This is a genomic window from Psychromonas marina (assembly GCF_030161115.1).
Classification (GTDB): domain Bacteria; phylum Pseudomonadota; class Gammaproteobacteria; order Enterobacterales; family Psychromonadaceae; genus Psychromonas; species Psychromonas marina.
The window spans coordinates 115,344-168,295 of record NZ_BSPQ01000026.1 but is presented as its reverse complement, the minus strand read 5'-3'; the positions used below and the strand labels follow the sequence as shown (position 1 = coordinate 168,295).

The window sequence follows — 52,952 nt, the reverse complement described above, 5'->3', positions numbered from 1 at the left end:
CTTAACCATACAAACTCTAAGAGTTTTGTAGTGTTTACCAAGATTTGTCAAAGAAGACATAAAAATATATACGCTTGCGTAACGTATTTTACTAATACAAAGCCTGATTAAAGACGAACGAATTCAAGAACAAAACAGCTTTTCTAATTAACTTTTTAGCTTGGCGACAATAGCGCTGTGGTCCCACCTGATCCCTTTCCGAACTCAGTAGTGAAACGCAGTTGCGCCGATGGTAGTGTGGGGTCTCCCCATGTGAGAGTAGGTCATCGCCAAGCGCCTAATTAAACAAACCCAGTAGGTCTTTTCTTACTGGGTTTTTTTAATTCTGTTGATTTATGATGACCTACTCGAGAGTAGGGCGAGTTTGCCGACAGGCAAGGGTAACGAGCAATGTCCACCCATCGCCAAGCGCCTAATACGAAACATCCCTGTTGACTCACGTCAGCAGGGATTTTTTCGTTTTAGCCACTTGATAAATGGGGCCTACTCTCACATGGGGAAGGTGGACAGTCTGCAGTAGGCAGTATCAAATCATGGGATAGTAGGGCGAATATTGCGAAGCGATGGTTCATGAGGAATGTTCACCCATCGCCAAGCGCTTCTGCGTATCAATAAATTCCCAAAGAGAAAATACATATCGGGCTTCGCACAATTGACCGCCTAAAGACCGACCCACGGTTTTAGCATGTTGAAGCAATGACTACTCAAACATGGGTAATAGTTGCTTGGCAGTGGTATTCATACTATGCAATAGCAGGTGAATATCGTGAAGCGACAATTCATAAGTTGTGTCGCATATCATCACGCGACTCTGCGAATCAAAAAATATCCCAAAGATAAAACTATGTCGCTCTTCTCCCTGTCGCCCCTGAAGGCTATCCAGCTCAATATTTTTATACAATTAGCCATTATAGAAAATAAAAAACATTAAGAAATCATAATAAGTTATTGTTTAAGCATTTGTTATTATTGCATTAATTTAAAATTAAACGTCAAAATAGTGTATCATTTTTGTTCTCTTTACTTTTGAAGCTTTAGGCAATCTCATTTAGTGATATAATTTGCGGCTAATTTATTTACTGGAGTTTTCCATGAACCCAAACCACATCGTTACTACTATGATCTCTGAGCAAGAGATTAAGACTCGCATCCAAGAGATGGCGAACGAAATTAATGAGCGTTATAAAGATACGGATGGTCTTGTGCTGATTGGCTTATTACGTGGCTCTGCTATATTTTTAGCGGATTTAGCGCGTTTAATTACGGTTCCTGTGATTCTAGATTTCATGGCAACGTCAAGTTACGGTAGCGGTACAGCAAGTTCAGGTGATGTGAAAATATTAAAAGAGCTTTCGGAAAATATTAAAGGGCGTGATGTTTTAATCGTTGAAGATATTATCGATACGGGTAATACATTAACTAAAATTAAAAAAATGCTACTTTTACGCGATCCAAAATCTTTTGCCATTTGCACTTTATTAACTAAACCTTCACGTCGTGAAGTTGAAGTGGATGTTGATTGGATTGGTTTCTCTATTGAAGATAAATTCGTTGTTGGTTATGGGATCGATTACGCTCAGTTTTACCGTAACCTCCCTTACATTGGCTACGTTAGTTTTACTTAATTAAGGCTGTACACAGCATGTATGCAATCGATCTAAAAGGTATTACGAAAATTTATAAAGGTGGCGTAGAAGCTCTTAAAGGGATCTCATTACAGGTTCAAGAAGGAGATTTTTATGCACTGTTAGGTCCTAATGGCGCAGGTAAATCGACTACGATAGGTATCATCTCATCGCTAGTCAATAAAAGTGCTGGCAAGGTGACTGTTTTTGGTTACGATTTAGATACTCAATTAGAGCAGGCTAAAAGTCAAATTGGACTAGTCCCGCAGGAGTTCAACTTTAATCAGTTTGAGCCACCCTTGCAGATATTAGTTAACCAAGCAGGTTACTACGGGATTAAGCGTAAAGAAGCGCTTGTGCGTGCAGAAAAATATCTTAAGCAATTAGACCTATGGGAGAAGCGCGACCAGCCTTCTCGTGAACTATCTGGTGGTATGAAGCGTCGCTTAATGATTGCACGTGCTTTAATGCACGAGCCTCGTTTACTGATTCTGGACGAACCTACCGCGGGTGTCGATATTGAAGTGCGTCGCTCTATGTGGGAGTTTCTTCAGCTAATCAATCAGCAGGGCGTTACCATTATATTAACCACCCACTATCTAGAAGAAGCTGAAATGCTGTGTCGAAATATCGGTATCATCGATAAAGGTCGTTTGGTCGAGAACACTAGCATGAAGTCTTTACTCGGGCGTCTTGGTACCGAGACCTTTATTCTGGATGTTGATCCTCCAACACATTTGCCAAGTAGTGATGCATTCAGTATTAAACAAACTGATGAAGTGACATTAGAGGTTGAGATTGACAAAGCACAGTCGCTGAATAAAGTTTTTTCTGAGTTAAGTGCGCAAGGTATTCGTGTTAACAGTATGCGTAATAAAGCTAATCGTTTAGAAGAACTCTTCATCGAACTTGTTGAAAAAGGAGCGAAAAATGTTTAATCCTAGTTATTTAGTCGCTCTTAAGAGCATATGGCGTAAAGAGACTAACCGTTTTTTACGTATTTGGGTGCAAACCTTAGTGCCACCCGTTATCACCATGAGCCTGTACTTTGTTATTTTTGGTAACTTAATTGGCTCTCGTATTGGGCAGATGAATGGCTTTGATTACATGTCATTTATCGTACCAGGTTTGATCATGATGTCTGTTATCACTAACTCTTACTCGAATGTAGCCTCTTCCTTTTTCAGTGCTAAATTTCAACGTAATGTAGAAGAGTTACTTGTTGCACCAGTCCCTAATTACGTGATTATTTGGGGTTATATTGGTGGTGGTGTCACACGTGGGTTAATGGTTGGTTTCATGGTTACCTGTGTTTCTCTGTTCTTTGTAGACCTACATATTTTTAATATGTTTATATTAATATTAAGCGTGCTTTGTACTTCAGTACTGTTTTCAATTGGCGGATTATTGAACGCTATTTTCGCTAAAACATTCGATGATATTAGTATTATTCCAACTTTTGTTTTAACACCACTGACTTATCTTGGCGGTGTGTTTTACTCGATCAATTTACTGCCTGAATTTTGGCAATCAGTGTCGCATTTTAATCCTGTTTTTTACATGATTAATGCATTCCGCTATGGATTTTTAGGCGTTGCTGATGTCTCATTAGTCTGGTCATTTTCAGTTATTACAGCATTTATTGTTGGTTTATATAGCTTAGTAGCTATTTTACTGAGTAAAGGAATAGGTATCCGCTCATGAGTGAATTAGGTAATTCTCGTGTTATTACGAGTAACCAAGAAGGTTTAAATGAACAATTAGATGGGGTGGTGCTTAAGCATTTACAGCATCCATTTCGTAAACCTTATCAAACGCATACCTTAGAAGCCTTTAGAGAGATCGAAAAATGGGTTGAGCAGCAGGGTAAGCCAATTATTTTCGACTCTTGCTGTGGTGTCGGTGAAAGTACTTATCATTTAGCGAAAGCACATCCTGAAGCTATTGTACTTGGAATGGATAAATCGGCGGATCGTTTAGCAAAACACGGTTTTGATGTCGTTGATAATTATCGTTTGTTGCAAGTGAACCTCAATGATTTTTGGCGTTTAGCGGTCGAAGCAAATTGGACGCTTTCACATCATTATTTGCTTTATCCTAACCCGTGGCCGAAGTCGAAACATTTACAACGTCGTTGGCATGGTAGTGCAGTATTTCCCTCTATCATTACATTAGGTGGTGAGTTAGAACTACGTAGTAATTGGGACATTTATATCAAAGAGTTTGCTCGAGCATTGAGCTTAGCGGGGCAAGAATCGAAGGTAGAAGGTTATCATGCTGATAGTGCTATAACGCCTTTTGAACGTAAATACTGGGCAAGTGGGCAGACTTCTTTGCGTTTAACTTCTACATTAAAATAATATAAATAGTCGTTAATTGAAATTTAATTTCCCTTTATTCGTTCTATTCTCATAGAGAAAGTTAAACCGAGTGAATAAAGGGATATACTATGCTGATCAAAAACACGGCTAAATCAGATTTAAAAGAATCAAGCTTAACCAGTGAAACTCATTATATCGAACGTCGTTCTTTATTAAAAAAGCTTGGCATTGGGCTTGCGTCGATCCCTTTTATTCCTGCTGCTCAAGCGGGATTATTTGATGCTTTTTCTAGTGATGCCGATGCGCCTGATAATAGTGGCCTGCTTTTTCAGCGTACGCCATTAAACTATAGCAGTCCTCCAAACTACCAAGCATTAACCCCGCTAACACCTGAAAAGAAAATCCTGCAGTATAATAATTTTTATGAATTTGGGACCGGTAAAGGTGATCCCTTTGAATTTGCACAGCAGTTTAAAGTTGATCCTTGGTCGTTAACGATTGATGGCATGGTTGATAAACCTATCACATTAAATTATGAAGACTTGCTTAAAACATTCGATATTGAGGAACGTTTATATCGCATGCGTTGTGTTGAAGCTTGGTCGATGAATATTCCCTGGTTAGGCTTCCCCCTTGCTGCATTATTAAAATCTGTTTCACCAACTTCATCTGCAAAATATGTGCGCTTTGAAACCTTGCATGATGAAGAACAGATGCGTGGTCAAGCATCGCGTCGAATCGGTGGTGGTATCGATTACCCTTACGTAGAAGCATTACGCTTAGATGAAGCAATGAATCCACTCACTCTTCTCTCTGTTGGTTTATATGGCAAAACTTTAGCACCACAAAATGGTGCACCTATTCGTTTAGTGGTGCCATGGAAGTATGGCTTTAAAAGCATTAAATCCATTGTACGTATTACATTAACGGATAAAGAGCCGATAAATACGTGGAAGAAAATTGCTCATTCAGAATATGGTTTTTATGCCAATGTAAACCCTAGTGTTGATCATCCGCGTTGGAGCCAAGCTACTGAACGCTTTATTGGCGAGGGCAGTGTATTTGCGCAAAAGCGTAAAGAAACATTGATGTTTAATGGTTATGCCGATGAAGTTGCGCATCTTTATAAAAACCTCGATCTGAAAAGAAACTATTAATGAAAATTTCACCTCGAGGAATTTTTTACTTGAAAGGGCTGATACATCTGTCAGCCCTAGCAACTTTTATCTGGCTCGCCTATTTGGTTGAACAGGATCACCTAGGTGCGGATCCAGTTAAGGAGATGATTCATTTTCTGGGGAAAACGTCACTTAATTTTTTATTTCTTACTCTATTAGTGACCCCATTAATAAAGCGCTTTAAGCAGCCTTTATTGATTCGCGTACGGCGTTTATTAGGTTTGTATAGTTTTGCGTGGGTATGTTTACACTTAATTGTCTTTGTTTGGTTAGAGTTAGATTGGCATCTGCTGTTATTCTTTGATGAGGTTGTTAAGCGTCCCTATTTAAGCCTTGGTGCGATTACATGGGTCATTCTACTGCTATTGAGTATTACCTCTATTAATGCCATTAAGCGAAGTATGAAGCGAAATTGGCTGACTTTGCACCGTTTTGTTTACTGGGCACTATTATTTGCGACGATTCATTATTATTGGTCTGTAAAATCAGGATTAATTGAAGCAAGTATCTATTTAGCTGTTTGTGTTTTCTTACTGTTTGAGCGTAAACCCTACTTTCTATCACTCTTTAAACGGCGCTAATTACCTCGTTTTATTCGCAATAACAAAAAGCCCAATAACAGAAAACTGTTATTGGGCTTTTTAGTGTGCATCAAACTACTTAAAACTAAGCAACTTGCATTGGTACATCTTTACTTGTGCGTACGATATTGTTATCCGCATCTAAATAAACCAAGCTTGGTTTATGCACTGCAATCTCTTCTTCATTCATGCTTGCGTAAGCACAAATAATAACGCGATCACCTACCGCTGCCATACGTGCTGCTGCACCATTAACAGAGATTATTTTTGAACCACGCTCACCAGAGATAGCGTAAGTAGAGAAACGCCCACCTGTTTCGATATTATAGATTTCGATTTTTTCGTATTCTAAAATACCCGATTGATCAAGAAAGTCTTGGTCAATTGCACATGATCCTTCGTAATTTAATTCAGCATGTGTTACGCGCGCTTGGTGAAGCTTGCCAGTCAACAATGTTTTTTGCATACAAAACCTTTCTTATTCATTTTAAATATTTGCTGATTTTTTCAGCAAGAATGCGACTATAAAGTAAATTCTTTAACGGTGCAAATGCTCCTTTGAAGTAAACCTTCAAGGTTGCGCTGCTAATTTAAGGTAACTACTTTATTATCAATTAAACGGGTTGCGCCTAAAAAGGCCGCCATCAATATAACTGCTTGTTTTGTTTCTGAAGTAACGGCCTGTAATGTCGAAACATCAACAATATGAATGGCGTCAGTATCAAAACCGCCAGTTTCTAATTCTCGGCAAGCATCATGAATTAACAAAGAATGTTGTGTGGTGTTATTGATTACATCATCACCGAGTTTATTCATCACTTTTGCTAATAATGGCGCAGTTAGTTTTTCTTCTTCAGAGAGTTTGTTATTACGTGAACTCATCGCTAAGCCAGAAGCTTCTCGTACCGTTGCCACAGGAATAATCTCAATAGGCATCGCCATATCTGCGACCATCTGTTTAACGATAGCTAATTGTTGGAAATCTTTTTCACCAAAACACGCATAATCCGGCTGTACTAGATTAAATAGTTTGTTAACAATGGTGCTCATGCCACGAAAGTGGCCTGGGCGCAGTTCGCCCTCTAGACAATCTGATAACCCAGGTACTTCTACGTAGGTTTGTGCTGCTAAACCGTTAGGGTAGATAACCTCACTACTTGGGGTGAATACAATATCAACACCCGCTGCTTGAAGTGCTTGGCAATCAGCCTTTAATGTTTTTGGATAATTATTCAGATCGTCAGCATTGTTAAATTGCATCGGATTAACAAAAATACTGACAACAGTAATAGGCGCAACTTTCTGTCCCTGTTTAACGAGCTCTATATGGCCACTATGCAGGTTACCCATCGTTGGGATAAAGCTTATCGCTTTACCTTGCTGTTTTAACTGTTTAATCGCTTCACGCAATTCAGAAGGAGAATCAATCACTAACATTTTTCTATACCTAATCTATCTATCGCTTATCAGTACGATTTAATAAAAACTGTGTTCGTCAGCAGGGAAAGTGCCTGCCTCAACCTGTTCTTTGTACAGTGCGACTGCACGGCGTATATCGCCAGTCTCAACTAAAAAGTTTTTTGAGAATTTAGGGCAGAAGCCGGCAGAGATACCAAAGGCATCGTGCATCACTAAAATTTGTCCATCGGTTTGTGCGCCGGCACCGATACCAATGACAGGAATCGTTAATGCTTTACTAATGCGTTCTGCAAGCTGTACTGGTACGCACTCGAGTACTAATAGCTGCACACCAGAGGCCTCTAGTAACAATGAGTCACTAAGTAGTTTCTCAGCCTGTGCATCTTCACGGCCTTGTACGCGATAACCGCCTAATACGTTAACCGATTGTGGTGTTAAACCTAAGTGTCCACAAACAGGAATGCCACGTTCGACAAGTCCTTTAACTGATTCAGCAACCCATTCGCCACCTTCAAGTTTTACCATGTTTGCGCCTGCACGCATTAATATTGCTGCATTATCATAAGTTTGTGCCGGTGTGCTGTAACTCATGAAGGGAAGATCGGCAATAATCAGGGATTGTTTTGCTGTGCTTGCTACTGAAGTTGTGTGGTACTTAATGTCATCAACGGTTACTGGTAGCGTTGATTCATGGCCTTGTAAAACCATGCCTAACGAGTCTCCAATCAATAAAACTTGAATCCCTGCTTGGTCAAAAATAGCAGCAAAACTCGCATCGTAAGCTGTTATACAGGTGATTTTTTGATTGTTAGTTTTCATTTTAGCTAAATGAGAAACGCTAATTCGAGCCATGTTAACTCCGTCGTTGGAAAATTTTTAAGTTTTATTAAAGGTGATCAATGTCACTTATCGTGGTCAGACCATTTTTATCACATAATTCGGTTAATTGCGATAAGTGAGTGCCATTTGGTAGTGTTAAATTTGGTGCTATTTCAAGTAGAGGGTAGAGCACAAACTCTCTCTCATGCATACCGTAGTGAGGAACAGTGAGTCGTTCACACTGTAGCTGTTGGTCATTGTATAAAATAATATCTAAATCTAACGTGCGTGGTCCCCAGCGATTATCTTTGCGAACTCGGCCTTGATTTTGCTCTATTGCTTGCAGTGCATCTAATAGTTCGATTGCGCTAAGTTTGGTGTCAATTTCAACCACCGCATTAATATAATCGGGTTGATCCTGTGGCCCCATCGGTGCGCTACAATAAAGTGAACTACAGCCCGTTAACTGGCTGGTTGGGAGGTTTTTTAATGCTTCAATTGCTTGTTGTGCTTGTTTGATAGGATGTTGTTGATTGCTGCCTACCCCGATATAACTGATCATTACGCTCACTACTTATGTATGTTATTTAAGGTTTACCCGTTGAGCAGATATAATTCACTCAACGGGTCTACAAAACTCAGTATAAAAGGATACTTTTACTCACTGGTTTTTGCTGCAGGTTTTTTATAGCGACGTTTTTTATAGGGCTTCTTAGCGGCTACATTTTGATCATCAGGCTTTTGCTCTGTTGAGCGGTTATTACGTTTGCGGCTGTGATCATGTTGCGGCAGTTCATTGTGTAATTGATACTCCTGCCACCATGCGGTGAGTTCTGCAAGTTCTTGGCTTTGTTCTACTTTTGCACGTAGCTCTAAGAAGTCAAAAGCGGCTCGGAATTTAATATGATGGAACACACGTTGTGCGCGTTTACCGCCGTAACGAGGTAGACGCAGCTGCAGGCTCCATATATCACGAATTGTTGCCGTAAAACGTTTAGGGATGGCGATGGTTTTCACTTGAATGGATAATACTTCATTCATCGCTAGTAAGAACGCATCGTGATATTCCATACCACTTTCAAAGCTGATTGCATGTGCACGCTGTTCAACCGGATACCAAAGCATAATCGCGTAGATGTAAGCTGGAGTAACACGCTTACCTTCTAAAATGCGTTGATCGCTATCTTTTAGTGCTTGCTCAATCATGCTGTTTGCTTTGTCATCCTCACCCTCTTTAAAGAGAACTGGGAATAGCACTTGAATTAGTTTGTATTCTTTTAGTAAGCGATAAGTATCTAAACCTTGGCCAGATAGTAAAAGCTTGATCACTTCATCAAAGTGACGTGCAGCTGGAATATCTTGTAATAGAGGAGCTAAGCGGCGGATAGGCTCTGCACATTCTTCAGTAATTTCCAGATCAAGTTTTCCAGCAAAGCGGATCGCACGTAACATACGCACAGGATCTTCACGGTAACGAACTTCAGGATCGCCAATCAGCGTTAAATTTCGCTGTTCAAGATCCTGCATGCCCCCACAAAAGTCGTATATTGAATAATCTGCAATATCGTAATATAACGCATTAACAGTAAAATCACGGCGCTCTGCATCTTCTTCAAGGGAGCCATAAACGTTATCACGGAGTAGCATGCCACCCTGCGATTGTTTTACTTTTTGCTTGTCTTGACCATTATCATCATCATGATGACCACGGAAAGTTGCCACCTCAATAATCTCACGACCAAATAAAATATGTGCTAAGCGGAAGCGACGACCAATTAAGCGACAGTTACGAAATAAGGCTTTAACCTCTTCCGGTGTTGCATTGGTAGTGATATCAAAGTCTTTTGGTTTTAAACCAAGTAGCAGATCACGCACACCGCCACCCACGAGTAGGGCACGGAAGCCGGCATTGTGTAAACGGTAAAGTACTTTTAAAGCATTATCATCAATATCGTTACGCGAAATAGAGTGTTGGCTTCGCGGGATTTTGTAAGCGTCGTATGTTTCCGTTGCTACTTTTTTAGTGTTTTCTTCATGAGACTTTTTATCGCCTTTTTTAAACACTCTTTTAACGAATTTTTTTAATCGTTTGATGATCTTATCCTCGATATGATGATTTAAAATTGAAGCGCCTATTTTATGTGCACGCCCCGATAAACACAAATTAATTTATACCTGAATCTCGGTTTGCCTAGGTACCATGTTTAATTGCCAGTTTGCAACAGCCCACTTTAGGATGATTGAGCAACTGCTTTTATCAATTAAATCTGCCGTTGGTAGTCCTAAGAAAGAGAGTGCTTGTATTAGCGTTGGTATTGGATCTTGTTTGTCTATTGCTAATGCATGGTTCTGTTTTGAAAGCTTAAACCCAGGCTTTGTGACTGCTAGGGGTAAGTGTACATAGGTTGGAACTGGCTTACCTAACAATTGGTATAATGAAATCTGTTTTCCGGTTGTTGGCAGCAGATCTGCTCCACGTACAATTTCTGTAATACCTTGGTTAATATCATCTATCACAACTGCTAAATTATAGGCATATAATCCATCTTTACGCTTAATAATAAAATCTTCGTCAGCTTGTTGTGCATCTAATGTGATATGACCCTGTAATTTATCCTGAAAATGCGTGATTGGTGCCGCTAATTTAGAGACATTAATACGCAATGCATTATTGTTATTACTGAGTTTTTTATCTCGGCAATGACCTAAATATAAACCACCTTGTTGCTTGATAATCTTACGTGTGCAAGCACAGGCATAACTGAGCTGTTGCTGATCAAGATGTGCCAGTACCTGTTCATAAGCGACACTTTGTTGGCTTTGATAAATAACGCTATCATCCCAATTTAATCCATAAGCTTGTAAGGTATCAAGAATGTCTTCGCTAGCGCCTGCTACTTCACGTGGCGGGTCAATATCTTCAATGCGGACTAACCACTTACCATGTTGAGATTTAGCTTGTAGGTAGCTGCCAAGGGCTGCGATGAGCGAGCCAAAGTGAAGTGGACCTGAGGGTGACGGGGCAAAGCGACCAATATAAGCGGTGGATTGGGACAAATAAAACTCCATAAACAAAAACGGCTAGCACTTGGCTAACCGTTTATCATTAAAGCGGGCAGAATTAACCGATGATCTGCTTCTCTTTAATTTCAGCAAGCGTTTTACAATCGATACAAAGATCTGCTGTTGGACGTGCTTCTAGACGACGAATACCAATTTCGATACCACAAGAATCACAGAATCCAAAATCATCTTCTTCTAACTTCTTCAATGTTTTAGAGATTTTTTTAATTAAACGACGTTCACGATCTCGTGCACGTAGTTCTAAGCTGAACTCTTCTTCTTGTGTTGCACGATCCACTGGATCTGGAAAATTAGAAGCTTCATCTTTCATGTGGTCAACAGTACGGTCAACTTCTTCACGAAGTTGTGTGCGCCATGAGTCAAGAATGGTTGTAAAGTGCTCCATTTGCTCCGGGCTCATGTACTCTTCATCTTTCTTTACTTGATACGGCTCAACACCAGCAATGGCTAGAATGCCTAATGTTTTTTTTGTTTTCGTTGCGGGCATAGTATTTTCCTTTAATCAAAGCGTATAAATATAGAACTTTAATCCAATTATTAATTAACAGAGAAGCTGTCGTTATTTGATGCTAAAATTGACTCTGCTCATTTTCGGCGGCTATCTATAGCAAATTTAAAGTCTTGAGTCAAATAACCTGATTTGTTTTGTTAAGTTGAATCTTAGTTTTTCTGTTTAAATGGCGAGCATTTAACCACTTTATCGTTTTACTTTCTGAAGGAGCAGGCGCTTATTTTGTCCTCTTTACCTATTCAATCTGTGCTTAGTGAGATTAAATCTAGCTTATCAACTTCCCCGCAAGTTATCTTACAAGCACCTCCTGGAGCTGGGAAATCAACTTTTTTACCCTTTAAAATAGTGCTAGAAAAGTGGTTTGACGGCAAGGTAATTATGCTCGAACCGCGTCGTTTGGCAGCAAAAAATATCGCTTATTACTTGGCATCACTATTCAATGAAGAAGTTGGGCATTCAATCGGTTACCGAATGCGCGGTGAAAGTCGTGTCGGTAAAAATTGTAAATTAGAGATTGTCACCGAAGGTGTATTAACGCGTTTACTACAGAACGATCCTGAACTGACTGGCGTAGATCTGCTGATCTTTGATGAGTTCCATGAACGTAACTTGCAGGGGGATATCGGCCTTGCGTTAGCGTTGGATGTACAAGCTGGATTACGTGATTCGCTAAAACTACTGATCATGTCTGCAACACTTGATAATAGTCAACTTCAGGAGAAATTGCCCGATGCGCATTTTATTAGTTCGCAAGGGCGCAGTTATCCTATTGAAACCGTTTATCAAAGTGATTTAAAAAACAATAAACATAACATGGTAGCGGAATTAGTTAAGCTAACGCTACGTGCTTTTAATGAACAAAGCGGTAACATTTTAGTTTTTGTTGCGGGTATTAAAGAGATCAAGCAATGTCAGACGCTGCTCAAAGCCCATCTTTCAGAACAAACGATCATTGCGCCGTTATATGGTGCGCTGACATTAGCAGAGCAACAGCTTGCAATTAACAACTGTGCAAAAAACACACGTAAAATCGTGATTGCAACTAATATCGCTGAAACTAGTTTAACCATCGAAGGGATTAGTGTTGTTATCGATTCTGGATTTGAGCGTAGCATGAGTTATCAAGCGCAATCGGGCATTGGTAAACTACAAACACAACGTATTAGCGAAGCGAGTGCGACGCAGCGTGCGGGTCGTGCGGGTCGTTTAAGTGCGGGGCACTGTTATCGCTTATGGTCTTCTGAAGTACGTTTAAGCCCACAAAGTGAGCCAGAGATTAAACGCTGTGAACTAACGTCATTGATGTTAGAGCTACTTAATTGGGGTGTCAGCAGTCCACAAGCACTGACGTTTATTACCCAACCGCCACAGGCAAATATCGATACTGCCAATGCGCTCCTAGCAACCTTTAATGCTATCGATGCAAAAGGGCGAATTACCAAACATGGTCAGGCAATTAGTGCATTGGGTGTTAATCCCCGTTTAGGCCATCTATTAATTACAGCACAGCAACTACCTTTCGATGGCATTATTGAACTTGCGTGTTTGTTAGTTGCGCAACTAGAAAGCAATGAAAAAGCGGGGGATGATCTGGAAGCATTGATGCTTAAACCGAGCTACGCCGTTAAGCAGCAACAAAAACAGCTCTTAAAAAAATTAAATGTAAGAAATAGTCAGGTGGCGATTGCTACTGATCATTGTGGTTTATTACTTGCGATTGCTTTCCCCGACCGCATTGCATTGTCACGTGATAATAAAGAAAGCTACCAATTGAGCAGCGGCATCGGGGCATCATTATGGTATGAATCCCCCTTAATCGGACAGAAAATGTTGGTGGTCGCAGACCTCGCTTTTTCTGAGCGCAGTGTAAACAGTGTTATCTATAAAGCGGCTTCCGTTTCTCTGGCTACACTTAAACAACATTTAGCGCACTATTTCCAAGAGGTTGAAACGTTATATTGGTCGTTTGTTGGTAAACCGAAGTTGATTGCTGAAAAGCGCTTGATGCTCAATAAATTATGCATCTCTAAACAACCCCTTATCGACGTTGCTAATAATAAGAAAAGTGCAGCACTCATTGAGGGCATCAAAAAAGCTGGTTTATCAGTACTCACTTGGTCTGATGAGAACCAACAACTGTTAGTGCGCTTACAAACGGCTCAGCAACAATATCAACGCCATCACTATAAAATAGAGTTTGCTGATTTTAGCGCAGAAAGTTTACTGGAAGAGCTTGATGACTGGTTAACGCCATTTCTGACGGGTATCAATAAACCTGAACAATTAAAGCGAGTAGATCTAAAAGGGGCTTTGCTCGCGCGTTTAAGTTGGCCGGTTTTACAACAGTTTGAACAGCATTTCCCTACTCATGCAGTGGTACCGACTGGGTCTAAGATTAAAATCAATTATCGAGACAATGAAAGCCCGGTTCTTTCGGTACGTTTACAAGAGTTATTTGGGCAGCAACAGACTCCTTGTATTTTCGAAGGACGTATCAAATTACAATTGGCACTGTTATCTCCAGCGCGAAGGCCGCTACAATTAACACAGGATTTGACGACTTTTTGGCAAGGCGCCTATGAGGATGTTAAAAAAGAGATGCGTGGTCGTTATCCGAAGCATTATTGGCCTGATGACCCGTTGCAAGCGCAAGCAACTAAACGTACTAAAAAGTATATGTGATCTGAATTATAGAGAAGTGATAATGTTTAATTATAAGTAAAAGCATCCCTTCATTTTAAGTTACAGTATTGCTCAACTCGCGTTCAGGTTATTAAGTAGAAAATAGATGGCACAAAATAAAAAAACAGTAACGGAAAAAAACGTTAAGACTAAAGCTGTTAAGAAGAAAACCGGTAAAAAGAAAAGCACCGCTAAAAAAGTCCAAAAGTTATCATTAAAGCAGCGTTTTTTACGTTTTATTTGGTCCCTATTTTGGAAAAGTAGTCTCGCTGTTATTGCCCTAATGGTGATCGCGGGGATCTATTTTGATAAAAAAATTGAACGCCGATTAGATGGATCTGCATGGACGTTACCTGCGCAGGTTTACGCTCGGCCGTTAGTATTAGATACGCAACAATCGATAACGCAGTCTGCGCTGATCAAAGAGCTTAGGCTATTGAACTATCGTCCCGTTGAAGTTGTGAATAGCCCCGGACAGTTCTCGGTTAAAGGTGAGCGAGTAACTATTTTTCGTCGTGCTTTTGATTTTCCAGATACCTTAGTAAGCAAAGAGAAGGTAAACGTCACCTTTGTCAATGATCAGATAGTGACAATTAGGGACAGTAGCGCTAACGATCTGCAGCATTTTCGCTTAGACCCCTTACTTTTATCGCGTTTGCATTCGTCTCAGATAGAAGATCGTGTCTTTGTTCCTTTTGAAAAGATCCCGGATCTTTTCATTGATACTCTATTGTTGATGGAAGATAGAAATTATTACCACCACCAAGGTGTGTCACCTTTTGCAATTGTGCGTGCATTTATCGTTAATTTTAAAGCGGGTTACACGGTACAAGGCGGAAGTACGTTGACGCAGCAGCTAGCAAAAAATCTATTCTTAACCCAAGAGCGTAGTTTGTGGCGTAAATTTCAAGAAGCCTACATCGCAGTATTGATGGATCATAAATACAGTAAGGATAGGTTATTAGAAGCTTATCTTAATGAGGTTTATCTGGCACAAAATGGGAAAAGTGGCGTTTACGGTATTGGCCTTGCGAGTGATTTTTACTTTGCACGCCCTATTAACGAACTACGTATTGAACAGGTCGCCTTGCTGGTGGCTATTATTAAAGGGCCATCTTATTACAATCCGAGGCGTAATCCTGAACGTGCTTTAGCAAGACGAGATTTAGTATTACGCATGATGGTTGAAAATGGCCTAATTAATAGTAATGATTATAAGTATGCGGTATCTGACTCTCTGATGTTGAGTAATAAATACGCATTAAATCATCGTGCTAACCCTGCTTTTATTAGTTTTTTACACCGTGAATTACGAGAGCAAGTACCTGCGGCGGTAAGACAAACCAGCGGTATGCATATCTTTACCTCTATCGATCCGGTTGCACAGCAGGATGCTGAATTTGCGGTTCAGAAGGGATTAGAGCTGGTTGATAAAGATAAGCAAAAAGGATTACAAGGTGCAATGGTCATCAGCGATCGTAAAGATGCAGAGCTGCTTGCGATTGTCTCTGGGCGCGATGTAAAATTTAGTGGCTTTAATCGTGCTTTAGATGCAAATCGTCCAATTGGTTCACTAGTTAAACCGGCGGTTTACCTAACGGCACTCGAGGCGGGTTACCATTTAGATGATAGGTTGAATGATAAACAAATTGTATTGAAAAATAGTACGGGTCAGCGTTGGCAGCCTAAAAACTATGACCGCAAATTTCGTGGAGAGGTGAGTTTTGAGGAGGCATTATATCGTTCCCTGAATGTGCCCACTGTTAACCTGGGTATGCAAGTTGGATTGAGAAATGTGATCAACAGTCTGCATAAAATGGGCATTAAAGAGAAAATTAAAGCCTATCCTTCATTGGTATTAGGCAGTGTATCGTTGTCACCTTTTCAAGTAGCACAAATGTACCAACCGATCGCGACACAAGGGCGTTATCAATCATTACAAATGATACGTAGTATTAGCTCGAAGCAGGGGGAGTTACTGTATAAGCGCCATCAAAATGGCGAACAGCGCTTTTCAAAAGAGGCGGTTAAGCAATTAACTGATACCTTGCATAAAGTGACCACAGAGGGAACAGCGCGCAGTTTACGTTGGCGTAATCCTGGGCAAAGCTTTGCGGGTGGGAAAACGGGCACCACTAATAATTTAAAAGATAGTTGGTTTGTTGGTTTCGATGATAGAGAAGTAGTGACGACTTGGGTTGGGCGTGATGACAACCAAAGCGCGAAGTTATCTGGAAGCAGTGGGGCGCTGGTACTTTTCTCAAATTATATGAAACAGAAAAATTAGAATGACAGATGATAGAAAATAAGGAAAAACCTGTGACTGAACCATTAATCTCCCTCGAGCAATTATTGCAAAAATTCAGTGATAATAGGAGTTGGGATAAACAGTATCGCTTGATTATTCAACTTGGGAAAAAGTTGCCTGTACTTGATGAGTCTGAAAAAACAGAGGCTAATCAAGTAAAAGGCTGTGAAAGCATTGCTTGGTGTGTTGTTGAACAACATGCGGCGGTGTTTCACTTCAAAATGGACAGTGATACACGTGTTGTAAAAGGCTTGATGATGATCCTACTGATCATTTTTCAAGATAAAACAGGGCAACAAATAAAAGATGTCGATATCGATTCTTTGTTTGAAAAATTAGGGTTATTGAGTCACCTCAGCCCTTCACGTGCTAATGGTCTATTAGCGATTGTAGAAAGAATAAAAGCGGCGGAAAGTAATCATGGCAACCACTAAGAAAGAAACCCCTAAAGCGTTACACCCGCGTAATAAGCACCACGGAAAGTATGACTTTAAGGTGTTATGCAATGCGCTGCCAGAATTAGAGCCCTTTGTATTTACTAATCCATACGGAAATTTAAGCATTGATTTTAGCGATGCTAAAGCCGTTTTAGCACTCAATCAGGCATTATTAAAACAGTTTTACGATGTTGATTTTTGGCAATTACCTGAAGGATATTTATGTCCACCGATCCCTGGACGAGCGGATTATATCCATGGTTTAGCGGACCTGCTTGCTGATGAACAAGGAAACCTACGCACCGGTAAGCAAATCAAGGTGCTCGACATTGGTATGGGCGCAAACTGTATTTATCCGATTATTGGTAGCCAAAGTTATGGTTGGTCATTCGTCGGCACTGATATTGATCCTGTTGCTATCAAAATGGCGGGGCTGATTGTAAAATCGAATAAAAACCTTAATCAATATATTAAGCTACGCTTGCAACAAGATAAAAAATCTATTTTTAAGCATATTATCAAGGACAATGATAAGTTCTCACTTACCATGTGTAATCCACCGTTCCATGCATCAATGGAAAAAGCACAGGCAGGCAGTGCACGTAAGGTGACCAATCTTAATAAGGGCAAAGCAGGCCATTTACAAGTGCAGCAAGCCAAGCAGAAAGTTGAACTTAACTTTGCCGGGCAAGAGAATGAGCTTTGCTGCGTAGGTGGCGAGATAGCGTTCCTGAAGCAAATGGCGACTGAGAGTGTTGAATTTGCTCAGCAAGTCAGGTGGTTTTCAAGCCTTGTTTCTAAATCAGAGAACGTAGCACCGCTGAAAAAACTCTTAACACAACTTAATGCGAAGCAGATTAAAGTGGTGAAAATGGCACAAGGACAGAAGGTGAGTCGTTTTATAGCGTGGTCATTTTAATCATTGTCCAAAGCCCAGAGGTCAATCTCTCACAAAAACAATCGTTCTTTTGAATAAGCTTATAGGAGTAGTCTAGGCTTATTCAAACACTTCACTATGGAAGGGGAGGTAAAGATGTCTATGCGGAAGAAAACTTTATTTATTGAACTTATTTTCATCATATTAATAAATGTAGTACTGCTATTTGTATTTATTGAGGTGGATCTCTTTCAGCGTTTTTATCATTTCACACAAAATAATGGTTTGCTTAAATGGGGTGAACTGTTGTTACTCTGCATTAGTATATTACTCAGCACGCTGTATATATTCGCTCGTTTATGGCGAAAAAGTGTTATTTATGCTCGCTTAACTAAGCATTCTGCGTCAAAAGACCCGCTCACTAAATTACTTAATAGGGGCACGCTAGAGCATGCTTTAGCAACGGAGTGGGATCGCTACCTACGTTACCATGAAGATTTCTGTTTGGTATTATTTGATGTAGATGATTTTAGCGATATTAATGAAAATTTAGGACATATTGAGGGCGATAGAGTGCTAATGGATATTGCGCAAAAGGTCTCTTTAAATACGCGTAAAACCGATTCTGTTGCACGTTGGGGAGAGGAAGAGTTCTTGATTCTTTGTCCTGTTTGTAAAGCAGAACAAGGTGCAGTGTTGGCAGAGAAGCTTCGCGCGATGATTTATCGTACCTTAAAAGATGGTATCGAGCTCAGTGCAAGTTTTGCGGTAGTGCAATCAAAACCAACTCAATCCTTTGATGATCTGATGAAGCGAGCTGACTTTACTTTGCATAAGGCGAAAAAGCGCGGCAAGAATTGTGTGGTAACGGGGTAGATTGAATTAATCAGGGATAAATATTAACGTTATCCCTAATGATCTTCATTTATCTTAGCTAGATGAATAAATATTATTCCTGCTCTAGTTCATCTTCTTTTGGCACATAAAAGCGTGCAAACAATAAACCAATCTCAAATAGGATTAACATCGGTATTGCTAATAGTGTTTGTGAAATGACATCTGGCGGCGTTAATAACATACCAAAGACAAAGGCACCCACCACGATATAGGGGCGTTTTTGCTTCATTTTTTCAGGGGTAGTTGCACCTGTCCAGCACAATACTAAGGTGGCAATGGGAATCTCAAAAGCTAATCCAAAAGCAAAAAATAGTTTCAATACAAAATCTAAATAGCTACTGATATCGGTAGCAATAGTGACACCTTCAGGTGCGGTACTGGTAAAAAATGAGAATGCTAAGGGGAAAACTACATAATAGGCAAAGGCCATACCGAGGTAAAAAAGTAACGCACTACTAATTACCAGCGGGGCAATAAGGCGCCTCTCTTGTTTATAAAGACCCGGCGCAATAAATGCCCATACTTGATGTAAAATAGCCGGTATCGCAATAAAAATAGAGAGAACAATGGTTAACTTTATAGGCGTAAAGAATGGTGTTGCTACACCTGTTGCAATCATACTAGCGCCTTCAGGCAACTGGCTAGTTAATGGAATCGCAAGGTAATGATAAATATCGTTAGCAAAATAAACCAAGCTTAAAAACAGCACTATTACGACTGCAATGATACGTAATAAACGATCGCGTAACTCTAATAGATGGCTAATGAGCGGCAGGCTATGTTGTGTAGATGCTGAACCCGTTTCTGTTTGCTTGTCGCTTTCACTCATCTATTTTTTTACCCTGTTGTTCTGCGTTTATCGGTTGTTTTATATCAGATTCAGCTGTGAGTGGTTGTTGTTTATCTTGTTTCTCAGATTTGTAAGGTTGTGCCAAGTCCTGTGCACTTTTTTTCATCTCATTGATTGATTCTTGAAGATCGGGATCAAGGCTTTGCAGTCCATCTTTGCTCGCTTTGATCATATTTTCATTCATTTCATTGAGCTCATGCAGCTTTAGTTCTTCAGTGATCTCTGATTTGACTGCATTAGCCATGCCTTTGGCGGTATTAATCCATTGCATGACGCTACGAATTGCCGTGGGCAAACGTTCAGGACCTAATACGACGAGACCGACAATGGAGATCAGGGCGATCTCCCAAAAGCCAATATCAAACATTATGCTTGGTCTTTTTCTTTGCTTTTTTCGGTACTGCTTTCGCTGTTAAAAGAGGCATCCTGTTTTGGACTCTCAATTTTTTCTTCACTCTTTTCTGCGCTCTTATCTTCGTCGCTCATCGCTTTTTTGAAGCCTTTTACTGCACCACCAAGATCACCGCCAATACCGCGTAATTTCTTAGTACCAAAGAGTAAAATCACAATCACAGCGATGATAACTAACTGCCAAATACTGATACCGCCCATAATATATTTTCCTTTAATTTATTATTGTATTGAAAGAGTTGTTTTTATTAGAGTGCTTTATAACAAATTTTATTCATTATTGGTATGACGCCATGCAAGGAACCATGCAAAAAGCCCGGGAATACCTGCAATCATAGCTAAGTTTTTATCTGTTTGTAGATAAGCTAATGTTGATACTAATGTTAAGGTGGCTGCAATGCCAATATAAAAGTAACTTTTACTGTTTTTTTGTTGCTGCTTTGTAATTGATACAATTAATTGTTTTTGTTGCTTTTGTAGGGATTTTCCACTTGCCAAATTATGGTAAACAAGTTCTGGAAGATCGGGCAATTTCTCTAACCAAAAGGGCGCCTTTTGCTGTAATTTTTTGAGTAGGTTCGTTGGGCTAACCTGCTCTTTCATCCAATCCTCTAGGAAAGGTTTTGCTGTATCCCAAAGATCTAGTTGTGGGTACAGTTGTCGTCCTAATCCTTCTATATAAAGTAAGGTTTTTTGTAATAAGACTAACTGAGGCTGAACCTTCATATTGTAACGGCGCGCGGTATTAAACAAATTGATAAGCACCGCTGCAAAGGATATTTCAGACAGTGGCTTTTCAAAAATCGGTTCACATACGGCACGAATCGCAAACTCAAACTCCTCTAGCGGGGTGTCCTCTGGTACCCAGCCAGAATCGATGTGTAGCTGAGCAACTTGACGATAATCTCGATTAAAAAAGGCTAAGAAGTTTTCCGCTAAATAGCGTTTATCTTCATTATTCAGAGTACCCACGATACCACAGTCAATACCTATCCAAAGAGGGTCTTCTGGGTGATCATAGGATACAAATACGTTGCCAGGATGCATATCAGCATGAAAGAAACTATCTCGAAAAACCTGGGTAAAGAATGTTTCAACACCACGTTCAGCAAGCAGTTTTAAATCGGTACCTTGAGCTTCTAATGCGTCGATGTCGGAGACGGGAATACCATAGATACGCTCCATGACTAATACATTTTTAGTACAGTAGTCAGAATAAATTTCTGGTACGTAAAGTAATTTTGACCCTAAAAAGTTACGTCTAAGCTGAATCGCATTAGCGCCTTCACGCATTAAATCTAACTCATCAATAATGGTTTTTTCATATTCGTAAACCACTTCAACAGGGCGTAAACGTTCAGAGTCTTTAAGAAAGCGCTGCATCAGTTGTGCAAGCCATTTCATTAATTGAATATCGGCTTGAATGGTTTTTTCTATTTCAGGACGGATAACTTTAATAACTACTTCGCGATTATCTTCGCGCAGGGTTGCCGTATGTACCTGTGCAATTGACGCCGAGGCTAATGCGGTTGCATCAAAGTTTTCAAATAGCTCGTCAATGGTTTTACCGAGTGAGCTTTCGATCTGTTTAATGGCTAATTCACCACAAAAAGGCGGCACATTATCTTGTAAATAGGCAAGTTGGTCTGCATAAATAGGCGGTAGTAAATCGCGGCGAGTAGAAAGCATCTGTCCAAGCTTGATATAGATAGGGCCGAGTGATTGTAAGCTTAAGCGTAACCGTTCAGGTAAAGAAAGGTGTTGATGTTTAGTACGTACCCAAAACAGTACGATGCGCATCAATGTATAACTAAATGGGCGATGCTGACGAGGTAACAGTTCAATTAAACCATATTCAACAATGGTTTTATTGATATTGTACAAACGGGATAGTTCTTTAAGTTTGATCATCAACAGTCCTGCATAGATGAAGATAGAGTGCGAGTTAAGTGAGTATTAAAACACTTAGATGATGTTATTAACGCATCATTGTTAATAACGAGCTAGCTGTTTTTCTAATGCTGCGACCTGTTTTTCAATATCGCTTACTTGATCACAAAAGTAGGCCACTTCTAATGGGCCAGGTGCGACTTTAAGCTCTTCGGTAATAATTTCAGTAAGTTGCTTATGTGCTTTATCGCTTTGTTTAGTGAATGTTTTTTTGCATTGTTTGGCATGGTAAACAATTTTATGTGCCAGTAGATCACCCACTTTTTTGGAAAGGTGCTCTTCCCAATCAATATCCATCTCGGTTAATAGTTGTGCAAATTTTTGTACTGTTTTTATGTCACCATCTACTTCTAGCTGACCACTTTTAATTAAATTGGTTAGCTGGTGGTTATCTTGTAGTTCAATTAAAGCTAGAAAATTTACACGAATAAAACAATCAGGCTGTCCTTCAAACTGACTCAATAGATCAATTTGTTGATTGCTAATAACAAAATATAGAGGCTTGTTAATCTCTTTCAATGATACGCCAATAATGGTGCCATCAAGTGCTTTTCGCTTCTGTTTGGCACTGCTATCTAACTGATGCAATTTGTTAACACCGGTTTCTAATAAACCACATACAAGATTATCTAACGGCATAACTTTCTCTCTGTAACGGTTCAGTGCCAATATTTTTGAAGCACTGTATTGAAAAATAGTTTGTGATCGATTTAATTAATACTTATAGCCACGATGTAACGCCACAATGCCTGCACTTAAGTTGAAGAACTCGGTGCCTTCAAAGCCAACATTTTCCATCATCTCTTTTAATGACTCTTGGTTAGGGTGCATACGAATACTTTCAGCAAGATATTGATAACTTTCACTATCGTTGGCAATTAATTTACCTAGTTTAGGCAAGATGTTGAATGAGTAGAAGTCGTAAAATTTGCTCACTGGTTTATAGATTGGTTTAGAGAATTCAAGTACTAATAAGCGACCACCGGGTTTTAAAACACGGTAAATAGATGCGAGTGCTTTATCTTTATCGGTTACATTACGTAGGCCAAAAGCAATTGTTACTAAGTCAAAATGGTTGTCAGGGAAAGGTAATTCTTCAGCATTAGCTTGTACATATTCTACGTTACCTTCGATACCTAAATCACGCAGTTTGCTGCGTCCGACTTTAAGCATTGAGTCATTGATATCGGCTAAGACGACATGTCCTTCTTGACCTACAATACGTGAGAACTTAGCGGTTAAGTCGCCCGTACCACCTGCAAGATCTAATACCTTTTGTCCGTGGCGAATTCCAGAACAATCAATGGTAAAGCGTTTCCAGATACGATGAATGCCCATCGACAGAACATCGTTCATCACATCATATTTAGCGGCGACAGAGTGAAATACCTCAGCAACTAACTCAACTTTTTTTTCCTCTTCAACGGTCTTAAAGCCAAAATGGGTCGTGTTCTCTTCTCTCTCGCTCATGGAAATCTCTTTTTAAATAGATACTTGGATAGGTGAGCATAATAGCAACTTTTTTACAGAAGATCGAAAGCTTGATCAATGTTGCTTTTTGTTACAGTAGATCAATAACCGTTACGATAAAATTGATAGATTAAAACTGATTTTTTTGTAATGATTAATAATCATTTGTGAATCCCTAACTTTGGAACTTTGTCATGTTGAAAAATATCAATCCTACACAAACAAACGCTTGGTCAGAATTACAAACATTATTTGCTAACAGTTCAGATATGCAAATATCCTCACTTTTTTCTCAAGATTCAAACCGTTTCGAGCAATTCTCTCGCCAATTTAATGGTGAACTTTTAGTCGATTTTTCAAAAAACTTAATCACAGAAGAGATCTTTAACAGCTTATTGAAGCTTGCTGAAGAAGTTGATTTAAGTGGGGCGATTAAGTCTCAGTTTTCTGGTGAAACAATCAATGTGACAGAGAACCGTGCCGTATTACACACTGCATTGCGCAACCGTAGCAATACACCAGTAATCGTCGATGGCGTTGATGTGATGCCACAAGTTAATAAAGTGTTAGCGCAGATGAAAGCCTTTTGTGCAAAAGTACACTCGGGTGAGTGGAAAGGTTACACCGGCAAACGTATTACTGATATCGTAAATATCGGTATCGGTGGTTCAGATCTTGGCCCTTACATGGTGACAGAAGCACTTTCTCCATACAAAGTTGAAGGCATTCAAACTCACTTTGTATCAAATGTTGATGGTACACATATTGTTGAAACGCTAGCAAAAGTAGACCCTGAAACAACGCTATTCTTAATCGCTTCAAAAACATTCACGACACAAGAAACAATGACTAATGCTAACAGTGCACGTGATTGGTTCTTAAACTTCGCGCAAGATGAAGCGCACGTTGCTAAACATTTTGCTGCGTTATCAACCAATGCTCAGTTAGTCACAGAGTTCGGTATTGATATTGAAAATATGTTTGAGTTCTGGGATTGGGTTGGCGGTCGTTACTCTTTATGGTCAGCAATCGGTTTATCAATCGCATTAACAGTCGGTTATGACAACTTTGAAGCGCTGCTTGAAGGTGCGCATGAGATGGATAACCATTTCGCTGCAACTGAATTTAAAGATAATATCCCAGTTATTTTAGCGTTAATCGGTATTTGGTATAACAACTTTCACGGCGCAGAAACAGAAACGATTCTTCCATATGACCAATATATGCACCGTTTCCCTGCCTTTTTCCAACAAGGTAACATGGAATCAAATGGTAAATGTGTGGATCGCAATGGCGATGCAGTTGATTACCAAACGGGTCCAATTATCTGGGGTGAACCAGGTACCAATGGTCAACATGCTTTCTACCAATTAATTCACCAAGGTACTAAACTGATCCCTTGTGACTTCATTGCGCCAGCTGTTAGCCATAACCCAGCAGGCGATCATCACGCTAAACTGCTTTCTAACTTCTTTGCACAAACGCAAGCGTTAGCATTTGGTAAAAGTAAAGAGCAAGTAGAAGCTGAATTTGTTGCTGCGGGTAAAACGCTTGAAGAAGTACAAGAGCTAGTTCCATTCAAAGTATTTGACGGTAATAAGCCAAGTAACTCTATTCTGGTTAATAAAATTACACCTAAAACATTAGGTCAGTTGATTGCAATGTATGAGCAGAAGATCTTCACTCAAGGTGTTATCTGGAATATCTTCAGCTTTGATCAATGGGGCGTAGAGCTAGGTAAACAACTAGCAGGTCAGATTTTGCCCGCGCTTAATAACAACGATAAAGTAGACGCACACGATAGCTCTACTAATGGTTTAATCAATGCTTGGAAAGCTTGGAAATAATTTTTCAAGTCATCAACTAAGTCATAAACTAAGTTATTAAAAAAGCAGCGATTTCCGCTGCTTTTTTGTATCTGTTTATCTATCTGATATGATGAACAACTTATCGAAATTGTGAGGTTTTATGAAATATTTAGTGACAGGTGCAGCAGGCTTTATTGGTAGTGCAGTGATTGAGCGTTTAACGCAGGCCGGGCATCAAGTGGTAGGGATTGATAACCTAAATGATTATTACGATATCACGCTAAAGGAAGCTCGTTTAACAAGGGCTGAGCACGAATTATTTCGTTTTATCAAGTTAGATTTAGCGGATAGAGAGGGGATAAAGGCTCTTTTTGCCACGGAGTTGTTTGATCGTGTTATCCATTTAGGTGCCCAAGCTGGAGTGCGCTACTCTCTTGAAAATCCACTAGCTTATGCGGATAGTAACCTTGTTGGACATATCAACATACTAGAAGGGTGTCGCCAAACTAAGGTGAAACATCTGGTTTATGCATCATCAAGCTCTGTTTACGGTTTAAACGCTAAAGTACCATTCTCGACAAAGGATGGTGTTGATCATCCCGTTTCACTTTATGCAGCGAGTAAAAAATCTAATGAGCTGATGTCTCATAGTTATTCTCACCTTTACGATATTCCAACTACTGGATTACGTTTTTTCACCGTTTATGGCCCTTGGGGGAGACCCGATATGGCACCTTTTATCTTTACGAAAAAGATATTAGATGGGGAAACTATCGATATTAATAATAATGGCGATATGTGGCGTGACTTTACCTATATCGACGATATCGTTGAAGGGGTTATTCGTGTTGCTGAACTGCCGCCGGTTAAAGATGAACAGTGGACTGTTGAAGCGGGTTCTGCTGCGAGTAGTTCTGCACCCTATTCAATCTATAATATTGGTCACGGCTCTCCGATTAATTTGATGGACTTTGTGAAAGCAATTGAAGATGAATTAGGTATTGAAGCTAAGAAAAACTTTCGAGAGATGCAAGCGGGTGATGTTTACCAAACCTTCGCAGATACGACGGATCTTTTTGAAGCGGTTGGCTACAAGCCTGATGTCACTGTAAAGCAAGGCGTCACTGAGTTTGTGCAATGGTACAAGAGCTTTTATCAAATAAAATAAAGTTAGAAGAGCAAGTTTAACGGTTTAACTTGCTCTTCTGTTTAATCAACAGAACTTGTTAAACTGTTCAACGACTTGTTCGGTGCTAATGTCGGCCATGATATGTTCGCCTTTAGCGCGTGCACTCCAAGGTAGCTGCTCTAGCGGTTTTCCGTGCTGTTCCTGCACATGTTTTTCATACACACTAATTACGCTATTCGCACTTAAGTAAGGGCGTGTGCGATTAGGATTACTGTGGCCATATAATCCAATAACCGGTGTACCTTGCGTCGTTGCGATATGCGCTGGACCAGAATCTGGTGCGAGTATTAGTTTTGCTTGTTTAATGGTTGCGGTTAACTGCTTAAGAGATGTTTTTCCAATAAGGTTAGTGGCATCACCTTGCATCAAAGCCTCAATATTTTCACCTAAGGTTAGCTCTCTTGGTGCAGGTGAACCACATAACACCACTTGAAAACCTTGTTGGATGGCATAATCTGCAACAGCTGCATATCGCTCAACCAACCAGTTACGTTCATCTTTACTCGCAGCAGGGCTAATCACAAATAGTGGTTTATTTTCAACATTGATATTTTTTGCAAAGGCTAGATCTGAGTCAGAGAGTGGAATATGCCAAGTGGGCTCTGTTTTATCTATCCCTAAAAAGTAGGCAAACTCAAAAAAGCTATCCAATACATGGCTTGATGCCGTGTCATCTATCTTTTTATTGGTAAATAACCATTGTGCTTCTTTGGCGCGTTTAAAGTTGAAACCGACTTTATATTTGGCTTTAATACCTAAAGTAAGCGCGCTTGCACGCAGCGCAAGTTGCATATGTAATAGAGCATCAAATTTTTGATGCTTTAGCTTTTTCCATATCGCTCGCATCCCTTTTAAACCGGTTTTTTTATCAAACACAATGACATCGACATTAGGTAGGTCATGTAATAACTGCGCTTCTATTTTGCCCATTATCCAAGTGATATGAGTTGATGGCCACTGTTTTTGAATCGCTTGTACCATCGCCACAGCATGACAAACATCACCAATGGCTGAGAGACGAAGTAGACAGATAGATTTTGGTGCAGTTGTAAATAGAGGCATGTTAATATCAATTATAAAGTCAGGTTATTTAAAGAGTATATGGATAAATCGCTATGTTGAAAACGATTGAGCACAATAAACTACGCATTGTTTTTGATGATAGTTTAATTCACGATGATGTTGAAGCCTGTTTTGATGCGCAATATTGGAAAACGCACAATAAAATCATTGGCTCTGCAGAGGGGCGTGGCACAACTTGGTTTGTGCAATTAGATAAAATTGAAGGGGCTTTACGCCATTACCGCCGTGGTGGTTTGTTTGGCAAGATAGTGTCTGACCATTATATTTTCACAAGTTGGTCAAAAACACGTTCACTTGCTGAATTTTCACTTTTACAAACTCTTAATAAAGCGGGGGTGAATGTCCCTAAGCCGATTGCTGCTATCGCTAAAAAAAGAAATTTTTGTTACCAAGCAGATCTGCTTTCTGAAAAGATTCCCAACGCACAGGATCTCGTTTCCATTCTTCTGCAGCGTGCTCTTACCCCTGATGAATATAGTGCGATAGCAGAACAGATTAAGAAGATGCATCAAGCGCAAGTTAACCATACTGATTTGAATATCCATAATATATTGCTCGATACACAGGGGAAGGTATGGCTGATCGATTTTGATAAGTGTTATCAACAGTCTGGTGAAGGCTGGAAAGAGAGTAATATTCAGCGCTTATTAAGGTCCTTTAATAAAGAGCTTAATAAGCGTCAAATAAAATGGCAGCAAAGCGATTGGCAGCTATTAATTAGCGCTTACCATTCTGCCTGATAATTTTTTATCGTCAGTGCTGTTTTGTTGAGTGCACCTTGGTTTTGTAAAACAAAATCTAGGGCGGCTTTACCCTGTTGTTGGCGTAGGTTTGCATCATTAAACAGCTTTAGTAAGTTCGCGCTTATTTCATTGCTGTTTTGACAGATAGTACAGGCATTAAGTTTTACTAACTGTTCGGTAATTTGTTTGAAGTTAAAGTAACTTGGCCCGTTTAAAATAGGCTTTTTAAGCGCAGCCGCCTCTAGCAGATTATGCCCCCCAACCTTGTCGCCAATTAAGCTACCCGCGATAAAGCAGATATCAGCAACACCCAGTAACACCATCATCTCTCCCATCGAATCCCCCAAATAGAGCTGTGTACTATTTTCTATCGGTTGTTGGCTACTGCGAGTTACAACTGACAAACCACTATTTTCAGATAGTGTTTTAACGCTTAAAAAGCGTTCAGGGTGACGTGGAACAAGGATTAATAGTGCATTGGGCTTTTCCAATAACAGTTGTTGATGAGCAGCAATAATTTGTTCATCTTCGCCTTTATGTGTACTCGCTGCGATCCAAACCTCGCGATTTTGATCAAAGCTATGACGTAGCGTAGCGGCTTGCTGGGTCTGTTGTTGGCTAACGGAAATATCAAATTTTATCGAGCCAGTTACGTTAACTTGTTCTGGTTTCATGCCTAGATCAATAAAGCGTTGTGCATCCTGCTCCGTTTGTGCCAGTACGAGGTTAATGTTTTTTAACAGTATGTTAAAAACAGCAGGAAATTTTTTATAACGATTAGCTGAGCGTTGAGAGAGACGTGCATTAATCACGGCGATGGGAATGTTTTTTTGTTGGCAGCAAGCTAGAGTATTAGGCCAAAGCTCCGTCTCCATGATAAACAGCGTTTTAGGTTTAATTGTTTTAATAAAGCGTTTGATTGCAAAGGAAAAATCCAAAGGCATATAACGGTGCTCAACTAAATCATCTAACTTATCTGCTTCTGCCGCTCCTGTACTGGTGGTGGTCGTGATTACAATACTTTGCGCTGGATTATCTGCTTTTAATTTTTTAATTAATGGGATTACTGCCAACAGTTCGCCCACGGAAACTGCATGGATCCAAATCGGGGCATCTTTCGATTCTTTTAATTGTGGTATAACACCAAAATGCTCCTTCCAACGAGATCCAAATTTTGGTTTATTTGGTTTGCTTTTGTATAAACCGTATAAAAAAAAGGGAGCGATAATGAAAAGCAAAATGCTATACAAGCATCGAATAATCATTGTTATTCCTAATAATGAGTAGAGTTAAAATTGTATCATATAGAAATTACACGATATAATCCTAGCTTCTCTGAATATTTCATTTCATCATCCATGGAAACGTTGTTAATGCTTCTCAAAAAATATTTGATGTATATCTCTCAAAATTACTCTTATGCAATTTTACGCCCTTTGCAAGAAGAGATTTTAGCACGTGGAGGAGAGGTTGCTTGGTTTCTAGAGGGGAAGGAAGTCTCTCCCAAACATCTGACAAATGATGAGCAGCAATTATTGTCCATTGATAGTGTGCGTGCTTGGAACCCTGAAGTGGTATTGGTTCCTGGCAACGTTGTGCCAAATTTTATTCCGGGTATCAAAGTGGGCGTATTTCATGGCTTTAGTGTGGGTAAACTGAATCGTCGCGGACGTCCTGACCACTTTGAAATTCGTAATTGTTTTGATCTCTACTGCACACAGGGCCCTGACACAAGCATTCCTTTTCAAGCCCTCTCTGTAAAGCATAAGACATTTTCAGTTGTCGAGACAGGCTGGTCAACACTTGATCCTTTATTTACTAAATCACCTAATAACCCTTATCTAGATAACAACGATAAAAGAAAAACCATTTTAATGTGTTCTACGTTTTCGCGTAACTTATCTTGCGCACCGATTGTTTTTGAAAAAATAAAAGCTTTATCGGAAACGGGAGAGTGGCGCTGGCTAATCCAGTTCCATCCTAAAATGGATACCGCAGTTGTTGATCTTTATAAATCTATCCAAAGTGAAAATCTGCAGTTTATTGAAACCGATAATGTACTGCCAATGTTGCAAGCTGCAGATGTAATGTTATGCGATACATCATCAATTCTAATCATGCACCTTTTACAGCGTAAACCAGTGGTTGCATTTAATAACAACAGCGGTAACGAATGCTTAATACATATCGATAAAGTTGAAGATATTTATACTGCACTTTGCCAAGCATTAGCACCATCGGAACAGTTAATGAAAAAAATTGATGATTATTGTAATAATATTCATCCCTACAATGATGGGAAATCGAGTACACGTGTATTGCAAGCAGTTGAACAGTTTTCAGCAGGTAATTACAACAGTCTTGCAAGCAAACCATTGAATTTGATTCGTAAATATAAGTTAAGAAAAAAATTGAATTACTGGAAGTGGTAAACTCTATTAATCTTTTACAATCAAATATCTTTAAATTTAAAATATCTATTTTGGGCTATAAATGAAAAAAGTTCTCTTTATTGTACACAACTTGAAGTTTGGTGGTGTACAAAAAATCACTGTTGAGTTAGCTAGAAATCACGCATTACTTGGCAATGAAGTTCATATTCTCTGTTTAGAGAAAGGAAAGGCAATAGATGTAGATTTTGATTGTCAGGTACACACGCTTGATCTTGCTAAATTCTTATTAAGAAATCCCTTTTTAGCTGTTTATTATGGTCTTTATAAAGTGTTGTTACGACACCTCCTACCTGAGAGTGAATTTTTCTTTGCAAAACCCGTTTTTAAACCGCAAATATTAAATGTTTTGAATGAACTGGAATCAAAAAAGAGTTTTAATGCCATTTTCATTCGCGGTTCGCGCGCAATAAAAAGAACTTGGTGGTTTAAGCGTAAAGAAGCTATTTACAGCATTCATTTACCATACCGCTTGCCTAAACAGAATAAAGGTTTCATTGGTCGTTATAATCATTGGCAGGCCTCTTGTCTTTTTAAAGATAAAAAAATATTCACTGTATCTGAATACATTGCTGTTGCATTAAGGGGGTCATTAACTATACACAATGTATCGCCTGAGTTACTCACTGTAATTAATAATCCTTGTGATATAGAACGCGTTAAGTTTTTGAGTGAGCAAAAAGTTGAGGTACTTGAAGAACCTTATATCTTAGGTGTTGGCCGATTAACAAAACAAAAGCGGTTTGATCTACTGATTAAAGCCTACCATAAAGCTAAGGTAAAAAATTATAAGCTGGTTATCTTAGGTGAGGGGAATCAAAGAGGAGAGCTTGAAAAGCTCATTTCTGAATTAAAACTGGCGGATTCAGTTATTATGCCTGGATTTGTTAATAACCCTTACCCTTGGTATAAAAACGCAAAACTATTTGTTTTAAGTTCTGATTTTGAAGGCTTTGTAAATGTAATCACTGAAGCTTTAGCGTGTGGCACGCCAGTAGTTAGTACTGATTGTGGACCTGCTAATGAAATTTTGAAAGGGCGATTAGGTAATGCAATAATGCCTAAAGGAGAATATATTCCATTAGCAAATAAAATTAATGAATATTTAATTGACCCTATTCTTCCTACCTATGAGGATATTGAGTGGCTTTCGTTTGAAAACATAATATCTCAACAAATGGCTGTAATAGGTGACTCGAAGTAACTGTGTTATTAAAATAAATTATTCTAGAAAGTGATTAATATGAAAGTTAAATTGATTGATAAATTAGTACCAAATTCTATTAGTAAATATCTAATATGATGACGCTCTAGATTTCTATAAACATCACTTGGACGGTTTCTAATTGAACTTATTTTTATATTAGGCGTATCGTAAAGTAGAGGTAAAATGTTTAAAAAAGTGTTTAAAAATTTATTTTCACCTATATATTGTTTATTAATTAGGCCTTTAAGCTCAAGAAATATAAGGGACTTCTATTATAGTGTTTTTAAAATGAAATCCTTTAAATTATTTATTTGCAATGATTTTTCTATTAAAAATGAAGAGGGGGTAAGGATTCAATACTTTTATAGAAAGAAAGTTGATTTTCCGCATCCAATTGGCATTGTTATAGGGGGGGGGGCTCGTTTAGGAATGAACTGCCAAATTTATCAAAATGTTACAATTGGAAAAGGTCATGGTGGTTACCCTACACTAGGGGATAATGTTACAATTTTCGCCGGCTCAACATTGTTTAATAATATTACCGTTGGTAATAATGTCATTATAGGGGCAAATACCCTTGTAAATATGGATGTACCAGATAATGCGACAGTTTATGGGAATCCTGCCGTTATAAAGCTAAATAAATAAGCTTGGATTACTGATTTTGTATAGCGGTAAAGGAGGGCGAATTGATAATTGAGTTGATTTTTATAATATCAATGGAAAAGTTTATTTTGGTGAAATGACGTTCACTCCTGCAAATGGTATGGAAATACTATCGCCTAGTGAGTATGCAAACCTTTGGGGAGATCTTTGGAAGATCGACCATGATAATACAGAGTTATATACCAATCGACAGTAGGATTATAACCAATTAGATCATTTTTATTACAGTCTTTCTCTACAGTTTCTATAGATGTGAATATTAATACCTCTGCTTAGATGTTAATATTCACTGTGCAACTTCAATGAGCACTAAACGCAGGTATACAGTCTGTTTTCATTATTACTTAAGTAATTCTTCGAAATACTTTATGTGCTCTAAAACAGTGTTATGTGAGCTGAAATGAGTCGCTAAGCGCTTTTTAGCTGTTTCCCCCATCTGTTTACTTATATTTTTATCGGCAAGCATTTTATTCATTGCTGCAGCTAATTCCGAAGAATCATTCGTTGCAACAATAAATCCTGTTTTACCGTCTTCTACTAACTCGGGAGAACCGCCTGTTGTTGTAACTATTGATGGTGTTCCATTAGCCATCGCTTCGATAATCGTTCTTGGTAAGCCTTCTCCACTGATAGAAGGTTGTACTTGGAAGTCGGCCATCGTCATTAAAGAGGGAATATCTGTTCTGTGGCCTATATAATGAATTCTATTGGCCATTGGGCTTGCTTTTATTTCTTCAAAGTGTGGTTCAAAGCCACTACCTGCTAGAATCAAATGAAAATTTTCATCTAAGATTTCATGAGTTGCTTCAATTAAAACTGAGATTCCTTTACTTGGTCTAACGTGTGCAGCACAAACTGCAATTTTATGCGATTCATCTAACTTAAATTCGCTTCGCTGGGTTGCTGGTACTGTATACCAATCAGACTGGTGCCCCTTATAAATGGTCACCACGTTTTTTTTGTTTTTCCAAACTCGAGAGGCTACATCTTTTTGTACGGCATTTGAGACACATACAATGCCATCTACCCTTGGATGAAGTTGAGTTAGGTAAGCACTTGGATCGTGTCTGTATAGGCCACCTGTTGTACCTCTGTAAGCAATTAACTTTACCTTAATACCAATACATGCAAATGCAGCATTAGGAATCGTTTTAGAGTTAAAAGCATAGCAAATATCATATCCGCCTGTTTTTAATTCTTGTCGAATACGTTTAATCGTTTTAACACAAATTTTTTTAGTCGGGTAACAATCGATGACATTAACACCACTCGTTTTTAACCTATCGATGTATCCTGACTCACCTTCTGTCATTATGGTGACTTCATGCCCTTGCTGTACCATTTCAATAAAAATTTCTGCTTCAGGACGAATACTGTTAAACGCATGATTATAGGACGCGCATACTAATATTTTCATAATAATTCCATAAAGATAAAGAGGTGTCTAATATGATATCAAAAGTCATCGCTATTCGCCCCTAAATTAAAAGGGTTAACTATTGTAAAATAGAGTGATCGCAGTAAACTTAAATTCTAATTTAATAGAGTTATTATCATGAAAACAATATCAGCATTAATTATTAGTAAAAATGAAGAAGATAGAATTACTCCCTGTTTTGAGTCACTTAAAGGTTTCGCAGACGAAATCATTTTATTTGACTCTGGAAGCACTGATAAAACTGTAGAAATTGCTAAGCAATATACCGATAAAATATGGGTCACAGAGGATTGGCCAGGTGATGGTTTCCAAAAAGCAAGGGCACTAGAGAAGTGCACTGGCGATTGGGTATTAATTATTGATGCTGATGAATATTTAGATGATCAAATGAAACATGAAATAACTAAGCAGTTATCGGATCCAAGTCTTCAAGAAGTTGCATTTAAATTACCTTGGGGAAATCTAATACTAAATAAATTAATGAAATTTGGTCGTTCATCTCGAGCTCCAAAAAGGTTATTTAAAAGAGAAGGGGCTGAAATAACTAAAGTAGTTGTCCATGCCAATGTAGTAACTCAAGGAAAAGTATCTACTTTGAAAAAAGGCTATTTAATGCATAATTCATTACGTAGTTTTGAGCATCTACTTGAAAAAAATAGAGTTTATTCTTGGGAGACCACACTAAAGTATTTTCAAAATAGAAGACCAAGTTTAGGTGTGCATTTTGCCGTCTTAAGGGCTATTTGGACGTTCCTATTAATTTATATTATTAGACTCGGGTTTTTAGATGGCAGCCGAGGATTGATGATGGCAGTGATGTTTGCTCAGGCTTCATTTAATAAATATGCAGGGTTATGGTACCTAGAACAAGAAGATAAAATTGCCAATAAAAAAAATAAGAAATAGCAACTCATATATTAATAGGTTAGAAATGAATTTAGAAAAAAAAATTTGTGATATTACCGTTGTTGTACAAGGGCCCGTGCAAACTTTTAAAGATAGGAAACAAGAAGAAGGGATCACAGTAAAGTGCTTAAAGTCTATCAGAGAGCACTTACCCGGCGCAAAAATCATACTGTCTACTTGGCATGGTCAAGAACTTCAAGGATTAGATTACGATCAACTCGTTTTGTGTGATGATCCTGGGCAAAATATTCGTCAATATAAGTTAGATGGAACACCTAGATATTATAATAATAATAGACAAATAGTTTCTAGTAGTGAGGGGCTAAAGAAAGTAACAACAAAGTATGCGATGAAACTAAGAAGTGATAACTACCTTACTTCTAATGATTTTGTAATGCTACAGAAAAAATTTCAAAAGCGCTGTAATGATTATAAATTCTTGCAAGAACGTGTTGTTATGTCGAATGTGTTTGCTAGGCAGTATTCAAAAGGCCATAAAGTAGCTTTTCACTTAAATGACTTTTTTTATTTTGGTCTCACTAAAGATCTATTAACACTTTGGGATTTACCGTTAGTAGAGGATTTTATTCCAACTAAGGAGCAACCCTACCATGATAGCCATCCTAATTATGTGATTGATTGTGCTCAGCTATTTTGGTTGAAAGCATTAAATAAATTTGATCCATCGATACAACTTGAACATCTATTAGATAATTCAAAAGCAAAGTTAAAACAGTCAGATATTTGCTATGCGAACAACATAATTATTGGCGAACCTAGTGACATTGGTTTGGGACTTTGTAAAAGGTTTATAGAAAATTCTAGAGTCTCTAGACCTAAAGGTAAATGTGCTCATATTTATTTTTTTGAATGGCAGCAGCTTTATAAAAAACACTGCGACTCTGGGTTCAATGTTGAATGTTCTTTAGTGGAGAAAATCGAAGTATTTATTTATCGTTTAATGTATACGCATTCTCTTTACATAGAGGCGAAATTTAGAATCATGAAAAGAAAGCTAAATTGGTACTCCACTAACTAAAGAATAAAAAAAGCTTAACTCATGGGTGGCAATTATAAGAGGAGTTAAGCTTTTTAAACACTGAAACCAGTTTTCTAACTAGTTAGTCATCAAACATTGAATCGAGGATATCACTGTCCCTCTCAATATTAATTGAGACTGCAGACGGGTATGGGTTTGTTGGAGAGTAATCATTCACTAAATAGCGGCGAGTATGAGGTAATCCAAATAAACAACGATCTGTTCTAACACCATATTTTTTTAGTTCTTCAATTGTATACGCTTCTTCACTCTCTGGGCGTGAAGATGTTAACACAAGGTATAAATACCCTTCATTTTGTAAAGCGGCAATTTTTTCTAGGTTTTTAGTGATACCTTCTGTTCGCCAACCATTCTTGGCAAATTTACTGCCATTTTTGAGTAGCACACCATCAACATCACAAAATAGAGTAAAATGCTTTTTACAATAATGCCTATACTCTCTTAAAGTTCCCCAATCGAGATAAGTGTTTGCGCTAATTAATTTGAACTCAGCTTCATCAAGCAACATTTTGTATATAATATGAGAGATATAGACCTCTTCATCAGAGTCTATGCTTTCATATATTCGGCAGAACTCTGCTGCATTTTCAAAGCTATAACCTCCGCAGCAAAAGAAGTTACTTATCACATCTTTTTCAACAATATTTGAAATAATACCCAGTGAGTCTACTTCTACGTAACTTTTGTTTTTTGCGTCAACTAGCTCCACATCATTAAGATCGATGGTACTGACTGCATTAATAGGCTTGGCATCGCAAGTAAACACGTTATCACAATCTTTAATGAAAATAGCACCCTTGATAGATGCTTTACCGATTGCGCTATAAATAGTTTCAGACTGTGATGATGTCGGTTCATCAAGTATAGCTAGCTCTGGTTTAATACCTGTACATGCGGAGAAACTATTGATGACATTTTCTTCGCTGGTATATTTTTCTAAGTGCTCTTTCAGGCAAACAATAACAATACGATCAAATAATGTTAAATCTAATCCTTCGATAGACTTTTCAATCATTAATTTTCCATCAGGCATTGTTAGCAACCATTTGGGTCTCATTCCAGGAAACCTAGACGAACGACCTGCGACGGGGAGTAATAGAGTAAACATAATTTTTAACCTTCTAGTCTTTTTAAGCTTTTACAGAGGGATTTGTTGAACCAGTTAATGGTAACACTGTCAGATTCATCTATATATGGTGCTATTCTTAATAATGTCATTATCTCTAATACCTTCATTTCTCGTGGATATAATTGTATTAAGGTATCTATAAAATTAGGATAAGCTTTTTTACAAAAAAGCTGCCCTTTTAATCTTAAGCTACTTTTTTCTTTTCTAAAGCTCCAGCCATATATCATATCTTGAATAATTTTGGCCGCATCCTGAAGAGGACTTTCGATAAAACTATCTAAGAAGTCGAAAATATAAAGCTTATTTTCTTGGGTTACTTTCATGTTTGAAAGCGTTAAGTCTCCATGGCAGGGGCCCATAGGTAAGGTTAGATCTTTCAAACAACACTCTTTTAATTGAGAAATAATATAATTCAAAGAGGGAAAAAGATGAATGTTATGACGTGTGTTTTTTTCTATTTCTTGTATTTTATTTAATACGATAGTGCTGCTGATGGTTTTAACTTCTGATTTGGCTAATGCATCTATTAAATATGAATTTAATGCAACCTTAATATTATTAGCTGTAATTCTAGTGCCCTTGTTTGGCATTGAGTCACCGCCAACCCCTTCAATATAGGGCATTTTAATGACTAATTTTTCAGGTTTTTCATCTATAAAATCTATAGGGATTGATAAAATTTCATAGCTACTTGTGAGTAATTTAGTAAACCTTTGCTGCTTCTCTACTGCTAATTTGTTACGTGCAATGGATTCGTAGACTGTCTTTTGAACAATGAATTTTTCATTTTTTTTCATCACTTTTAGTGATGCTCCTGAATGAGATGCTGCTTGAATTTTTTTATTAATATCCATTGTGTTTTTTCTCAATTATATGCAGATAGTGCATGATTCTGCTTATTTTAAATGCTTTCTGTCTTTTAGTGATAAACATCATATTATTTTTCACTTATAACCTTCTCGTTAGTACAGGAAGGCGGTTTGTTATTAAGCGCATAAATAATCAATACAAAAATAAAAATACTTTGCCCATGATTAAATGGGGCATCTGTGAGTGCGGATATTGAAAAAAGTAAAATTATACAAGTAGTTATACGCTTGTTGTTTGCTGTAATATATTTTGCTTCTATTAAGGGTAAGGTTAATAGTAAGATAAATAGTGTTAGCCCTATCACGCCATTTTTTATTAATTTATCAGCATATTGATTATGATAATGGGGAGGACCATAGCGGTAAAGATAAAGTGGTACTTTTCCTTCTGAATATAGCCTATTTAATTTTTCTAGTTGTTTATTACCTGTTCCCAAAAGTAGATCGCCTTTTACCATATCGGGTGTTACAGCTAACATTTGTAACCTCAGGCCAATAGACCCTGTCATTTGTCCCTTAGATACCCTATTTATATCATATTGTGTTTCTTGAAAGCGCTGCTCTATTTTTGGATAACAGAGCATTATGGTTATTAATAATAATGTGAGGGTTGCTAATATTTTTTTATAATCATATTTTATTTTACTAGACCTAACTATTAAAACAATATTAACTAATATGCTAATTGAGAATGCAATCCATACTCCCCTAGTTTGGCTCAAAACTAATGCTATGATAGAAAACAAAAAAGAAATTAATAGTAAATTCTTTTGAGGCTTAGAGTTTGCGATAAGTCGAAGGTTCAATGACAACAATGATAACGTTGCTACTATTGTTGCAAAAGGGATTGCATTTATTGGCCAATGGGCTCTATTCAAATCAATAATACTTGAATAGTAAAAAGCTGACATAAAACTAACGAACGAGCCAATAATTGTTAATATTATTAGCAATCTCTTAGTTAGTAAATCTTTCGGGAAAAAAGGCAAAAAAACTGAAAGAGCAATAAATGCTCGAATTTCTCTTGAACTCAAACCATGATAAAAGTAAGAAAATATAGCGTATAGGGTTATAGCAAAAATCAACCATAACATTTTGCTATTGGCTATATTTTCCTTAGCCACTTTTAAACCTTGAGTCGCGATAGAGGCTATAACTGCAACAGCCATCATTATGACCATCCCTTTGTCGCTATCTTTGTACAAAAATAAACCAGTAACAAGCCATAGGTAAGGTAAAAGTATTAATAAGTTGTAAATGTTTTGTGGTATCTTATTTTTTGTCATTAATGTTCTTCATATGTCTTTTTGTATCCTATTCAACAGTTTTAAATTTGGCTGAAGGTAAATCACTTAGAGTGGTTCCAGTAATACTTAATCGCGCGTAGTTAAGTATTGTTAGTGGCATTCGGACTAAGACCTTATGGAAGTCTTCTTAATGCAATCAAAACTTTTCCCTGTTAACGTCTGCATTATGTGCTAATTCTTGTACATATGAACAATGTTTCGCGGGGCCGTTAAAGTTGTATTATATTGCGACCAATAAATCTCATTATCACTTACGATGAACATGCTTAACTCTTAATTTATCAAAGTTGCCTAGGCCTGATTATACTGATTGGTACCTAGAAATTACTAATACTTTTATACTATTTAAATGTAAAATTGTTAAAAAACACCAATTCTTGTTAAATTACGCTTATGATTTTTGCGCTAAATTTTAAGGACATGGAAATGCCAACATTTAAACTAATAGAAATTGCAGAAACAATTCAACGTTTGCAAAGTGAAGAGGCCATTCTAGTGGATACTCGTGACGAGCAAACATTTGCCGCGGACCATGTTGAAGGGGCCTTCCATTTAACTAATGACACGTTGAAAGAGTTTACGGATGCAGTGGAATTTGAAACGCCTGTGTTTGTGGTTTGTTATCATGGTAATAGCAGTAAAGGTGTTGCACAGTATTTAGCTGAGCAAGGCTATGAAAATTGTTATAGTGTCGAAGGTGGTATGGCAATGTGGCGTCAATTAGTGCCTTGCGAAGAAAATGCTCAATAAAATAGTATTCATAAGAAAAATTAAAGGTTAATGATGAGTGTAGTAGATACAGATAGCATCGATGCTATTGGTTTAGATAAAGAAGCTAAAAGGGTATTTCTAACGATTGTTGATCCGCTTGTTTGGGATAGTGAAAATGTGCATCTTTTTACCCTGCAAGAAAAAATCAATACCTACTTACATTTTGTTGAGTCAGGTGAATTATTGAAAGCGATGCCGGATAGTGAAGGTTGTGATATTGCTATTGAGCTTATTTTAAAGCATATGCCAACCGATGATGCGATTAGCTTCTTCGATAAAACCATGCAAATATTGTTTGATAAAAATATCGTGCTTGTTTTTGGACCCAACAAAGAAACGGGTTATGTTGAACAACAGTCTTAAGTAATTCTGCTGCAAAGGTATGCTTATAAAAGCGACGCAAGTCGCTTTTTTTATGTGAAACTTTTGTCTAGAACACTTTGTTCGAAACTGTAGTAACAATCAGTCATTATTATCTATTGGTGCAGTGGTGACAGTTTTAAATAAGTTTTTAGTAGATAAGTAGCCTAAAGCCACTAGTTTTTAGTAAACATACGCTGTAGTAAGGTATTTATAATACTTTTGTTAAAATATGTTCCAATTTTTTAACTTTCCCATTGCAACTTGCCCCTAACCTTTGGGATAATCGCGCCCATCTATCGATGTTTACCCCAACTAAACCATATCAGGAGAGTTTTATGCCATCTCGTCAAGAGCTAGCTAACGCGATTCGTGCTTTAAGCATGGATGCCATTCAGAAATCTAATTCAGGTCACCCAGGCGCACCAATGGGTATGGCTGATATCGCGCAAGTTCTATGGACTGATTTTCTAAAGCATAATCCAACTAATCCAGAGTGGGCTGATCGTGACCGTTTTATCCTTTCTAACGGTCATGGTTCAATGCTTATCTACTCTCTATTACATCTGACTGGTTACGACCTTTCAATGGATGATATTAAAAGCTTCCGTCAACTACATTCAAAAACACCAGGTCACCCAGAATTCGGTTACGCACCCGGTATTGAAACAACGACTGGTCCACTAGGTCAAGGTATCACCAATGCTATTGGTATGGCTATTGCTGAAAAATCTCTAGCAACGACTTTCAACAAAAAAGATCATGAAATTGTAGATCACTACACTTACACGTTCTTAGGCGATGGCTGTCTAATGGAAGGTATCTCTCATGAAGCATGTTCACTAGCTGGCACGTTAGGTCTTGGTAAACTGATTGCATTCTGGGATGACAACGGTATCTCTATCGATGGTGAAGTTGAAGGTTGGTTCACTGATGATACACCTAAGCGTTTTGAGTCTTACGGTTGGCAAGTAATCTCTGTTGATGGGCATAATCCTGAAGAGATTAAAGCGGCAATCATCGCTGCACGTGCTGAAACAACTAAACCAACAATGATCTGTTGTAAAACAATCATCGGTTTTGGTTCTCCTGCTAAGCAAGGTACGCATGACTGTCACGGTGCTCCACTAGGCGCTGACGAAATTATTGCTACACGTAAAGCACTAGGTTGGAACTACGGTGATTTTGAAATCCCTGAGCATGTATATGCTGGTTGGGATGCTAAAACACAAGGTCAACAAGCTGAGCAATCTTGGGATGAGAAATTTGCGGCATACGCATCTGCTTACCCTGAATTAGCTGCTGAATACAAACGTCGTGTAAACAACGAATTACCTACTGACTGGGAAGCTAAGTCTTCTGCTTACATTGCAGACTTACAAGAAAACCAAGGTAACATCGCAACACGTAAAGCATCACAAAACTGTATCGAAGCATACGGCGCAATGTTACCTGAGCTATTAGGTGGTTCTGCCGATTTAGCACCATCTAACTTAACAATGTGGTCTGGTACTAAAGCTATCACTGCTGATGATGCATCTGGTAACTACATCCACTACGGTGTGCGTGAGTTTGCAATGGCCGCTATCATTAACGGTATCGCACTACACAAAGGTTTCGTACCTTACGGTGCTACTTTCTTAATGTTCATGGAATACGCACGTAACGCACTACGTATGTCTGCATTAATGAAGCAACGTTCAATTCAAGTATTTACGCATGACTCAATCGGTCTTGGTGAAGATGGTCCAACGCACCAACCTGTAGAGCAAATTGCTAGTTTACGTTTAACGCCAAACATGAACACATGGCGTCCGTGTGACAGCGTTGAGTCTGCTGTTGCTTGGAAATTTGCGATTGAATCTGTTGATGCGCCAAGCTCATTAATATTCAGCCGTCAAAACCTTAAGCCACAAGCTCGTGACGCACAGCAATTAGCTGACGTTGCTAAAGGTGGTTATGTTCTTATTGATTCAACTACACCTGCTGAGATCATTCTTATCGCAACAGGTTCAGAAGTTGAGCTAGCGGTACAAGCTGCTGCAGAACTAACTGCATCGGGTAAAGCGGTACGTGTTGTTTCTATCCCTTGTACTGAGCAGTTTGAATTACAATCTGCAGAGTACAAAGAGTCTGTATTACCAGCTGCTGTGACTAAACGTGTTGCAGTTGAAGCAGGTATTGCTGATTACTGGTACAAATACGTTGGCCTAAACGGCGCAGTAATTGGTATGACTACCTTTGGTGAGTCTGCTCCTGCTGAAGAACTGTTTGAAATGTTTGGTTTCACTGTTAAAAACGTTGTTGATACAGCGAACAGCCTATAATAATTAATCTTCATTGATTATTATTTAAAACCGCGCTTGTCGCGGTTTTTTTATGCCCTATTATTAGTGATCTAATTGCTGACCTGAGGCGTATAGTTTCTAAACAAGCCTTTTAAACTGTCTATTATTTGTTAATATTTAGTGTGTTAGGGTTAATCCCTAGATCTATCAAGGACGATAAAAATGAAAAATCTTTTTCCAGCGCTGCTATTAAGTAGTTTGTTAGTTACTCCCCTGAGTGCTAAACCGTTAGCAAACGAAGCGGGATGGGAGTTTACTATCAGTCTCAATGCCGGTTATGTCAGTGGTCAGTCAAACCTGTCCACATCCGATGATAACGAAATTATTAGCGATGTTGATAGCAAAGCGGAATCAACGGATAGTGTTATCGCTTTCCCTTTTGCACGTATTCAATACACAACAGAAGATTTAAACACGCAGTTTTTCCTTGGTAATAGCCGCGATCAAATCTCAACCTCACAGTTTCAATATGAGCTCGGTGTAACGCATCAGTTTGCCGATAAGAGTAAAATAACCGCAGCTTACTTTCCTGAATTACCGTTATTTAATGATACCTGGGAAGACCCTTTTTTAGTGGATCAAGCCCGTACAAAAACTGATGATAACGCGCAAGGTGGACGTATCCAGTTAGATCGTATTGCAGGTAGTCCAATCACCTTAAAATATGCTTATGCACGTAACAAAGTGGATAATGATAACAGTGGCGAAAGCTGGTCAGGATTAACCACGCAGCAGTTGCAGAGCTTACAACGCAGCAGTCAGTATCATCGTGCAGAGATAGAAACGATGTTTCCTGTTTACTTACAGCAGACAAAAGTGTTTTTGAAACCAACATTACAATATACAGCTCGTATTGCTGATGGTGATGCGATTAGCTATGACGAATACAATTTTCAGTTAGGGTTGCTTATTTTTAGCGGACGACATACTTCTATCACTACGTTTAATATTGGCAATAGCAGTTATAAAGACAAGAACCCTATTTTTGATAACAAACAAGATTCTATCAATTTAGGTATTTTCTCTGTTTATAGCTACGCAGAAGCCTTTAACTGGAAACCGGTCACCTTTACTTTGATTGCTGGTTATAGCCAGAAAGACTCGGATATTACTTTTTATGATGAGAATGGGTTAATTGTTTCAGCGGGTTTGGCGTATACGTTTTAAAAAACACAAAGCATAGCTTTCAGTCTTTAGCTGTCAGCGGTCAGTAAAACCAACTTCACTGTTAGCGAATAGCTGCTACTAAGATAGCAACAAAAAATAGAAATAAAAAAGCCAGTACTAAATAAATAGTGCTGGCTTTTAATTATGTGATAGCTGATAGCTATTTAAGCTTACTCATATCACGTACTGCACCTTTATCGGCAGAGGTTGCCATTGACGCATATACTTTTAATGCTGCTGAAATAGGGCGAATACGACCTACTGCTTTCCATCCGATAGCATCTTGCTTAACGCGACGTTCAGCGAGCACTTCATCTGATACTTGTAGGTTCATTTCACGTGTTGGAATATTGATATCGATAATGTCACCATTTTCGATTAAACCAACCACACCGCCAGCTGCTGCTTCAGGAGAAACATGACCAATTGAAAGCCCTGACGTACCACCTGAGAAACGACCATCAGTAATCAATGCACACTCTTTACCGAGTCCCATTGATTTAAGGTATGACGTTGGGTAAAGCATCTCTTGCATACCCGGACCACCTTGTGGGCCTTCATAACGAATAACCACAACATCACCCGATACGACTTTACCACCTAAAATAGCTTCAACTGCATCATCTTGGCTTTCGTAGATTTTAGCTGGACCAGTAAATGTAAGGTTGTCATCATCAACACCTGCGGTTTTAACCACTGCGCCATCAACGGCCATATTACCAAACAATACGGCTAAACCACCTTCAGTACTGAATGCATTTTCTAGTGAGCGAACACAACCATTTTCACGGTCATTATCCACTGTATCCCAACGACAAGATTGGCTAAATGCTTTCACTGTTCGAATGCCCGCAGGACCTGCACGATAGAAATCGATAACCGCTTGATCTTTAGTCTGCATGATATCGTAATGTGCTAATTGTTCTTTCATTGTTGGGCTGAGAATAGTTGGAATATCGCTGTTTAATAAACCCGCTCTATCTAACTCACCTAAAATAGCCATTACACCACCGGCGCGATGTACATCTTCCATGTGATATTTAGGTGTTGAAGGTGCAACTTTACAAAGTTGAGGAATACGGCGAGACATCTTATCCATATCTTCAACTGTGAAATCCATCTCTGCTTCTTGTGCACAAGCTAATAGATGCAAAATAGTGTTCGTTGAACCACCCATTGCGATATCTAATGCCATTGCATTTTCAAATGCAGCGCGAGAGGCAATTGAACGTGGTAATACCGAGTAATCGTCTTGTTCGTAATGACGCTTAGTAATATCAACAATACGACGACCAGCATCTAAGAATAGTTGCTCACGATCCGCATGTGTTGCTAGCATCGAGCCGTTACCTGGTAATGATAAACCTAATGCTTCTGTTAAACAGTTCATTGAGTTCGCTGTAAACATACCTGAACAAGAGCCACATGTTGGGCAAGCACTACGCTCAACTTTTGCAAGATCTTCATCGGAAACATTTTTATCTGGACCCATTACCATTGCATCAACTAAGTCTAGTTTGATGATTTGATCTGAAAGCTTAGTTTTACCCGCTTCCATTGGACCACCTGAAACAAAAATGACAGGGATATTTAAGCGTAGCGCCGCCATTAACATTCCCGGTGTGATTTTGTCACAGTTAGAGATACAAACAATTGCATCAGCACAATGTGCATTAACCATATATTCAATCGAATCAGCAATGAGGTCGCGAGAAGGTAGGCTGTATAACATGCCAGAGTGACCCATTGCGATACCGTCATCAATCGCGATAGTGTTAAATTCTTTTGCGATACCGCCAGCTGCTTCAACTGCACCAGCAACCAATTGTCCCATATCTTTTAGGTGAACGTGACCAGGAACAAATTGTGTGAATGAGTTCGCGATGGCAATGATTGGCTTACCAAAATCATCATCTTTTACGCCTGTTGCGCGCCATAGAGCACGAGCACCTGCCATGTTACGGCCGTGAGTAGATGTTTTTGAACGATACTGTGGCATATAAATTCCTTTATTTTAATGTAACTGCTCATTAGGCTTTTATTTAAGGTGCTGTATTGTCACGATAAATTAGCTTGGCTCTGAGCATTTATTCAATGATAACTTTAATTGTATTGGTTAGGTTTTAATTTGAGTGATAGCACTTGCAGGGCTGTGGTATCAGCAGTTAAAAGTGTTACCTGATTTAACCAGATAACACCTGCTTTCACAACCTATGCACTTGCTTTAATCTCTGCTTGTTGGGCTAATAGACTTACTTTAGTAACCCCAAATATTTTTTCTAGTTGCTTAGTGAGTAAACTAATCTCACGTTCACTGTATACCGTTAAGCTCAGATGTAAGTTCTGTTCATTGTCGGTGGTTTCAGCTTGTAATGTTTGCACATTAAAGCCGCGATGGCGCACAACACGTAATAAGCGCTCTAAAAGCTCCGGGCTATTTTGACTTTCAATGGTTAGTTGCGATTTCATTGTAGGCTCTCCATCATCTTATCATTTGCCGCACCGGGTGGGACGAGTGGCCAAACGTTCTCCTCTTCAGAGATTGAAACGTGAAGTAGGTAAGCACCTTCACTTTCAAGTAGCCGTGTTAATGCATCTTGTATTTGAGATTTTGTTGAAATTGTTTCCCCTGGAATATCAAAGGCACTCGCGAGAGTCACAAAATCAGGGTTATCGGTGAGGATGGTTTCGCTATAACGACCATCAAAAAATAGCTTTTGCCATTGTCGAACCATACCTAAACGTTGATTATCAATCAGTAATATTTTAACCGGTAATTTTTTACGTTTGATGGTACCTAACTCCTGCACGTTCATCATAAATGAGCCGTCACCAGAAACAGCAATGACCATGTCATCAGGACGTGCCACTTTAGCACCAACCGCGGCAGGAATACCAAAACCCATCGTACCTAAACCTGAGCTTGAGATATGGTTTTCGGGTCTGTCGACAAACATATGCTGGGCAACCCACATTTGATGTTGACCTACATCGGTACAGATAACCGTATCACGGGGTTGCATCTGTGCTAATTGGCGTAATAGTGCAGGGGCGAAAATAGCCTCACCGGGATGATCATAACGGTTGGCAAAATCGACTTTCATTGTTAATGCTTTTTGTTGCCAATCCTCAATCGAAATTTCAACTTCAAGTAGTGGTAATATATGCTTCAGATCTTCTGTCATTGATAGTTCAACAGTACGTAACTTATCCACTTCTGCTGCATCAATATCAAGGTGAATTACCTTGGCGTGAGGAGCAAATTCATCCAGTTTACCGGTGACGCGATCATCAAAGCGTGCGCCAATGGCGATTAACAGATCACACTCTTGAATAGCAAAATTTGACGCTTTGCTGCCATGCATACCGACCATACCTAAAAAGTAGTCTGAATCATGCTCAATTGCCCCAATCCCTTTCAGGGTACAAACACTAGGGATTTTAGTGGTATTAATGAATTGACGAAGTGGCGTTATCGCTTTTGCCATGCCAACACCACCACCTACATAGAGCAGTGGTTTTTGTGCATCGCTGATCATTGCTAGCGCTTTGTTAATAGCTTCTTGATCAACCTTTTCAGTTATCGGCGCTTTACAGATAGATGCGAAGTTAACGGCATCACCAAGTTGAATATCTTTAGGAATATCAATTAAAACCGGACCTGGTCTTCCCGAGGCCGCAAGTTCAAAGGCTTGTTCAATAATTGGGCCTAGTTGTTCTGCATTTTGCACCATAAAGCTATGTTTAGTGCAGGCGAGTGATAGGCCTAATACATCAATTTCTTGGAAAGCATCGGTACCAATAAGGTGACTGGCGACTTGCCCTGTAATGGCAACCACTGGAACCGAGTCCATCATTGCATCGGCAAGCCCGGTGATTAGATTGGTCGCTCCAGGGCCTGATGTTGCAATACAAACCCCGACATTACCCGTTGAGCGTGCATAACCAATAGCCGCCATTACTGCGCCTTGTTCATGACGACAGAGGAGATGGTCAACTCCACCATCATATAAAGCATCATAAAGAGGCATGATTGCCCCTCCCGGGTAGCCAAAGACTTGACTAATATTATGTTGTTTCAATGCTTGAACAACAAAGTTGGCGCCATTCATTATTTTCTTCCTGAAATTACTGAAGTGGGGGCGATTGATTTATATCCGTTAAATCTTCACTATTCTATCGAGAATATGCTTATCTTAAATTGTTGGCTGAATGTTTATTTTGATTCGCAATTTGAGTGGTAACGGATATCTACAATGGCTGTCTTCATTTTTTAAAAGTGTGCCTTTATAGCAAAAAGGGCTTACTTTTTCAACAAATGTCACATTTTTGAACAATCCATTGACCTGATTTTTGATGATCTAAAATCTTTGTTCGGTTCTATACTCCATTAAGGTTATCCCTTTGCATTTATTATCGAATAAGGATTTTTGATGGCATTAGCTTCACTATATTGTCGGGCGCTTTCTGGCGTTGATGCCCCTGAGGTGTTAGTTGAGGTGCATTTAAGCACTGGATTACCTAGTTTTTCGTTGGTGGGCTTGCCTGAAACGTCGGTAAAAGAAGCCAAAGAGCGCGTACGTAGCGCCATTACTAACAGTAACTTCAAGTTTCCTTTTAATAAAAAAATCACCGTTAACCTAGCACCTGCAAATCTTGCCAAAGAGGGCGGTCGTTTTGATTTAGCGATTGCATTAGCTATTTTGGTTGCATCGGAACAGCTCTCTGATAGTAAAATAAAACAGATTGAATGTTTTGCTGAGTTAACTTTGGCGGGAGATTTACGCCCTGTTGATGGTGTGATTCCCTGTGTATTAGCGGCTAAATCAGAAGCTAGAGCGGTGATTGTCTGCCCTGAAAATCAACATGAAACCGCGCTCACTGGTGTTGACTCTTATATTGCGTCTAACTTGACGGATGTTTGTGCTTTTTTTCAAGGGGTGAAGACCTTACCGAGCGCGCAGGCCGCAGATCTGAAAAAGATTACAAAGCCGCCCGATATGTGTGATGTATTAGGGCAGGAGCAAGCTAAACGCGTTTTAGAAATAGCCGCTGCTGGTGGGCATAATACACTGCTCGTTGGCCCACCCGGTACCGGAAAAAGCATGTTGGCAGAACGCTTTATGGGGTTATTACCACCACTTTGCGAGGAACATGCATTACAAACCGCAGCCATTTATTCGGTTTGTGGTAAACAGCGTGAAGACTGGTTTCAACCGCCATATCGATCCCCTCATCATTCAGCTTCTTCGGTTGCATTAGTCGGTGGAGGCGGAAAACCCAAACCGGGTGAAATATCACTGTCACATCGTGGGGTATTGTTTCTTGATGAGCTACCTGAATTCCCCAGAGCAGTGTTAGACAGCCTACGGCAACCCTTAGAAACCAATGAAGTCACTATTTCTCGGGCTGCCAATCAAGTTACTTTTCCTGCCAACTTTCAATTGATTGGTGCGATGAACCCGAGTCCTTGTGGTCATATTAGTGGTGATTTAAGGCGTAGTACGCCAGATCAGGTGTTACGTTATTTAGGACGTTTATCCGGCCCTTTTTTAGATCGTTTCTCGCTATCGATTATGGTGCCTTTATTACCTAAAGGGATGCTCGCTTGCTCACAAATGGGGGCTGAAAATAACAATGAAACAACCGCTCAAATTCGAGGTAGGATATTAAAAGCAAGAGATCGCCAGATACAACGGCAAGCAAAGTTAAACCATAATTTATCGACACAGGAAATAGCTGATTATTGCAAATTAAGCGAGCAAGATGCGTTATTCCTTGAGGATGCGATTAATAAAATGGGACTTTCAATTCGTGCTTGGCACAGTTTATTAAAGGTTGCACGCAGCATTGCTGATTTGGCGGAGAGTGAGACTGTCGAACGTAATCATCTATTAGAGTCGTTAAATTACCGTGCCATGGATAGGTTGTTAAAAAGTGTCTCTTAAAACATGGTGATTTAAGAGACAAAAAAGGCGCTAAAAAGCGCCTTTTTTAATCAAGATACAAAAGGGGTTAGCCTTCTACAATACCTTGGCTTGCTAGGTATTCAGCGTAAGTGCCGTGGAAGTCGACCACTTTATCAGACTTAATTTCGATGATACGTGTTGCTAGTGACGATACAAACTCACGGTCATGAGAAACAAACAGTAATGTACCTTCGTAGTTCTCAAGTGCTAAGTTTAATGATTCAATCGATTCCATATCCAAGTGATTGGTTGGCTCATCCATTAGTAGAATGTTTGGCTCATCCATCATTAACTTACCAAACAACATACGGCCTTGCTCACCACCAGAGATGATTTTCACTGACTTACCGATATCATTTGAACCAAACAATAAACGACCTAAGGTACCGCGAACCGCTTGCTCGTCGTCACCTTGTTTCATCCATTGCGCCATCCAGTCCATTAACGTTTGGTCTTTCTCGAAGGCATAAGCGTGATCCTGTGCATAGTAACCTAAGTTAGCATTTTCAGACCATTTAAACATACCTGAATCAACTTCAAGTTGACCCATTAACGTGCGTAATAATGTTGTTTTACCAACACCATTTTGACCAATAATCGCAACACGCTCGCCCACTTCAACCATTAAGCTTAAGTCTTTAAATAGTGGTTTATCAAAGCCTTTAGTTACATTTTCCATCTCTAATGCGTTACGGAAAAGTTTCTTTTCTTGCTTGAATACGATGTAAGGATTAACACGGCTTGAAGCTTTCACTTCTGCTAATTCAATTTTGTCCATTTGCTTAGCACGTGACGTTGCTTGCTTTGCTTTAGATGCGTTAGCAGAGAAACGGCTTACGAAGTCGGCTAGCTCAGAAAGCTGTGCTTTTTTCTTAGCGTTTTCATTAAGTAGACGTTCACGTGTTTGCGTTGCCGCCGTCATGTATTCGTCGTAGTTACCAGGGAAAAGACGAAGTTCACCGTAATCGATGTCTGCCATATGTGTACAAACAGAGTTTAAGAAGTGACGGTCATGCGAGATGATTACCATCGTACATTGACGTGCCTTCAGTTCTGTTTCTAACCAACGGATAGTATCGATATCCAAGTTATTGGTAGGCTCATCGAGTAACATGATATCTGGATTTGAGAAAAGAACCTGTGCGAGTAATACACGTAGTTTCCAGCCCGGTGCAACTTCAGACATTAAGCCGTAGTGTTGTTCAAGTGGGATGCCAACGCTTAACAGAATTTCTCCAGCACGTGAATCGGCTGTGTAACCGTCCATCTCTGCAAATTCATTCTCAAGGTCGCCAACAGCCATACCTTCCGCTTCAGTCATTTCTGGTAATGAATAGATACGGTTACGTTCATTCATTACTTCCCACATCTCTTTGTGGCCCATCAGTACTGTATCTAATACTGAGAACTCTTCAAAAGCAAACTGGTCCTGATGTAGCTTAGCAATACGCTCGTTAGGATCTCTTGTAACATTACCAGCGCTTGGTTCAAGATCACCGGTTAAGATTTTCATGAACGTAGACTTACCACAACCGTTAGCACCGATTAAACCGTAACGGTTACCTGTACCAAATTTAACAGAAATGTTTTCAAAGAGGGGTTTTGCACCAAACTGCATGGTGATGTTATTAGTCTGTAGCACTAGCGTTACCTTTAATAATTGCTGATAGTAAATTTGACGTGGAATATAGCATGTGACGTATGTCACGTCACTGCTGAATTATCGAACAATTGTGTTTTTTAATGAGTTTGAGACGTTTTTCTCTTATTCATCTGTTTAGCTGCACTACAAAAATCAATATAAAAGAAAATGAATATATTAACCTTTTGTAACTTATGGTTAATTTGTGATGCATAAGTTGCTATGGATGATGATGTGTGTGCAAGTTGTTCATAAATAAAAGATTTAATGTTAAAGTAACCACTTATAGGTAGCCTTTGTTGGTGCCTACAAGTGATTTGTATTTCACTTAGTTATTTCAGGATGAATAAACATAAGAGTATCGTATGAAAAAATCAGGTTTTACGGTAATAGAGTTACTCGTTACCTTGTCTATTTTGGCAATAGTATTAGCCATTGGCGTCCCTAATTTCAAAAGTTTTATTGATAACGGCAATATGGTTTCCAATGCTAATGGTGTGATTGGAGCATTCAATTATGCGCGTATTGAAGCGATCAAACGTGGTAGTACAGTCCATTTACAACCCAAGGGAGATGGTTGGCAGAGTGGTATTATCGTTTGGGCTGACTCTCGTGACGATAGCGAAATAAAGGATGTAATTCGTATGTGGCCCTCTTTTGCTGGTGAGGGAACTGTAAATAGCACCAATAGTGCATTTGCTTTTCGTGCAACGGGTGAAGTCGACAAAAGTGACAAATTAACGCTTTGTATTGATAACAGCGGCGAGCAAGGGATGCAGATATCCATTTTAATCTCTGGTGCTGTTATTGCTAAGAAGGTGGGATGTGCCTAACTATATCAATCTAAAAAAACAGGCTGGCGCTTCATTGATTGAGATTTTAGTCGCTATTTTTGTGCTTGCAGCTGGTTTATTTGGCCTTGCGTCAATGCAAATATTAAGTTTCAAAAACATTAACAACTCTCAGTTTCATACCTTAGCGACCATGTATGCTTACGATATTGGTGAGCGTATGCGATCTAATCGAGAGGCTGTATCTGCAGGTTATTATGACAACATCTCTTCTTCCAACCTAGTTGAACCTAATTGTACCCCTTGCTCTCCTGAGCAGGTAGCAAAGCTTGATGCTTTTAAATGGAATCAACAAATAAGTACAGATGTCATTGATGGCGGATTGCCTGATGGAACCGGGACAGTTACTAAAGTTGGTGATGTTTTTAATATTACAGTGAAATGGAAGGAACAGCAGCAGAGTGATGCAGGTGGCAGTGTTGGTGATGCAGCTTTCACATTAAACATACAAATATAACCTAGGTTAAACATTATTTTTTCTTTGATATTAAAGGGGAAATTGTCTAACAATCCGAGAGTATACATAGAGGGAACTATGACGCTTATTAATAATAAGAATAACCGTTTTC

Annotated in this window: 50 protein-coding genes, 1 rRNA gene and 1 pseudogene (1 of these 52 only partly in view); 29 read left to right on the top strand and 23 right to left on the bottom strand. The window is 38.9% G+C overall.

The genetic code is table 11. The annotated features are described in order from the left end of the window. Positions 1-159: 159 nt before the first annotated feature. From rrf to msrQ, 7 genes are all read left to right on the top strand, one after another. Positions 160-275: ribosomal RNA gene (gene rrf, locus QQK09_RS18940) — 5S ribosomal RNA — on the top strand. A gap of 816 nt (positions 276-1,091) precedes the next feature. Then, entirely contained in the window at positions 1,092-1,625 is a 534-nt protein-coding gene (hpt, locus tag QQK09_RS18935) for a hypoxanthine phosphoribosyltransferase (RefSeq protein ID WP_348532722.1), read from the top strand. 17 nt (positions 1,626-1,642) lie between these two features. Next, positions 1,643-2,563 carry an ABC transporter ATP-binding protein gene (locus QQK09_RS18930; RefSeq protein ID WP_284205761.1) on the top strand — a complete coding sequence of 307 codons (921 nt, stop codon included), beginning with the start codon at positions 1,643-1,645 and terminating at the stop codon, positions 2,561-2,563. Next, positions 2,556-3,329, top strand: coding sequence for an ABC transporter permease (locus QQK09_RS18925; RefSeq protein WP_284205760.1), 774 nt, complete (start codon positions 2,556-2,558; stop codon positions 3,327-3,329). The genes QQK09_RS18930 and QQK09_RS18925 overlap by 8 nt, the downstream gene beginning before the upstream one ends. Then, on the top strand, positions 3,326-3,985 hold the full coding sequence (trmB, locus tag QQK09_RS18920) for a tRNA (guanine(46)-N(7))-methyltransferase TrmB (protein ID WP_284205759.1): 660 nt from the start codon (positions 3,326-3,328) through the stop codon (positions 3,983-3,985). The genes QQK09_RS18925 and trmB overlap by 4 nt, the downstream gene beginning before the upstream one ends. A gap of 89 nt (positions 3,986-4,074) precedes the next feature. Next, positions 4,075-5,103, top strand: coding sequence for a protein-methionine-sulfoxide reductase catalytic subunit MsrP (gene msrP, locus QQK09_RS18915; protein ID WP_284205757.1), 1,029 nt, complete (start codon positions 4,075-4,077; stop codon positions 5,101-5,103). After that, entirely contained in the window at positions 5,103-5,705 is a 603-nt protein-coding gene (gene msrQ, locus QQK09_RS18910; protein ID WP_284205756.1) for a protein-methionine-sulfoxide reductase heme-binding subunit MsrQ, read from the top strand. Before msrP ends, msrQ begins: the two co-directional genes overlap by 1 nt. Before the next feature lie 85 nt (positions 5,706-5,790). On the opposite strand, the gene panD is transcribed toward msrQ, so the two are convergent. The 7 genes from panD to dksA form a co-directional block, all read right to left on the bottom strand. After that, the gene (panD, locus tag QQK09_RS18905) at positions 5,791-6,171 is read right to left on the bottom strand and encodes an aspartate 1-decarboxylase (RefSeq protein WP_284205755.1); all 381 of its coding nucleotides are present in this window, start codon (positions 6,169-6,171) and stop codon (positions 5,791-5,793) included. Positions 6,172-6,290: 119 nt separating this feature from the next. Then, complete coding sequence (gene panC / locus QQK09_RS18900; RefSeq protein WP_284205754.1) at positions 6,291-7,142, bottom strand: pantoate--beta-alanine ligase; 852 nt, start codon at positions 7,140-7,142, stop codon at positions 6,291-6,293. A gap of 39 nt (positions 7,143-7,181) precedes the next feature. Beyond that, positions 7,182-7,976, bottom strand: coding sequence for a 3-methyl-2-oxobutanoate hydroxymethyltransferase (panB, locus tag QQK09_RS18895; protein WP_284205753.1), 795 nt, complete (start codon positions 7,974-7,976; stop codon positions 7,182-7,184). A gap of 34 nt (positions 7,977-8,010) precedes the next feature. Beyond that, positions 8,011-8,505 carry a 2-amino-4-hydroxy-6-hydroxymethyldihydropteridine diphosphokinase gene (gene folK / locus QQK09_RS18890; protein WP_284205752.1) on the bottom strand — a complete coding sequence of 165 codons (495 nt, stop codon included), beginning with the start codon at positions 8,503-8,505 and terminating at the stop codon, positions 8,011-8,013. A gap of 95 nt (positions 8,506-8,600) precedes the next feature. Beyond that, positions 8,601-10,007, bottom strand: a complete 1,407-nt coding sequence (gene pcnB, locus QQK09_RS18885; protein ID WP_431312613.1) for a polynucleotide adenylyltransferase PcnB — start codon at positions 10,005-10,007, stop codon at positions 8,601-8,603. A 105-nt stretch (positions 10,008-10,112) separates the two neighbouring features. After that, the gene (gene gluQRS, locus QQK09_RS18880; RefSeq protein ID WP_284205750.1) at positions 10,113-11,012 is read right to left on the bottom strand and encodes a tRNA glutamyl-Q(34) synthetase GluQRS; all 900 of its coding nucleotides are present in this window, start codon (positions 11,010-11,012) and stop codon (positions 10,113-10,115) included. 52 nt (positions 11,013-11,064) lie between these two features. After that, the gene (dksA, locus tag QQK09_RS18875) at positions 11,065-11,514 is read right to left on the bottom strand and encodes an RNA polymerase-binding protein DksA (protein WP_284205749.1); all 450 of its coding nucleotides are present in this window, start codon (positions 11,512-11,514) and stop codon (positions 11,065-11,067) included. 246 nt (positions 11,515-11,760) lie between these two features. On the opposite strand from dksA, the gene hrpB reads away from it, so the two are divergent. The 5 genes from hrpB (at position 11,761) to QQK09_RS18850 (ending at position 18,718) form a co-directional block, all read left to right on the top strand. Continuing rightward, entirely contained in the window at positions 11,761-14,220 is a 2,460-nt protein-coding gene (gene hrpB / locus QQK09_RS18870; protein ID WP_284205748.1) for an ATP-dependent helicase HrpB, read from the top strand. Positions 14,221-14,326: 106 nt separating this feature from the next. Beyond that, entirely contained in the window at positions 14,327-16,507 is a 2,181-nt protein-coding gene (gene mrcB, locus QQK09_RS18865; RefSeq protein ID WP_284205747.1) for a penicillin-binding protein 1B, read from the top strand. Positions 16,508-16,539: 32 nt separating this feature from the next. Then, complete coding sequence (locus QQK09_RS18860) at positions 16,540-16,962, top strand: SufE family protein (protein ID WP_284205745.1); 423 nt, start codon at positions 16,540-16,542, stop codon at positions 16,960-16,962. Continuing rightward, a complete protein-coding gene (rlmF, locus tag QQK09_RS18855) occupies positions 16,949-17,884 on the top strand; it encodes a 23S rRNA (adenine(1618)-N(6))-methyltransferase RlmF (protein WP_284205744.1) in 936 nt (311 codons plus the stop codon). The genes QQK09_RS18860 and rlmF overlap by 14 nt, the downstream gene beginning before the upstream one ends. A gap of 114 nt (positions 17,885-17,998) precedes the next feature. Further along, entirely contained in the window at positions 17,999-18,718 is a 720-nt protein-coding gene (locus QQK09_RS18850; protein ID WP_284205742.1) for a GGDEF domain-containing protein, read from the top strand. Between the two features lie 73 nt (positions 18,719-18,791). Here the strand turns inward: QQK09_RS18850 and tatC are convergent, their stop codons facing one another. The 6 genes from tatC to ubiE all read right to left on the bottom strand — a co-directional run bounded on the left by tatC (position 18,792) and on the right by ubiE (position 23,420). Continuing rightward, complete coding sequence (tatC, locus tag QQK09_RS18845) at positions 18,792-19,568, bottom strand: twin-arginine translocase subunit TatC (RefSeq protein ID WP_284205741.1); 777 nt, start codon at positions 19,566-19,568, stop codon at positions 18,792-18,794. Then, entirely contained in the window at positions 19,561-19,956 is a 396-nt protein-coding gene (gene tatB, locus QQK09_RS18840) for a Sec-independent protein translocase protein TatB (RefSeq protein WP_284205740.1), read from the bottom strand. The genes tatC and tatB overlap by 8 nt, the downstream gene beginning before the upstream one ends. Beyond that, positions 19,956-20,201, bottom strand: a complete 246-nt coding sequence (gene tatA, locus QQK09_RS18835; RefSeq protein WP_284205739.1) for a Sec-independent protein translocase subunit TatA — start codon at positions 20,199-20,201, stop codon at positions 19,956-19,958. Before tatA ends, tatB begins: the two co-directional genes overlap by 1 nt. 69 nt (positions 20,202-20,270) lie before the next feature. Further along, positions 20,271-21,911 carry a ubiquinone biosynthesis regulatory protein kinase UbiB gene (gene ubiB / locus QQK09_RS18830; protein WP_348532721.1) on the bottom strand — a complete coding sequence of 547 codons (1,641 nt, stop codon included), beginning with the start codon at positions 21,909-21,911 and terminating at the stop codon, positions 20,271-20,273. 81 nt (positions 21,912-21,992) lie between these two features. Next, positions 21,993-22,589: a ubiquinone biosynthesis accessory factor UbiJ gene (locus QQK09_RS18825; RefSeq protein ID WP_284205738.1), complete on the bottom strand. Its 597-nt coding sequence runs from the start codon at positions 22,587-22,589 to the stop codon at positions 21,993-21,995. Positions 22,590-22,664: 75 nt separating this feature from the next. Beyond that, on the bottom strand, positions 22,665-23,420 hold the full coding sequence (gene ubiE, locus QQK09_RS18820) for a bifunctional demethylmenaquinone methyltransferase/2-methoxy-6-polyprenyl-1,4-benzoquinol methylase UbiE (protein WP_284205736.1): 756 nt from the start codon (positions 23,418-23,420) through the stop codon (positions 22,665-22,667). 194 nt (positions 23,421-23,614) lie between these two features. Here ubiE and pgi point away from each other — a divergent pair, with 194 nt between their 5' ends. Then, positions 23,615-25,267, top strand: a complete 1,653-nt coding sequence (pgi, locus tag QQK09_RS18815) for a glucose-6-phosphate isomerase (protein WP_284205734.1) — start codon at positions 23,615-23,617, stop codon at positions 25,265-25,267. A 121-nt stretch (positions 25,268-25,388) separates the two neighbouring features. Beyond that, the gene (locus QQK09_RS18810) at positions 25,389-26,396 is read left to right on the top strand and encodes an NAD-dependent epimerase (RefSeq protein ID WP_284205732.1); all 1,008 of its coding nucleotides are present in this window, start codon (positions 25,389-25,391) and stop codon (positions 26,394-26,396) included. 45 nt (positions 26,397-26,441) lie between these two features. On the opposite strand, the gene QQK09_RS18805 is transcribed toward QQK09_RS18810, so the two are convergent. Further along, positions 26,442-27,479 (bottom strand): glycosyltransferase family 9 protein, encoded by a 1,038-nt coding sequence (locus QQK09_RS18805; protein ID WP_284205731.1) that lies wholly within the window; start codon positions 27,477-27,479, stop codon positions 26,442-26,444. Between the two features lie 53 nt (positions 27,480-27,532). Between QQK09_RS18805 and QQK09_RS18800 the strand changes: the two genes are divergently transcribed. Continuing rightward, positions 27,533-28,240, top strand: coding sequence for a 3-deoxy-D-manno-octulosonic acid kinase (locus tag QQK09_RS18800; RefSeq protein WP_284205730.1), 708 nt, complete (start codon positions 27,533-27,535; stop codon positions 28,238-28,240). Here QQK09_RS18800 and waaA read toward each other — a convergent pair. After that, positions 28,225-29,508, bottom strand: coding sequence for a lipid IV(A) 3-deoxy-D-manno-octulosonic acid transferase (gene waaA / locus QQK09_RS18795; protein ID WP_284205729.1), 1,284 nt, complete (start codon positions 29,506-29,508; stop codon positions 28,225-28,227). The genes QQK09_RS18800 and waaA overlap by 16 nt on opposite strands. Before the next feature lie 93 nt (positions 29,509-29,601). Between waaA and QQK09_RS18790 the strand changes: the two genes are divergently transcribed. From QQK09_RS18790 to QQK09_RS19435, 4 genes and pseudogenes are all read left to right on the top strand, one after another. Next, a complete protein-coding gene (locus tag QQK09_RS18790; protein WP_431312614.1) occupies positions 29,602-30,675 on the top strand; it encodes a CDP-glycerol--glycerophosphate glycerophosphotransferase in 1,074 nt (357 codons plus the stop codon). Positions 30,676-30,736: 61 nt separating this feature from the next. Then, positions 30,737-31,897, top strand: coding sequence for a glycosyltransferase (locus QQK09_RS18785; protein WP_284205727.1), 1,161 nt, complete (start codon positions 30,737-30,739; stop codon positions 31,895-31,897). Positions 31,898-32,083: 186 nt separating this feature from the next. Continuing rightward, positions 32,084-32,548: a serine O-acetyltransferase gene (locus QQK09_RS18780; RefSeq protein ID WP_284205726.1), complete on the top strand. Its 465-nt coding sequence runs from the start codon at positions 32,084-32,086 to the stop codon at positions 32,546-32,548. Between the two features lie 64 nt (positions 32,549-32,612). Further along, positions 32,613-32,762: pseudogene (locus tag QQK09_RS19435) on the top strand (hypothetical protein); the annotation flags it as partial. A 144-nt stretch (positions 32,763-32,906) separates the two neighbouring features. Here QQK09_RS19435 and QQK09_RS18775 read toward each other — a convergent pair. Further along, a complete protein-coding gene (locus tag QQK09_RS18775; RefSeq protein WP_284205725.1) occupies positions 32,907-33,983 on the bottom strand; it encodes a glycosyltransferase family 4 protein in 1,077 nt (358 codons plus the stop codon). Positions 33,984-34,121: 138 nt separating this feature from the next. On the opposite strand from QQK09_RS18775, the gene QQK09_RS18770 reads away from it, so the two are divergent. Then, the gene (locus tag QQK09_RS18770) at positions 34,122-34,910 is read left to right on the top strand and encodes a glycosyltransferase family 2 protein (RefSeq protein ID WP_284205724.1); all 789 of its coding nucleotides are present in this window, start codon (positions 34,122-34,124) and stop codon (positions 34,908-34,910) included. Between the two features lie 25 nt (positions 34,911-34,935). Then, complete coding sequence (locus tag QQK09_RS18765; protein ID WP_284205723.1) at positions 34,936-35,949, top strand: WavE lipopolysaccharide synthesis family protein; 1,014 nt, start codon at positions 34,936-34,938, stop codon at positions 35,947-35,949. Between the two features lie 82 nt (positions 35,950-36,031). Here QQK09_RS18765 and QQK09_RS18760 read toward each other — a convergent pair whose 3' ends face one another. From QQK09_RS18760 to QQK09_RS18750, 3 genes are all read right to left on the bottom strand, one after another. Next, complete coding sequence (locus QQK09_RS18760; RefSeq protein ID WP_431312612.1) at positions 36,032-37,027, bottom strand: glycosyltransferase family protein; 996 nt, start codon at positions 37,025-37,027, stop codon at positions 36,032-36,034. Positions 37,028-37,083: 56 nt separating this feature from the next. Continuing rightward, on the bottom strand, positions 37,084-37,953 hold the full coding sequence (locus tag QQK09_RS18755; RefSeq protein WP_284205721.1) for a phosphotransferase: 870 nt from the start codon (positions 37,951-37,953) through the stop codon (positions 37,084-37,086). Positions 37,954-38,036: 83 nt separating this feature from the next. Further along, entirely contained in the window at positions 38,037-39,254 is a 1,218-nt protein-coding gene (locus QQK09_RS18750) for an O-antigen ligase family protein (RefSeq protein WP_284205720.1), read from the bottom strand. Positions 39,255-39,701: 447 nt separating this feature from the next. Here QQK09_RS18750 and glpE point away from each other — a divergent pair, with 447 nt between their 5' ends. The 4 genes from glpE to QQK09_RS18730 all read left to right on the top strand — a co-directional run bounded on the left by glpE (position 39,702) and on the right by QQK09_RS18730 (position 43,921). Further along, a complete protein-coding gene (gene glpE, locus QQK09_RS18745) occupies positions 39,702-40,025 on the top strand; it encodes a thiosulfate sulfurtransferase GlpE (RefSeq protein WP_284205719.1) in 324 nt (107 codons plus the stop codon). 33 nt (positions 40,026-40,058) lie between these two features. Next, entirely contained in the window at positions 40,059-40,409 is a 351-nt protein-coding gene (locus QQK09_RS18740; RefSeq protein WP_284205718.1) for a DUF6572 domain-containing protein, read from the top strand. A 335-nt stretch (positions 40,410-40,744) separates the two neighbouring features. After that, positions 40,745-42,733 (top strand): transketolase, encoded by a 1,989-nt coding sequence (gene tkt / locus QQK09_RS18735; RefSeq protein ID WP_284205717.1) that lies wholly within the window; start codon positions 40,745-40,747, stop codon positions 42,731-42,733. A 183-nt stretch (positions 42,734-42,916) separates the two neighbouring features. Further along, positions 42,917-43,921, top strand: coding sequence for a DUF2860 domain-containing protein (locus tag QQK09_RS18730; protein ID WP_284205716.1), 1,005 nt, complete (start codon positions 42,917-42,919; stop codon positions 43,919-43,921). A 160-nt stretch (positions 43,922-44,081) separates the two neighbouring features. On the opposite strand, the gene ilvD is transcribed toward QQK09_RS18730, so the two are convergent. The 3 genes from ilvD to ilvG all read right to left on the bottom strand — a co-directional run bounded on the left by ilvD (position 44,082) and on the right by ilvG (position 48,033). Beyond that, entirely contained in the window at positions 44,082-45,920 is a 1,839-nt protein-coding gene (ilvD, locus tag QQK09_RS18725; protein WP_284205715.1) for a dihydroxy-acid dehydratase, read from the bottom strand. 212 nt (positions 45,921-46,132) lie between these two features. Further along, positions 46,133-46,390, bottom strand: a complete 258-nt coding sequence (gene ilvM / locus QQK09_RS18720) for an acetolactate synthase 2 small subunit (protein ID WP_284205714.1) — start codon at positions 46,388-46,390, stop codon at positions 46,133-46,135. Beyond that, a complete protein-coding gene (ilvG, locus tag QQK09_RS18715; RefSeq protein ID WP_284205713.1) occupies positions 46,387-48,033 on the bottom strand; it encodes an acetolactate synthase 2 catalytic subunit in 1,647 nt (548 codons plus the stop codon). Before ilvG ends, ilvM begins: the two co-directional genes overlap by 4 nt. A gap of 321 nt (positions 48,034-48,354) precedes the next feature. Here ilvG and QQK09_RS18710 point away from each other — a divergent pair, with 321 nt between their 5' ends. Then, on the top strand, positions 48,355-49,869 hold the full coding sequence (locus QQK09_RS18710; protein WP_284205712.1) for a YifB family Mg chelatase-like AAA ATPase: 1,515 nt from the start codon (positions 48,355-48,357) through the stop codon (positions 49,867-49,869). Between the two features lie 67 nt (positions 49,870-49,936). Here the strand turns inward: QQK09_RS18710 and QQK09_RS18705 are convergent, their stop codons facing one another. Beyond that, complete coding sequence (locus QQK09_RS18705) at positions 49,937-51,532, bottom strand: ABC-F family ATPase (RefSeq protein ID WP_284205711.1); 1,596 nt, start codon at positions 51,530-51,532, stop codon at positions 49,937-49,939. Positions 51,533-51,897: 365 nt separating this feature from the next. Between QQK09_RS18705 and QQK09_RS18700 the strand changes: the two genes are divergently transcribed. From QQK09_RS18700 to QQK09_RS18690, 3 genes are all read left to right on the top strand, one after another. After that, entirely contained in the window at positions 51,898-52,365 is a 468-nt protein-coding gene (locus QQK09_RS18700) for a GspH/FimT family pseudopilin (protein WP_284205710.1), read from the top strand. After that, complete coding sequence (gene pilV / locus QQK09_RS18695; RefSeq protein WP_284205709.1) at positions 52,358-52,840, top strand: type IV pilus modification protein PilV; 483 nt, start codon at positions 52,358-52,360, stop codon at positions 52,838-52,840. The genes QQK09_RS18700 and pilV overlap by 8 nt, the downstream gene beginning before the upstream one ends. 78 nt (positions 52,841-52,918) lie before the next feature. Beyond that, on the top strand, positions 52,919-52,952 hold the 5' portion of the coding sequence (locus tag QQK09_RS18690; RefSeq protein ID WP_284205708.1) for a PilW family protein. Its footprint extends 920 nt past the window's final position; only the first 34 of its 954 coding nucleotides appear in the window; its start codon is at positions 52,919-52,921; its stop codon lies beyond the right edge, outside the window.

Excerpts from the sequence above, each read along its gene's own strand:
- hpt (WP_348532722.1), top strand. The coding sequence starts at position 1,092 with ATGAACCCAAACCACATCGTTACTACTATGATCTCTGAGCAAGAGATT.
- QQK09_RS18930 (WP_284205761.1), top strand. The coding sequence starts at position 1,643 with ATGTATGCAATCGATCTAAAAGGTATTACGAAAATTTATAAAGGTGGC.
- QQK09_RS18925 (WP_284205760.1), top strand. The coding sequence starts at position 2,556 with ATGTTTAATCCTAGTTATTTAGTCGCTCTTAAGAGCATATGGCGTAAA.
- trmB (WP_284205759.1), top strand. The coding sequence starts at position 3,326 with ATGAGTGAATTAGGTAATTCTCGTGTTATTACGAGTAACCAAGAAGGT.
- msrP (WP_284205757.1), top strand. The coding sequence starts at position 4,075 with ATGCTGATCAAAAACACGGCTAAATCAGATTTAAAAGAATCAAGCTTA.
- msrQ (WP_284205756.1), top strand. The coding sequence starts at position 5,103 with ATGAAAATTTCACCTCGAGGAATTTTTTACTTGAAAGGGCTGATACAT.
- panD (WP_284205755.1), bottom strand. The coding sequence starts at position 6,171 with ATGCAAAAAACATTGTTGACTGGCAAGCTTCACCAAGCGCGCGTAACA.
- panC (WP_284205754.1), bottom strand. The coding sequence starts at position 7,142 with ATGTTAGTGATTGATTCTCCTTCTGAATTGCGTGAAGCGATTAAACAG.
- panB (WP_284205753.1), bottom strand. The coding sequence starts at position 7,976 with ATGGCTCGAATTAGCGTTTCTCATTTAGCTAAAATGAAAACTAACAAT.
- folK (WP_284205752.1), bottom strand. The coding sequence starts at position 8,505 with ATGATCAGTTATATCGGGGTAGGCAGCAATCAACAACATCCTATCAAA.
- gluQRS (WP_284205750.1), bottom strand. The coding sequence starts at position 11,012 with ATGGAGTTTTATTTGTCCCAATCCACCGCTTATATTGGTCGCTTTGCC.
- dksA (WP_284205749.1), bottom strand. The coding sequence starts at position 11,514 with ATGCCCGCAACGAAAACAAAAAAAACATTAGGCATTCTAGCCATTGCT.
- mrcB (WP_284205747.1), top strand. The coding sequence starts at position 14,327 with ATGGCACAAAATAAAAAAACAGTAACGGAAAAAAACGTTAAGACTAAA.
- rlmF (WP_284205744.1), top strand. The coding sequence starts at position 16,949 with ATGGCAACCACTAAGAAAGAAACCCCTAAAGCGTTACACCCGCGTAAT.
- QQK09_RS18850 (WP_284205742.1), top strand. The coding sequence starts at position 17,999 with ATGTCTATGCGGAAGAAAACTTTATTTATTGAACTTATTTTCATCATA.
- tatC (WP_284205741.1), bottom strand. The coding sequence starts at position 19,568 with ATGAGTGAAAGCGACAAGCAAACAGAAACGGGTTCAGCATCTACACAA.
- tatB (WP_284205740.1), bottom strand. The coding sequence starts at position 19,956 with ATGTTTGATATTGGCTTTTGGGAGATCGCCCTGATCTCCATTGTCGGT.
- tatA (WP_284205739.1), bottom strand. The coding sequence starts at position 20,201 with ATGGGCGGTATCAGTATTTGGCAGTTAGTTATCATCGCTGTGATTGTG.
- ubiB (WP_348532721.1), bottom strand. The coding sequence starts at position 21,911 with ATGATCAAACTTAAAGAACTATCCCGTTTGTACAATATCAATAAAACC.
- QQK09_RS18825 (WP_284205738.1), bottom strand. The coding sequence starts at position 22,589 with ATGCCGTTAGATAATCTTGTATGTGGTTTATTAGAAACCGGTGTTAAC.
- ubiE (WP_284205736.1), bottom strand. The coding sequence starts at position 23,420 with ATGAGCGAGAGAGAAGAGAACACGACCCATTTTGGCTTTAAGACCGTT.
- pgi (WP_284205734.1), top strand. The coding sequence starts at position 23,615 with ATGTTGAAAAATATCAATCCTACACAAACAAACGCTTGGTCAGAATTA.
- QQK09_RS18810 (WP_284205732.1), top strand. The coding sequence starts at position 25,389 with ATGAAATATTTAGTGACAGGTGCAGCAGGCTTTATTGGTAGTGCAGTG.
- QQK09_RS18805 (WP_284205731.1), bottom strand. The coding sequence starts at position 27,479 with ATGCCTCTATTTACAACTGCACCAAAATCTATCTGTCTACTTCGTCTC.
- QQK09_RS18800 (WP_284205730.1), top strand. The coding sequence starts at position 27,533 with ATGTTGAAAACGATTGAGCACAATAAACTACGCATTGTTTTTGATGAT.
- waaA (WP_284205729.1), bottom strand. The coding sequence starts at position 29,508 with ATGATTATTCGATGCTTGTATAGCATTTTGCTTTTCATTATCGCTCCC.
- QQK09_RS18790 (WP_431312614.1), top strand. The coding sequence starts at position 29,602 with ATGGAAACGTTGTTAATGCTTCTCAAAAAATATTTGATGTATATCTCT.
- QQK09_RS18785 (WP_284205727.1), top strand. The coding sequence starts at position 30,737 with ATGAAAAAAGTTCTCTTTATTGTACACAACTTGAAGTTTGGTGGTGTA.
- QQK09_RS18780 (WP_284205726.1), top strand. The coding sequence starts at position 32,084 with ATGTTTAAAAAAGTGTTTAAAAATTTATTTTCACCTATATATTGTTTA.
- QQK09_RS18775 (WP_284205725.1), bottom strand. The coding sequence starts at position 33,983 with ATGAAAATATTAGTATGCGCGTCCTATAATCATGCGTTTAACAGTATT.
- QQK09_RS18770 (WP_284205724.1), top strand. The coding sequence starts at position 34,122 with ATGAAAACAATATCAGCATTAATTATTAGTAAAAATGAAGAAGATAGA.
- QQK09_RS18765 (WP_284205723.1), top strand. The coding sequence starts at position 34,936 with ATGAATTTAGAAAAAAAAATTTGTGATATTACCGTTGTTGTACAAGGG.
- QQK09_RS18760 (WP_431312612.1), bottom strand. The coding sequence starts at position 37,027 with ATGAGACCCAAATGGTTGCTAACAATGCCTGATGGAAAATTAATGATT.
- QQK09_RS18755 (WP_284205721.1), bottom strand. The coding sequence starts at position 37,953 with ATGGATATTAATAAAAAAATTCAAGCAGCATCTCATTCAGGAGCATCA.
- QQK09_RS18750 (WP_284205720.1), bottom strand. The coding sequence starts at position 39,254 with ATGACAAAAAATAAGATACCACAAAACATTTACAACTTATTAATACTT.
- glpE (WP_284205719.1), top strand. The coding sequence starts at position 39,702 with ATGCCAACATTTAAACTAATAGAAATTGCAGAAACAATTCAACGTTTG.
- QQK09_RS18740 (WP_284205718.1), top strand. The coding sequence starts at position 40,059 with ATGAGTGTAGTAGATACAGATAGCATCGATGCTATTGGTTTAGATAAA.
- tkt (WP_284205717.1), top strand. The coding sequence starts at position 40,745 with ATGCCATCTCGTCAAGAGCTAGCTAACGCGATTCGTGCTTTAAGCATG.
- QQK09_RS18730 (WP_284205716.1), top strand. The coding sequence starts at position 42,917 with ATGAAAAATCTTTTTCCAGCGCTGCTATTAAGTAGTTTGTTAGTTACT.
- ilvD (WP_284205715.1), bottom strand. The coding sequence starts at position 45,920 with ATGCCACAGTATCGTTCAAAAACATCTACTCACGGCCGTAACATGGCA.
- ilvM (WP_284205714.1), bottom strand. The coding sequence starts at position 46,390 with ATGAAATCGCAACTAACCATTGAAAGTCAAAATAGCCCGGAGCTTTTA.
- ilvG (WP_284205713.1), bottom strand. The coding sequence starts at position 48,033 with ATGAATGGCGCCAACTTTGTTGTTCAAGCATTGAAACAACATAATATT.
- QQK09_RS18710 (WP_284205712.1), top strand. The coding sequence starts at position 48,355 with ATGGCATTAGCTTCACTATATTGTCGGGCGCTTTCTGGCGTTGATGCC.
- QQK09_RS18700 (WP_284205710.1), top strand. The coding sequence starts at position 51,898 with ATGAAAAAATCAGGTTTTACGGTAATAGAGTTACTCGTTACCTTGTCT.